The 56,498-nt window shown below is 65.6% G+C and carries 52 protein-coding genes, 1 tRNA gene and 1 pseudogene (1 of these 54 running past the window's edge); 18 read left to right on the forward strand and 36 right to left on the reverse strand.

All coding sequences use genetic code 11. The features are described 5' to 3' along the window. Positions 1–569 (forward strand): SDR family oxidoreductase (locus FFS60_RS03260; RefSeq protein ID WP_137821122.1); only part of this gene is annotated, 569 nt, incomplete at its 5' end. Between the two features lie 48 nt (positions 570–617). On the opposite strand, the gene FFS60_RS03265 is transcribed toward FFS60_RS03260, so the two are convergent. Continuing rightward, the gene (locus FFS60_RS03265; protein ID WP_137821242.1) at positions 618–1,616 is read right to left on the reverse strand and encodes an AraC family transcriptional regulator; all 999 of its coding nucleotides are present in this window, start codon (positions 1,614–1,616) and stop codon (positions 618–620) included. Positions 1,617–1,785: 169 nt separating this feature from the next. On the opposite strand from FFS60_RS03265, the gene FFS60_RS03270 reads away from it, so the two are divergent. The 7 genes from FFS60_RS03270 (at position 1,786) to FFS60_RS03300 (ending at position 6,178) form a co-directional block, all read left to right on the forward strand. Further along, positions 1,786–2,640, forward strand: coding sequence for a MaoC/PaaZ C-terminal domain-containing protein (locus FFS60_RS03270; protein ID WP_137821123.1), 855 nt, complete (start codon positions 1,786–1,788; stop codon positions 2,638–2,640). Positions 2,641–2,694: 54 nt separating this feature from the next. Continuing rightward, entirely contained in the window at positions 2,695–2,997 is a 303-nt protein-coding gene (locus tag FFS60_RS03275) for a MazG-like family protein (protein ID WP_137821124.1), read from the forward strand. Then, positions 2,994–3,743, forward strand: a complete 750-nt coding sequence (locus FFS60_RS03280) for a methyltransferase domain-containing protein (protein ID WP_028630767.1) — start codon at positions 2,994–2,996, stop codon at positions 3,741–3,743. The genes FFS60_RS03275 and FFS60_RS03280 overlap by 4 nt, the downstream gene beginning before the upstream one ends. Positions 3,744–3,754: 11 nt before the next feature. Beyond that, positions 3,755–4,354, forward strand: coding sequence for a DUF4136 domain-containing protein (locus tag FFS60_RS03285; RefSeq protein WP_137821125.1), 600 nt, complete (start codon positions 3,755–3,757; stop codon positions 4,352–4,354). A gap of 86 nt (positions 4,355–4,440) precedes the next feature. Then, a complete protein-coding gene (locus tag FFS60_RS03290) occupies positions 4,441–4,998 on the forward strand; it encodes a DUF4136 domain-containing protein (RefSeq protein WP_028630765.1) in 558 nt (185 codons plus the stop codon). A 7-nt stretch (positions 4,999–5,005) separates the two neighbouring features. Beyond that, positions 5,006–5,503 (forward strand): GNAT family N-acetyltransferase, encoded by a 498-nt coding sequence (locus tag FFS60_RS03295; protein WP_137821126.1) that lies wholly within the window; start codon positions 5,006–5,008, stop codon positions 5,501–5,503. A gap of 207 nt (positions 5,504–5,710) precedes the next feature. Then, positions 5,711–6,178, forward strand: a complete 468-nt coding sequence (locus FFS60_RS03300; RefSeq protein ID WP_028630763.1) for an aminoacyl-tRNA deacylase — start codon at positions 5,711–5,713, stop codon at positions 6,176–6,178. Positions 6,179–6,318: 140 nt separating this feature from the next. Here the strand turns inward: FFS60_RS03300 and FFS60_RS03305 are convergent, their stop codons facing one another. The 8 genes from FFS60_RS03305 to FFS60_RS03340 form a co-directional block, all read right to left on the reverse strand. Next, the gene (locus FFS60_RS03305) at positions 6,319–6,771 is read right to left on the reverse strand and encodes a hypothetical protein (RefSeq protein WP_137821127.1); all 453 of its coding nucleotides are present in this window, start codon (positions 6,769–6,771) and stop codon (positions 6,319–6,321) included. 177 nt (positions 6,772–6,948) lie between these two features. Next, a complete protein-coding gene (locus tag FFS60_RS03310; protein ID WP_028630761.1) occupies positions 6,949–7,230 on the reverse strand; it encodes a hypothetical protein in 282 nt (93 codons plus the stop codon). A gap of 858 nt (positions 7,231–8,088) precedes the next feature. Continuing rightward, positions 8,089–8,184: transfer RNA gene (locus FFS60_RS03315), tRNA-Sec, on the reverse strand. 8 nt (positions 8,185–8,192) lie between these two features. Then, complete coding sequence (locus tag FFS60_RS03320; RefSeq protein WP_137821128.1) at positions 8,193–8,390, reverse strand: hypothetical protein; 198 nt, start codon at positions 8,388–8,390, stop codon at positions 8,193–8,195. Then, on the reverse strand, positions 8,390–8,767 hold the full coding sequence (locus FFS60_RS03325; RefSeq protein WP_171016482.1) for a helix-turn-helix domain-containing protein: 378 nt from the start codon (positions 8,765–8,767) through the stop codon (positions 8,390–8,392). Before FFS60_RS03325 ends, FFS60_RS03320 begins: the two co-directional genes overlap by 1 nt. Before the next feature lie 385 nt (positions 8,768–9,152). Continuing rightward, complete coding sequence (locus FFS60_RS03335) at positions 9,153–9,770, reverse strand: DNA cytosine methyltransferase (RefSeq protein WP_137821131.1); 618 nt, start codon at positions 9,768–9,770, stop codon at positions 9,153–9,155. A 3-nt stretch (positions 9,771–9,773) separates the two neighbouring features. Further along, complete coding sequence (locus FFS60_RS29350; RefSeq protein ID WP_371926357.1) at positions 9,774–9,962, reverse strand: DUF5447 family protein; 189 nt, start codon at positions 9,960–9,962, stop codon at positions 9,774–9,776. 108 nt (positions 9,963–10,070) lie between these two features. Next, entirely contained in the window at positions 10,071–10,295 is a 225-nt protein-coding gene (locus FFS60_RS03340) for a hypothetical protein (protein ID WP_028630757.1), read from the reverse strand. Positions 10,296–10,415: 120 nt separating this feature from the next. On the opposite strand from FFS60_RS03340, the gene FFS60_RS03345 reads away from it, so the two are divergent. Both FFS60_RS03345 and FFS60_RS03350 read left to right on the forward strand, forming a co-directional pair. After that, positions 10,416–10,700 (forward strand): hypothetical protein, encoded by a 285-nt coding sequence (locus FFS60_RS03345; RefSeq protein ID WP_028630756.1) that lies wholly within the window; start codon positions 10,416–10,418, stop codon positions 10,698–10,700. Between the two features lie 46 nt (positions 10,701–10,746). Further along, a complete protein-coding gene (locus FFS60_RS03350; protein ID WP_137821132.1) occupies positions 10,747–11,454 on the forward strand; it encodes a hypothetical protein in 708 nt (235 codons plus the stop codon). Between the two features lie 386 nt (positions 11,455–11,840). On the opposite strand, the gene FFS60_RS03355 is transcribed toward FFS60_RS03350, so the two are convergent. The 10 genes from FFS60_RS03355 to FFS60_RS03400 all read right to left on the reverse strand — a co-directional run bounded on the left by FFS60_RS03355 (position 11,841) and on the right by FFS60_RS03400 (position 25,181). Beyond that, positions 11,841–12,170, reverse strand: a complete 330-nt coding sequence (locus tag FFS60_RS03355; RefSeq protein ID WP_137821133.1) for a type II toxin-antitoxin system RelE/ParE family toxin — start codon at positions 12,168–12,170, stop codon at positions 11,841–11,843. Next, positions 12,167–12,403 carry a type II toxin-antitoxin system ParD family antitoxin gene (locus FFS60_RS03360; protein WP_137821134.1) on the reverse strand — a complete coding sequence of 79 codons (237 nt, stop codon included), beginning with the start codon at positions 12,401–12,403 and terminating at the stop codon, positions 12,167–12,169. Before FFS60_RS03360 ends, FFS60_RS03355 begins: the two co-directional genes overlap by 4 nt. A gap of 224 nt (positions 12,404–12,627) precedes the next feature. Next, positions 12,628–14,541 (reverse strand): selenocysteine-specific translation elongation factor, encoded by a 1,914-nt coding sequence (gene selB / locus FFS60_RS03365; RefSeq protein ID WP_137821135.1) that lies wholly within the window; start codon positions 14,539–14,541, stop codon positions 12,628–12,630. Beyond that, positions 14,538–15,944 carry an L-seryl-tRNA(Sec) selenium transferase gene (gene selA, locus FFS60_RS03370; RefSeq protein ID WP_028630752.1) on the reverse strand — a complete coding sequence of 469 codons (1,407 nt, stop codon included), beginning with the start codon at positions 15,942–15,944 and terminating at the stop codon, positions 14,538–14,540. The genes selB and selA overlap by 4 nt, the downstream gene beginning before the upstream one ends. Before the next feature lie 49 nt (positions 15,945–15,993). Then, complete coding sequence (gene fdhE / locus FFS60_RS03375; protein WP_028630751.1) at positions 15,994–16,923, reverse strand: formate dehydrogenase accessory protein FdhE; 930 nt, start codon at positions 16,921–16,923, stop codon at positions 15,994–15,996. Positions 16,924–17,058: 135 nt separating this feature from the next. Next, positions 17,059–17,688 carry a formate dehydrogenase subunit gamma gene (locus tag FFS60_RS03380; protein ID WP_137821136.1) on the reverse strand — a complete coding sequence of 210 codons (630 nt, stop codon included), beginning with the start codon at positions 17,686–17,688 and terminating at the stop codon, positions 17,059–17,061. A gap of 69 nt (positions 17,689–17,757) precedes the next feature. After that, complete coding sequence (gene fdxH, locus FFS60_RS03385) at positions 17,758–18,663, reverse strand: formate dehydrogenase subunit beta (RefSeq protein ID WP_137821137.1); 906 nt, start codon at positions 18,661–18,663, stop codon at positions 17,758–17,760. Between the two features lie 11 nt (positions 18,664–18,674). Then, positions 18,675–21,749: a formate dehydrogenase-N subunit alpha gene (gene fdnG / locus FFS60_RS03390; protein WP_137821138.1), complete on the reverse strand. Its 3,075-nt coding sequence runs from the start codon at positions 21,747–21,749 to the stop codon at positions 18,675–18,677. Between the two features lie 198 nt (positions 21,750–21,947). Continuing rightward, the gene (locus tag FFS60_RS03395; protein ID WP_256658031.1) at positions 21,948–24,731 is read right to left on the reverse strand and encodes a PAS domain-containing sensor histidine kinase; all 2,784 of its coding nucleotides are present in this window, start codon (positions 24,729–24,731) and stop codon (positions 21,948–21,950) included. Further along, positions 24,732–25,181, reverse strand: coding sequence for a TadE/TadG family type IV pilus assembly protein (locus FFS60_RS03400; protein ID WP_137821139.1), 450 nt, complete (start codon positions 25,179–25,181; stop codon positions 24,732–24,734). Positions 25,182–25,294: 113 nt separating this feature from the next. Here FFS60_RS03400 and FFS60_RS03405 point away from each other — a divergent pair, with 113 nt between their 5' ends. Both FFS60_RS03405 and FFS60_RS03410 read left to right on the forward strand, forming a co-directional pair. Beyond that, the gene (locus FFS60_RS03405) at positions 25,295–25,759 is read left to right on the forward strand and encodes a prepilin peptidase (RefSeq protein WP_137821140.1); all 465 of its coding nucleotides are present in this window, start codon (positions 25,295–25,297) and stop codon (positions 25,757–25,759) included. Positions 25,760–25,889: 130 nt separating this feature from the next. Continuing rightward, positions 25,890–26,654, forward strand: a complete 765-nt coding sequence (locus FFS60_RS03410) for a response regulator transcription factor (RefSeq protein ID WP_137821141.1) — start codon at positions 25,890–25,892, stop codon at positions 26,652–26,654. A gap of 56 nt (positions 26,655–26,710) precedes the next feature. Here FFS60_RS03410 and FFS60_RS03415 read toward each other — a convergent pair whose 3' ends face one another. Genes FFS60_RS03415 through cpaB form a run of 9 tightly spaced genes read right to left on the reverse strand, consistent with a single transcriptional unit; the run spans position 26,711 to position 35,887 of the window. Beyond that, complete coding sequence (locus FFS60_RS03415) at positions 26,711–28,456, reverse strand: TadG family pilus assembly protein (protein ID WP_171016479.1); 1,746 nt, start codon at positions 28,454–28,456, stop codon at positions 26,711–26,713. 7 nt (positions 28,457–28,463) lie between these two features. Beyond that, the gene (locus FFS60_RS03420; RefSeq protein WP_137821143.1) at positions 28,464–28,739 is read right to left on the reverse strand and encodes a DUF3613 domain-containing protein; all 276 of its coding nucleotides are present in this window, start codon (positions 28,737–28,739) and stop codon (positions 28,464–28,466) included. Next, complete coding sequence (locus FFS60_RS03425; RefSeq protein WP_371926358.1) at positions 28,736–29,485, reverse strand: tetratricopeptide repeat protein; 750 nt, start codon at positions 29,483–29,485, stop codon at positions 28,736–28,738. Before FFS60_RS03425 ends, FFS60_RS03420 begins: the two co-directional genes overlap by 4 nt. Continuing rightward, positions 29,482–30,384: a type II secretion system F family protein gene (locus FFS60_RS03430; RefSeq protein WP_137821145.1), complete on the reverse strand. Its 903-nt coding sequence runs from the start codon at positions 30,382–30,384 to the stop codon at positions 29,482–29,484. The genes FFS60_RS03425 and FFS60_RS03430 overlap by 4 nt, the downstream gene beginning before the upstream one ends. Position 30,385: 1 nt before the next feature. Further along, positions 30,386–31,270, reverse strand: coding sequence for a type II secretion system F family protein (locus FFS60_RS03435; RefSeq protein ID WP_137821146.1), 885 nt, complete (start codon positions 31,268–31,270; stop codon positions 30,386–30,388). Further along, entirely contained in the window at positions 31,267–32,538 is a 1,272-nt protein-coding gene (locus FFS60_RS03440; protein WP_137821147.1) for a CpaF family protein, read from the reverse strand. Before FFS60_RS03440 ends, FFS60_RS03435 begins: the two co-directional genes overlap by 4 nt. Further along, positions 32,535–33,704 carry a pilus assembly protein gene (locus tag FFS60_RS03445; protein ID WP_137821148.1) on the reverse strand — a complete coding sequence of 390 codons (1,170 nt, stop codon included), beginning with the start codon at positions 33,702–33,704 and terminating at the stop codon, positions 32,535–32,537. Before FFS60_RS03445 ends, FFS60_RS03440 begins: the two co-directional genes overlap by 4 nt. Before the next feature lie 7 nt (positions 33,705–33,711). Beyond that, on the reverse strand, positions 33,712–34,935 hold the full coding sequence (locus FFS60_RS03450; RefSeq protein ID WP_137821149.1) for a type II and III secretion system protein family protein: 1,224 nt from the start codon (positions 34,933–34,935) through the stop codon (positions 33,712–33,714). 19 nt (positions 34,936–34,954) lie between these two features. After that, a complete protein-coding gene (gene cpaB, locus FFS60_RS03455) occupies positions 34,955–35,887 on the reverse strand; it encodes a Flp pilus assembly protein CpaB (RefSeq protein ID WP_137821150.1) in 933 nt (310 codons plus the stop codon). 389 nt (positions 35,888–36,276) lie between these two features. Here cpaB and FFS60_RS03460 point away from each other — a divergent pair, with 389 nt between their 5' ends. Further along, a complete protein-coding gene (locus tag FFS60_RS03460; protein WP_137821151.1) occupies positions 36,277–36,453 on the forward strand; it encodes a Flp family type IVb pilin in 177 nt (58 codons plus the stop codon). Positions 36,454–36,546: 93 nt separating this feature from the next. Further along, positions 36,547–36,960 (forward strand): response regulator, encoded by a 414-nt coding sequence (locus FFS60_RS03465; protein ID WP_137821152.1) that lies wholly within the window; start codon positions 36,547–36,549, stop codon positions 36,958–36,960. A gap of 118 nt (positions 36,961–37,078) precedes the next feature. On the opposite strand, the gene FFS60_RS03470 is transcribed toward FFS60_RS03465, so the two are convergent. Both FFS60_RS03470 and FFS60_RS03475 read right to left on the reverse strand, forming a co-directional pair. Then, on the reverse strand, positions 37,079–38,749 hold the full coding sequence (locus tag FFS60_RS03470) for a ShlB/FhaC/HecB family hemolysin secretion/activation protein (protein ID WP_137821153.1): 1,671 nt from the start codon (positions 38,747–38,749) through the stop codon (positions 37,079–37,081). Between the two features lie 77 nt (positions 38,750–38,826). Further along, positions 38,827–40,968, reverse strand: a complete 2,142-nt coding sequence (locus FFS60_RS03475; protein WP_137821154.1) for a collagen-like triple helix repeat-containing protein — start codon at positions 40,966–40,968, stop codon at positions 38,827–38,829. 245 nt (positions 40,969–41,213) lie between these two features. Here FFS60_RS03475 and FFS60_RS03480 point away from each other — a divergent pair, with 245 nt between their 5' ends. Next, positions 41,214–41,660: a DMT family transporter gene (locus FFS60_RS03480; RefSeq protein WP_137821155.1), complete on the forward strand. Its 447-nt coding sequence runs from the start codon at positions 41,214–41,216 to the stop codon at positions 41,658–41,660. Between the two features lie 85 nt (positions 41,661–41,745). After that, complete coding sequence (locus tag FFS60_RS03485) at positions 41,746–42,912, forward strand: GGDEF domain-containing protein (protein WP_137821156.1); 1,167 nt, start codon at positions 41,746–41,748, stop codon at positions 42,910–42,912. 220 nt (positions 42,913–43,132) lie between these two features. Here FFS60_RS03485 and FFS60_RS29355 read toward each other — a convergent pair whose 3' ends face one another. The 4 genes and pseudogenes from FFS60_RS29355 to FFS60_RS03500 all read right to left on the reverse strand — a co-directional run bounded on the left by FFS60_RS29355 (position 43,133) and on the right by FFS60_RS03500 (position 52,529). Continuing rightward, positions 43,133–43,870: a methyl-accepting chemotaxis protein gene (locus tag FFS60_RS29355; protein WP_371926360.1), complete on the reverse strand. Its 738-nt coding sequence runs from the start codon at positions 43,868–43,870 to the stop codon at positions 43,133–43,135. Positions 43,871–43,996: 126 nt separating this feature from the next. Next, positions 43,997–45,064: pseudogene (locus FFS60_RS29360) on the reverse strand (cache domain-containing protein); the annotation flags it as partial. A gap of 132 nt (positions 45,065–45,196) precedes the next feature. Continuing rightward, a complete protein-coding gene (gene pbpC, locus FFS60_RS03495; protein ID WP_256658032.1) occupies positions 45,197–47,539 on the reverse strand; it encodes a peptidoglycan glycosyltransferase PbpC in 2,343 nt (780 codons plus the stop codon). 85 nt (positions 47,540–47,624) lie between these two features. Beyond that, positions 47,625–52,529, reverse strand: a complete 4,905-nt coding sequence (locus tag FFS60_RS03500; RefSeq protein ID WP_137821158.1) for an alpha-2-macroglobulin — start codon at positions 52,527–52,529, stop codon at positions 47,625–47,627. A 141-nt stretch (positions 52,530–52,670) separates the two neighbouring features. Between FFS60_RS03500 and FFS60_RS03505 the strand changes: the two genes are divergently transcribed. After that, positions 52,671–54,026, forward strand: a complete 1,356-nt coding sequence (locus FFS60_RS03505; RefSeq protein WP_137821159.1) for an MATE family efflux transporter — start codon at positions 52,671–52,673, stop codon at positions 54,024–54,026. A 39-nt stretch (positions 54,027–54,065) separates the two neighbouring features. Then, a complete protein-coding gene (locus FFS60_RS03510; protein ID WP_137821160.1) occupies positions 54,066–54,524 on the forward strand; it encodes a DUF2214 family protein in 459 nt (152 codons plus the stop codon). A 54-nt stretch (positions 54,525–54,578) separates the two neighbouring features. Here the strand turns inward: FFS60_RS03510 and FFS60_RS03515 are convergent, their stop codons facing one another. Both FFS60_RS03515 and speA read right to left on the reverse strand, forming a co-directional pair. Beyond that, the gene (locus FFS60_RS03515; RefSeq protein ID WP_137821161.1) at positions 54,579–55,202 is read right to left on the reverse strand and encodes an FMN-dependent NADH-azoreductase; all 624 of its coding nucleotides are present in this window, start codon (positions 55,200–55,202) and stop codon (positions 54,579–54,581) included. Positions 55,203–55,480: 278 nt separating this feature from the next. Continuing rightward, a protein-coding gene (gene speA, locus FFS60_RS03525; RefSeq protein ID WP_028630739.1) for an arginine decarboxylase crosses the window boundary here: on the reverse strand, positions 55,481–56,498 show its 3' portion. It continues 896 nt past the right edge of the window; 1,018 of the gene's 1,914 nt are visible here — the last part of the coding sequence; its start codon lies off the right edge, out of view; it ends in the stop codon at positions 55,481–55,483.

Below are 56,498 nucleotides of genomic sequence, written 5' to 3' on the forward strand. Positions count from 1 at the left end.
GGGGTGTCGCCATGGACATCACCGCCGACGACGCTGCCAGCCAATTGGTAGAAGCCCTGACCGATGGCGTCTACATCCTGGTGCACAACGCTGGCATCACCCGCGACAAGACCCTGGCCAAGATGAGCGACGACTTCTGGCACTCGGTGATCAACGTCAACCTGCGCGCCCCGCACGCACTCACCCAGGCCCTGCTGGACGCCGGCAAGCTGCACGACAACGGCCGCGTGGTGCTGATCGCCTCCATCAGCGGCATCGCCGGCAACCTCGGCCAGACCAACTATGCGGTGAGCAAGGCCGGGGTGATCGGCCTGGCGCAGAACTGGGCGCCGGCCCTGGCCAAGCGCGGCATCAGCATCAACGCCGTGGCGCCGGGTTTCATCGAGACCCAGATGACCGCAGCCATCCCCCTCACCATCCGCGAAGCCGGCCGGCGCATGAACTCCATGAACCAGGGCGGCCTGCCCCAGGACGTGGCCGAAGCCGTGGCCTGGTTCGCCCAGCCGGGCTCCGGAGCTCTGACCGGGCAGGTGATGCGGGTGTGCGGACAAAGCCTGCTGGGGGCGTGATTCGCCCCTACAAGGGCATTCGCCCCCACAAGAGCGTTCGCGCGGGCCTCAGCCCTCGCCCTTCCCCTTTCGCCGGAACTCCACTGGCGTCTCCCCTACCCAGCGTTTGAACGCCCGGTAGAAGGTGCTCGGCTCGGAGAAGCCGGTGCGCTCGACAATCACCTCGATGCGCTCGTCGGTCTTCAGCAGCAGCTCCTTGGCCAACCGGCAGCGGTAGTCGGTGACCAGGTCGTTGAAGCGCACGCCGGCCATGGCCAGGCGTTCGCGCAGGCGTCGGGCCGGCATGTTCAGGCGGACGGCCACCTGTTCGAGGGTGGCACCGCTGTCCACCAGCAACTCACCGATCAGCTCGCGCACCTGGCGCACCAGGTCCAGGCGTTCCACCTCGGCCAATTGGCGACGGGCCAGGGATTCGTGCATGCGCAGCAAGTCTGGCGCGGCGTGGCGCGAGGGTTTGTCCAGCACTTCGGCATCGAAGATCAGCGCATAGCGCTCGGCGCCCAGGGTTGCCGGGCAGCCGTACACCGCCTGGTAGCGCTCGGCGGGCGCGCCTTCGGCATGCATCAGTTGCACTTCATGGGGTTTGAACTGGCCCTCGGTGAGAGCATGGAACAGGCGGATCACCGCACCGGCGAGCATTTCCGGGAAGTGGCGGTTGCTGCCGGCGTGTCGGCCGAGGGACAGCACGGCACGGTCGTCTTCCACTTCCAGATGGGCGTTCAGGGTGTCGGAGAGCAGGCGCACATAGCGCAGGGCGTGGCGCAACCCCTCACCGAAGGTCCCACTGGAGAGGAACAGGTATTCCAACAGCAGCCCATGGAAGGCAGGCAGGTGACCGGCCAGGTAGAGGCCGACATGCTCCTCGCCGCATTCATCGGCGGCAGCCTTCCAGAACTGGGTTTGCGCAGCATGGGGAAAGCGACCTGCGGGCAGCCCGCCAGGCGGCAGGCCCACGCGCACCAGTACCTTGTCCGGATCGGTGCCGCTGGCACGCAGGGCGTCGATCACCGGGCGCATCAGCGCCACATCGTCGGTCAGATCACGCATCATTTTCGGATAATTCTTATTGTCTGCGAGGCGCGGCCATCTTATGCAGCTTTGTCCCCGCCGCTCAAGGCCGCGATTGACTGCCCTGCCACGGCCCCGGGAAGGTCGGCCAATGTGCGCCCGACGCCGCTGGCTATGCTGAGCCCCATTCGCCTCCAGGAGATCATCCATGGCCACCGACTGGCTCGACCTGTCCGCTCCCCCCGCCCTCCCCGGCCTGTTCGCCCGCGCCGCCGTGCGCCGTGGCACACGCGGCAAGGCCCTCCCCGAACTGGGCGTGCGCTGCCAGGTGAGCGTCGACCCCGGCCACCTGGCGCGTTACCGCGCCGTCTGCGGCTTCAGCGACAAGGGCCTGCTGCCGGCGACTTACCCACACATCCTCGCCTTCCCGCTGCAGATGCGTCTGCTTACCGACCCGCGCTTCCCCTTCCCGCTCCTGGGGCTGGTGCACCTGGAAAACCGTATCCGCGTGTTTCGTGCGCTGGGCGGCCTTGGCCCCTTCACCGTCAGCGTGCAGCTGGGTGATCTGCAGCCCCATGAAAAAGGCGTCACCTTCAGCCTGATCACCCGCCTGGAGGACCAGTTGGGCCTGGTCTGGGAAGGCGACAGCCGCATCCTCTTCCGTGGCCTGCGCCTGCCCGACCAGCCCGAACCGCGCGCCGCCGTGGACACCTTGCCGCTGAACCATCTGGATCAATGGTATGCCTCCGGCGACATCGGCCGGCGCTACGCCCGCGTGGCCGGCGACTACAACCCCATCCACCTCTCGGCCATCAGCGCCCGGTTGTTCGGCTTCCCTCGCGCCATCGCCCACGGTCTGTGGAACAAGGCACGCAGCCTCGCGGCACTGGAAATTCACCTGCCCGCAGCCGGGTACGAGCTGGAGGTGCGCTTCCAGAAACCCGTGTTGCTGCCGGGCGAAGTCACCCTGCTGGCCAGCGCAGCGGCGCCGGCAGGCCAACTCGTCCTGCGTGGCAAGGGCGACACCCCGCACATGGCCGGGAGCTGGCGCCCCCTCGTCTGACCCTTGCGCCGGCGGGCGGCCGGCGGGACCATTAGCGGCTCCAAGGAGAGCCCAATGAACCTCGACGAACTCACCGCCCGCCTGCACGCCATTCGCGACCGCAACGACTGGCGGCAATTCCACAGCCCGAAGAACCTGGCCATGGCTGCCAGCGTGGAAATGGCCGAGCTGGTGGAAATCTTCCAATGGCTGACCGAAGACCAGTCGCGCCAACTGCCCCCCGAGAAACTCGCCCACGCCGGCCAGGAAGTGGGCGACATCATCCTCTACCTCCTGCTGCTCTGCGCCGAGCTGGGCCTGGACATGGACGCCGTGGTGCGCGCCAAGCTCGCCGACAGCGAAAGGCGCTTCACATGAGCGACCGACACTTCGATGAACTGGCGACACGCTTCGCCGAGAAGATCTACGGCGGCGCCAAGGGCGCCATCCGCCTCGCGGTGCTCCAGGCCGACCTGGCCGAAGTGCTGCCCGAGCGCCCATTGCGCGTGCTCGACGTCGGCGCCGGTCTCGGCCATATGTCCCTGTGGCTGGCCCAGCGTGGTCACCAGGTGACCCTGGCCGAACCCGCCGAACCCATGCTCGAAGGCGCTCGCCAGCGCTTCGACGAAGCCGGCCAGAACGCCACCTTCCTCCAGGCGCCCTGGCAGGAGCTGCTCGGCCAGCTCACCGAACCCTACGACCTGGTGCTGTGCCACGCCGTGCTGGAATGGCTCGCCGAACCCGAGGCCATCCTCCCGGTGCTGCACCAGCTCACCGCCAAGGATGGGTTGCTGTCGCTGGCCTTCTACAACAAGGACGCGCTGATCTACCGCAACCTGCTCAAGGGCCACTTCCGCAAACTGCGCAAACACAAGTTCGCCGGCGAAGGCCAGAGCCTGACCCCGCAGCAACCCCTGGACCCGCGCGACCTGGCCGCGCAACTCGAAGGCCACTGGCAGGTCGAAAAACAGAGCGGCGTGCGGGTGTTCCACGACTACATGCCCCAGGAGTTCCAGGCCAAGGCCGAACTGGTGGACCTGCTGGAAATGGAGCTGGCCTACCGGCGCCACCCCAGCTACCAAGGGCTCGGCCGTTACCTACACTGGATTTGCCGCCCGCTCTGAACGGAGGCCCGATGAAACTGCCCGCTCTGCTCACCCTGGCGCTGCTGCTTGGCGCCTGCCAGAGCCCCAACCCCTACACGGCCGATTCCCGCCCGCTGCCGCCCGCGCCGCCGGGCGCCGCGACCACCTTCGACAGCAGCGCCTACCCCGCGCCGCCACGCGACTTCGGCCGCTACCGCAGCTGGACCTGGTTCGACGGCCAGCTCCCCGCGGGCAACAACTGGGCAACCCCCGAGCAGATGGCCGACATGGTCAACGCAGGCCTCGACCAGCACGGCCTGCGCCAGGCCCGCGATCCCGGCCAGGCCGATCTCAAGGTCAGCGCCCGCCTGCGCTACGAAAAGCGCCTGCGGCAGTACGACGACTACGCCGGCGCCTACTACGGCAGCGGCCCCTGGCACGACCAGTACGGCGCCTGGGCCACCGTCCCCATCGTCCGCACCTACGAGGAGCAGGTGGCCGTGGTCTACCTGGAGTTCTATGACGCCCACGACAATCAGCCGGTGTGGAGCGGCAGTGGTGAGGCCTACGCCAATGGCAACCGTTCCGACAGCGTCAACGCTTTGCGCCAGGCGGTGAAGCAAGCACTGGACGACTATCCACCGAATTGAGACGCCGTCGCCCAACACCCCAAAATCCCCTTGCCGGCGACCTGGCCTTGCGCTTCGATAGAGGTCCAGGCAGAGGAGATCCGATCATGATCCGCCGCACGCTAGTCCTGTCCGCAGCACTGCTCCTGGCCGCCTGCCAGAACTACAACCTCAACCGGGATTACGACAGCACGCGCGACTTCGGGGCCTATCACAGCTGGAGCTGGAAAGAGCCTGCCCTGCAGTACAGCCCTGACGACCCACGTATCAAGAGCGACCTCACCGAGCAACGCATCCGTGAAGCCGTCGGCCAGCAACTCGACCAGCGCGGCCTGCGCCCTGCCGCCGACGGCAAGGCCGACCTCACCGTCCAGTCCTGGTTGATCGTCGATGAGCGCCAGCAGCAGACCAGCTACAACTACGGTGGCGCCTGGGGCGGCTATTGGGGAGGTTACTGGGGCGGCCCGGCCTATACCGAAACCCGCATCTACAACTACAAGGTCGCCACCATCCAGGTGGACCTGTACGACGGCAAGGACGGCAAGCTGGTCTGGCGCGGCAGTGCCGAGCAGGTCATGACGAGCGCGCCGCCAAGCCCCGCCGAACGTGAAGCCGCCATTCGCGAGACGGTCGCCAAGGTGATCGCCCAATACCCACCGCACTGAGTCCCCCATGCCCGCTGCCTATCCCCAACTGCAACACCGCCCCGCCAGCGCCGAAGACCTCCACGAAATCGTCCGCTTCCCCCAGGATGCGGACGAACTCTTCTTCGCCTACCCCAAGGCCAGCTGGCCGCTCACCGTCGGCCAGCTCGCCGCCGCCATGGCCGAGCGCCGTGGCAGCACCGTCGCCCTGCTGGACGGCAAGGTCGCCGGCTTCGCCAACTTCTACCAATGGCAGAACGGCGAGTTCTGCGCCCTCGGCAACATGATGGTGGCCTTCTGGGCGCGCGGTCAGGGCGTGGCCCAATACCTGATCGAAACCATGGAGCGCCAGGCCCGCGAGCAGTACAAGGCCAGGCTGATGAAAGTCTCCTGCTTCAATGCCAATGCCGGTGGCCTGCTGCTCTACACCCGCCTCGGCTACCAGCCCCGCACCATCGTCGAACGCCACGGCCCGGACGGCCGCCGCGTTGCCCTGGTGCAGATGGACAAGCCCCTCATGGACTGAGCCTCATGACCCACTGCGAAACCATGGGCCACAACCCCGGCTGAACCGGTCGGCACCTGCCGCCCCCACTCGCCTGCCTCTCACTAAACTTATCCACAAGGCACCGGCCAACGTCGATGCCGGGTGGGGAGCGGGAGGCTCCTCCTTGCGTGCCGGCCCCACCGGCTTATCGGGAGCGACAAGCCGGCGCCTGGCAGGAGGTGTCTCATGACCATGATCACCCAGCTGCAAAGCAGTCTGATGCAGCACAAGACCCGCTTCGACGTGCTCAACCACGCCGCCTCCATGACCACCCGCGAAGCCGCCCGCCGCGCGGGCATACCACCGCAGCAGATGGCCAAGCCCGTCATCCTCGACGACTTCCAGGGCCACTGGCTGATGGCCGTGATCCCCGCCTCGCGCCATGTCGACCTGGAAAAGGTCCACAAGCTCACCCACCGCCACTGGCGCCTGGTGCGCGAGCGTGACTTCGGCAAACGCTTCGGTGACTGCGATGTCGGCGCCATCCCCGCCGTGGGCAACCTCTTCGGCCTGGAAACCCTGGTCGACCAGTCCCTCACCGAACAGCCGGACATCTACTTCGAATCCGGCCGCCACGACGAACTGGTGCACATGAGCGGCAAGCACTACATGGCACTGATTCCGGAAGCGAAAAGCGGGCGGTTCTGCGAGTAGCTGCGCCCTCACACAACGGCACTTCTGTAGGGGCGATTTCAATCGCCAGGCAGGCCAAAGGCCTGCGCCTTCAAGCCGTCCTCACGCACAAACCAAAAGGCTCCTTACCAGGAGCCTTTTCCAATGGCATGGCGCGTGCCTTACCGAATATCCCCACAGAAAATGTCGAAACTGCCGTCCGCGGGCGTCGTGCGCAACACGAGGGAGTAATCACCCGCGCGAAGCGTCGAGAGGGGAACCGGTGCCGACTTCGACATTCGCCAGACATCACCCCGGAAGTGGCGGTCCGTCGTGAGCGTTCTGTTCAGCTCATAGGCCGGCGTGCCCCCAGGATGCGCGCAGCTTCCCGGGTAGATGAAGGTGTAAAGGCGAACAGGCCTGGTCGTGTAGGAGGGCACGCCGCTGATCACCAGCGAAATGCTCGTCTCATCGCCCCGCGGTACCAACGTCGCCTGCGCGATGCGCCCGGCGTTCTTCGGCGTGGCGTTCAACCTGACTTCGAGCATCTCGTTGCTGGCGTCGCCTGCCGGGCTCGCGCATCCGCACAATCCGCAAGCGGCCATGATCAGTGCCAGGTATCTCGCTGCGTTCATCGCTGGCCTCCTGCAGTAAGAAGCGCCGTTGCGAGGGTCACCTATCCACTATAAGCGCGAGATTGGCAGCAGCCGTGCGTCTCTACCCAGTGGTCGAGAGCTCAAAAAATGCGAGCGGAAAGCCCCATAAACAGGGGCTTCAGAGGCGGGGCCGGCGGGGTGAAGGCCGAAACGGACTCAGGGCTTGTACTTACTCTGCGCCACGCACCACTTGCTGGCCGGGTCTTTCGAGCGGGTGCAGGAGTTACGGAACACCACCTGCGCATGCTTCTGGCAGTCGCGGAACTGCGAGGAGCCCTTCTCGTTCTTGCTGCAGACGGAGTCCAGGGCGATTGCGCCGTTACGCTCCTGCCAGTTCAGGTAGTAGTTGTCGCTTTCTTTCTTGGCGGCAGGGGCGGCGGCAAACGAAACGCTTGCCATGAGTACCAGCACGCTACCCAGTGCGAATCGAATGGTCATATCAACTCCTGATAGTCGCTTGTGCGTAAGTGCACCTTCTAAGAGGCGCTTTTCCTGATGCGGTGTTGCCAGTGAAGCGGCGTTACTTGAACAACCAGGTGGAAAGCCAATCGCGCAGCCCCCTGCTCATTAAAGCAACTGCCGAATGAACTGCAGCGCATAGTGCTGAGCGCCCTTGGAAGCCGCAAGGGCTCAGGGCCAATCTGGGCTGACCGTCTGTCGAAACGTCCAGCTTATGAAGACAGTCCCCCTGCATGGCGCAGATCGTAGCCCGGATGAAATCCGGGAGCGGCGATTGGACTTTCCCCCGGATTTCATCCGGGCTACTAACGTGTAGGAGCGAGCTTGCTCGCGAAAGATCGTGCTCGGGCTGTTCGCGAGCAAGCTCGCTCCTACAGACACTCCGACTTCATCCTGTATATCAGGCATTTCGATCGTCACAGGCAGATCCAATGACTCATGAACACGCCCTAAGGACGTGGTTTCCCAGGTTCAAATGAAGAAGCCGAACAGGCACCACTGGGCTCTATCGACGCCCTGGAGCGCACCTTCAAGCGCATCAGCTGGCATCCTGAATCGGGCTCATAGAGATACGCCCACGAGCTCGATCTGCCGGGACTGCGCTCCTGAGCGTTGAAGTGCTATTCCCAACCTGGTCGTCTATATCGAGCGAGATGTGTGGCATGTGCTGCATGAGATGAGGGAGACCCCAGCGCGGATGCTGGGCAACGACAGAAAATAGACTCGTCCCCATTTCCCTCAGATTCGGGATTTCGACACGTCTTCGACACCTCGGCCAAGCCGGGGTCGGTGGATGCGCTGAAAGCCCCGTAACCCAGGACCTCCAGAGGGGCGAATTGGCGGAAGGCAGTGGGAGTCGAACCCACCCAGGAACGGCTGCCGTCCCCCACCGGGTTTGAAGCCCGGCCACGCCACCGGGCGTGCTTGCCTTCCATGTCGATCTACAAGGCTTTGTCCTTGCCGTCTTGCTCTGCAAGCGCGGAGGTGTCGAAGAACTGTCGAAAATCACTCGGGTTGCATTCCAGAAAGTCCTGGAAGTGCCCCGGCGCCAGGTGAGCGTAGCGCATGGACAGGCCATTGCTCTCAGCCAACACACCGACCTGGTCGACGTTGATCCAGACGTACAGTTGCCGAATCATCAGCGAGCCTTGTCGCCAGGCTGGGTGGCCGAGGACTTTTCAATGGCGAGCAGCAGGCGGTTCAGATCATCTGAGCCGGGATTGCTCTTGCCGGGGTGGGGCACCGTCGCGGACTTGTTGAATGCGCGAAGTACCTGAGCCCTTGCCTCCCCGGCAATCTCATCGGGCACCTCCACCGACACTTTCAGCCCCAGCTCTTGCATGACCTGGAACAGCAGGCCCCATTGCACGGTTTCGCCGCCGCGCTCGACCTTGCCGAGGAAGTTCTCGCTCACGCCAATAACGCCAGCGGCCACGTCTTGGCGCATATCCATGGCCTTTCGGCAGGCCCGAATGAGGTGGCCCAGGGCTTTAGGAGAATCGATTGGCACATTCACTGAAAAAATCCTCACGCTCATAAGGAAAACCGAGCGATGCTGAGCTGCACGAAATAATCCACATGATCGTGAGGATTGCTTCAATCAGAGTGCATAGCTACTCGGAATCCTCACGTACGCAAGGGTTATAGTCACAGAACAGACCAAGCCGGAAAAACCTCACGAACGAGAGGACTCTTGGCACAGGGCTTTGCCCTTGCCTTCCTGCTCAGCAAGCGGTGAGGTGTTGAAGAGCTGGCGAAAATCCCTAGTGGAGCCGTATTCCAGAACATCCTGGAGGTGGCCTGGCACCCGGTGTGCAATCCCATGGTCATCGGCAATACGGGGTGCCTCACTCTCAGTGAGCTGCGCGAAATTTCCGCGTGATCGTGAGGACATAAGCAAGTCACTCGTTGGCGCAATGCCGCCCGGCAAGCTGGTCGATCACGTAGCGGCCCCATTGGTCAGCCATCGCGTCGGCGATGCCCTGGTGAGTGCGGCAGAGGCTCTTCCAGCGTTCGGGGCCGGAGTTGGGCGCCATGTACAGCGCGGCCGGATCGCGCTCGCAAACGATGTGGGTGGGTTGCAGCTTCGGCAGGTTCTCCAGCCAGAAGTGGATATATCTGCGCTCGCCGTGGCCGAACATCCAGGGCTGGACAGTCTGGTCGGGCTTGCGGATCTGCGTGGAAATCACCGACGTGGGGCCCTTCAGGGCTTTGAAACGAATCGGGGCGGCCAGCAGGGTGCGGACGAAATCGACCGCCCTGCCCTGCCTGCCGTCCGCGATCTTGGCGGCGAAGTAGCGGGCACCGGAGACGGCGAGGTCAATGTACGGCGGGTGGGCGATCAGCAGGTCCCAGCCCAGGTCCAGCAGTTCGCAGACATCCCCCAGGACGTGTTCGCCTTCGGTTTCCGAGGGCAGCAGGTCGCAGCTCACCGCATGGAAGCCAACACGGGTCAGGGCGTCGCGTATGCGGCCGGAGAATTCGCAGGCCACCAGGGCCCTGGGTTGGCGCTCAGACACGGCTCAGGGCTCCCTGCCGAACAGTTCGCAAAGGGGCACGGAGGGCGTGGGCGCGCCGCTGCCATACACAACGCGCCAATACTTCAGCGCGCGGCGCACGCGCCTGTGTTTCCCGCAGCACGAGGCCAGCGGGCAGACCGGGCGCCCAGTGGCCCTGGATATCCGTGCGGGGCGGCCGTGCTCGCAGGACATGGACCGGGAAAGAACGCACTTCGCCCGTTCGCATGGGCACCAGCAGACAGAGCAGACGCAATGCTCGGCGCGGGCGAGGCGGCGCCAGCATTCGAATGGGTCGATGGTTCATGCCCTTCGCTCCTTCTCCAGCAGCTGCTGCGTCAGGAGCGCCACGTTGACCATCACGTACTTCCCCACCTTGTGCGACGGGATATAGCCGTTGCGAATCCAGCCCCACACCACGTCGTGTTCATTGCTCATCCGTATCCAGTCGGCGAACTCGCGCCAGGGCATCACCGGCGGCGGGCTGAGCAGGTCCTTAAGCGAGAGGGTCGTTCCTTCCACATCCATGGCCTTTGTTGCACTATGTTGGTCTTTACTTACATGTAACTAGAGTCAATCTGACTCAATCTATTTCGAGCATATTCAACTCAAGTCATTTTGACTAGAGTTTATTTAGATGAATCAGGAATGATCAAAGAGCGCGTTATAACCATCCTCTCCTGGTCGGATATCAGGCTGCCCAAGCTGGAGGAGATGACCGGCATCAGTCGCTACACCTGGAGCAACCTGAAGAATCCCTCCAAGTCTCGGGAGATCAAGGAAGAGGAGATCCTGGCCATTGCCAAGGTATTCCCGCAGTTCCGTTGGTGGCTTTTAACGGGTGAAGTGATGCCGGAGGCAGGCCAGATCAGTCCCGGCTATGAAGACGCTCAGCGCGAGACCTCATCTCAGAAAGGCGCGGAAAAGCGCTAGCCAAGAAGGCCGTAGGTTGCTGACTTCAAAGGAGTGAAGTGAAGAAATGAAAGCGGACTGGGATGACGCACCGAACTACCTGAAAGCATCGCGAGGGGCCGGCAATATTCGTAAATGGCTAATCGCCAGCCTGATCGGTACCAGCATCACCGCCGGCCTGCTCTACCTGGCAGGTGCCCGAATCCCCTTTCTGCAAAACTCCGCGCCGGTCGCAACGATCGAGCAGCCGCAGGACAACTACTCTCCCCTCCCTATCTTCGAAGAACCGGACCCGAATCAGCCAACTGCTGAGGAAATGTTCTGGTCCAGCGTCAAGCAGCAAGAATCCGAGCGCAAAACCCAGATCAAGCAAACCGACTACAACGACCAGAACTACACACCACGCCAGCCTGACAACGTGGTGAGCATGGAAGGGGTAAGGCAGTCATCCGCTTATCAACAGCCCGTCCAGCAGACAACCACACGCAGCAGAATCATCGAGAAGCATGCCGAGTGGATTGATAAGTGGAGCGGCGGCGCCCGCTACTACGCCACTTGGACAATCGTGAACAACTACATCGACGGCGGCAGTGTATGTGGCAACCACAAGCGTGGTTCGATTGACTATCGGGAATGCAGGAAGGGTGCTAAGCAGTTCTTCAAAGATGAATGCCGGGTATGGGGAGAACGGTGGCAGAGCGACAGAGAGCCCCGAAGCGACCGAATGAAGCAGAGGTATTGCTCGGCGGCAAGTAGCTTTAGCCCTATGGGCTAACACGCTCCACTATCAAGCCAACTTAACAACCATAAAGCTAACATTACTACTCGATACACTAAAAGTCGCGAGACAAAACGAGACAATAGAATCTCTAAACAATCTGATAAATCCGTACAAAAGCATGCAAGATGAATACGCAAAGAATTTCAATATCGCCCGAAGCATCTCCCCCACGGGCATATTCGCCACAAAGGAAAGCAACACCCAAGTGGCAAAAAAAATCAGCAAACCTAAAACTCAAAAAATAGAGAAGAAGATAAAGATTGACGCCGCCCAAAAACAAAATAGGGGCATATTTATTTTATTCGATCCCGAAGTACACCTTATGCTTCGACCACTCTCCGGGAGTCTCTGTTAATTGAATCAGGGAAAAGGGGACAGATTTATTTTTTGTCGTTGTCCTGCATCCAAGCTGGAATATCCCTCATCCCATGCAGCACGCGCCATACATCAATGTGATCGTCTCGTTCGATATAGAAGACCAGGTAGGGATAGCGCTTCAGCCCCCAGGAGCGCAGCCCCGGAAGATCGAGCTCATGGGCGTATCTCGATGAGCCGGACTCGGGATGTCGGCTGATGTGCTTGTAAGCTCGCTCCAGAGCATCGATAAAACCGAGTGCGACCGGCTCGGCTACTTCGCTCAGGTAGTAGCTGATGGCGTCATCGACGTCCTGATTGGCCAGTGCCCTGGGGATGATGGGCTTGGCCTTCATGCCTTGGCGTTCCGTACCCGGTTGCGCAGTGCTTCGAAATAGTTGTCATCGGCCGGGGCGGCGGGGGAAGAGGCGGCACCTTCCAGGAGCAGATTGCGCAGACGCTGTCGGTCCTGGTCCTTGCGGATCAGTTCGCGGACATACTCGCTACTGGTGCCGTAGCCGCGCTGGCTGACTTGGTCGTCGACAAAGCTCTTGAGGGCGTCGGGCAGGGAGATGTTCATGGTGCTCATGGGAGTCCACCTTTTGGCAAAATTTGCCAAAGTATCTTAGCACTTGGTTCCGCTGGCAGGTGTCAAAGAAGTGTCGAAGCCACTGGCACGAACTGGCCAGAATCGACATTAGCGATTGGCAGAGAAGCCCATAACGACAGGCTTTTCGACGCAACGAGCCGGCAATTTTCAGGGCTTGAAGCCCAACCCCGCCACCGGGCGTGCTTGCCTTCCAGAATCTGTGATCAGGGCATAGGCGCTTGGGCCAAGGCTGAGTCTTCCCTGATTTTGCGTTGGTCGCCGATGCGGCGGGTGAAGCCGATGCGGTCGAAGCATTCCAGTAGCTGGATGCTGCGTTTGCGGCCGATGGCGAGGCGGTCGCGCCAGTGGGCGGCCTTGATGCTGCCGTGTTCATCCTGCAGTTGCCGGGCCAGTGTAGCCAGTTGGCGGATGGTCGCATCCGGGTAGAACAGGTCCTTTACCACCTGATGCAGTTGGCCGAGGCGCGCGAGTTTGCGTTCCAGCAGGCGCATGGCGCCTTCTTCCACGGTCAGTTCACGGGCGAGTTCGCGGACCCAGGGTGGGTCGAAGCCGCCGGCTTCCAGCAGTGGCCAGATGCGTTGGCGCAGGGCTTCGTCCTCGGGGCTGAGTTGTACGTGGTGGTCGGGCAGGTGCAGCCAGGGGCCGCTGGCTTGCACGGCGCCGCTGGCGAGGTGCTGTTCCAGCAGGGCGATGAAGATGGGGCGTTCCAGTTCGGAAAGTGCGTAGCGACGCAGGCGGTCACGGTCGGGGCCGAGTTCGTCGGGCAGCTCGGCGTGGAAGTGTGCGAGGCCTTCGACCAATTGTTGCGCCAGGGCCTGCCAGCGTTGTTGTGCGAAGAGGCGCGGGCCGAGGCGGGTGGGGATTTCCACAGCGCCTTCGGGCAGCGCCCAGCCTGTGCGGGGGCGGTTGAACTGGCGTTCCAGCCGTTGCGGGTCGAGGCCGTTGTGGGCCGTACTCAGCAAGGCTGGCAGGGCGGCTTCCAGCCCCTCTCCGCGCAGGGCTTCAAGTTGGGCCAGGCGTTCGGGCGTGCGACGGTTGCGGGCAGGCGCGAAGGGGTCGAGTACGCGGCCACCGCCAAGGGTGCGTTGGGCGGACTGGTCGCGCAGCACCAGGCGGTCGCCGTGGACCGCATGTGCAGGCGCGTTGAGCAGCAGTTGGGCGAAGGTACGCCGGCCGGGGGCAAGGCTGTTGTGTTCCAGCAGGGCTACACGGCCGGTGACATCCTGGGCGCCGAGGTGGATATGCACGGGCGTCCAGTGGGCGAGGTCGTGGGGCTCGCCGGGGAGCAGGCGCAGGTCGATATCCAGTCGGGTGCTGGGTGCCAGCAAGGGCGGCGCCAGTAGCCAGTCGCCGCGATGGAGGTGTTCCAGTGCCAGGCGTTCTCCGGCGATGTTCAGGGCCACGCGCTGGCCGGCGCAGGCTTGGTCTACCTGTTGGTTGCGGGCGTGCAGGCCGCGTACGCGCACTGTCCTGCCGGATGGGCTGAGCACCAGTTCGTCGCCCACGTTTACCTGCCCGGCAAAGGCGGTGCCGGTGACCACCACGCCCGCACCGGACACGCTGAAGGCCCGGTCGATGGGCAGGCGGAAATGGCCGTCAGCCCTGCGCCCAGCGGTAAGGGTCGCCTCGGCCAACAAGGCGCTGCGCAAGGCGTCGACGCCCTTCCCGCTCACACTATCCACAGGGAAGAGTTCAGCCCCAGCCAGCGCACCAGGCGCCAGCAGCGCGACGACTTCGGCGCGCGCCTGTTCGACGCGCTCGGGTGCTACCCGGTCGATCTTGGTCAGCGCCACCAGGGCGCGGCGAATGCCGAGCAGTTCGGCGATGGCGAGGTGTTCGCGGGTCTGCGGCATCACGCCGTCGTCGGCGGCGACCACCAGCAGCAGCAGGTCGATGCCGCAGGCGCCGGCCAGCATGTTGTGGACGAAGCGCTCGTGGCCGGGCACGTCGATGAAGGCGGTGGGCTGGCCGTCACCCAGGTCGGCGTGCAGGTAGCCGAGGTCGATGGTGATGCCGCGCTCACGCTCGGCCGGGCGGCGGTCGCCGTCCAGTCCGGTGAGGGCTTTGAGGAGGGCGGTCTTGCCGTGGTCGATATGGCCCGCCGTGCCGACTATCACTCAACGCCCCCCTGCAGGTGCGGCAGTTGGGCGATGAAGGCCGGTTCGTCGTCGAGCTGGCGCAGGTCGAGCCAGAGGGCGTCGTCGTCGAGTCGGCCGATCACGGGAATGGGCAGGGTGCGCAGGCTCTCTTCGAGTTGGTGCAGCGCGCGGCCGCGCAGGCGTTTGGGCTGCTGCGGACGCAGGCACAGGGCTGCGCTGGGCAGGCGCGCCACGGGCTGGGCACCGCTGCCGATCATGCCGAGGGCAGGCTCCACGCTCACCCGCCAGGTGCTGCCGAGCTGGGTGGTCACCAGCGGGGCGATGCGTTCGGCCTGGGCGCGGATGTCGGCCTGCGGGCGGCTGAGCAGGCGCAAGGTGGTAAGGCGTTCGGCAAGGCGCTCCGGGTCGCGATAGAGCCCAAGCACCGCTTCGAGGGCGGCGAGGGTCAGCTTGTCCACGCGCAGTGCGCGTTTGAGCGGGTTTTTCTTGATCCGCCCGATCAGTTCCTTGCTGCCGAGGATCAGGCCAGCCTGGGGGCCGCCGAGCAATTTGTCGCCGCTGAAGGTGACGATATCGGCGCCGTCGCGCAGGGCTTCCTGCACGGTGGGTTCCTTGGGCAGGCCCCAGCGGGTGAGGTCGACCAGGGTGCCGCTGCCAAGGTCTTCCAGAAGCGGCAGGCCGTGGGCGTGGGCGATGGCAGCCAGCTCTGCCGTGGGTACGCTGGCGGTGAAACCCTGCACGCTGTAGTTGCTGGTGTGCACGCGCATGAGCAGGCCGGTGCGCGGGCCGATGGCGGCCTCGTAGTCCTTGGCGTGGGTGCGGTTGGTGGTGCCCACTTCCACCAGTTTCACACTGGCGCGGGCCATGATGTCGGGGATGCGGAACGCGCCGCCGATCTCGATCAGTTCGCCCCGGGAGATCACGCCTTCCTTGCGTGCGCCCAGGCTGTTCAGCGCGAGCAGCACGGCCGCGGCGTTGTTGTTGACCACGGTGACCGCCTCGGCGCCGGTGAGCTCACGGATCAGCCCGGTGATGAGGTCGTCGCGGTCGCCGCGTTTGCCAGTGGCCAGGTCGAATTCCAGGTTGAGCGGGTAGCGTGCGGCGAGGGTGATGGCTTCGATGGCTTCATCCGGCAACAGGGCGCGGCCGAGGTTGGTGTGCAGGACGGTGCCGGTGAGGTTGAACACGCGCCGCACCCGGCTGGAATGCCAGGCGGCGAGCCGTTCACCAGCACGGCCGGCGAGCACGGCGTCGGTCAGTTCGATGGCAGCGAGTTGACCTTGGCGGGCGGGTTCGCGCAGTTCATCCAGCAGGTCGCGCAGGGTCTTGAGCAACGCCTCGCGGCCGTATCGCTGTTGCAGGGGGGCGCAGGCCGGGCTGCGCAGAAGACGGTCGACGGAGGGCAAGCGAGCGGCCGACATGGGCATTCCTTAGCGTGGGGCAATCAGGTCCGTTGTTGAGTCTAGGTGCTTAATCCGATCCGGGGGCCAGCAGGAGGTTGGGCGCGCGGCGCAGGTAGCCCTCTTCGCTCAGGCGCAGGTCGAGATCGAGGCTGGCCAGGTCGTCGGCCTGGGCTTCGGCACCGGAGTCGAACTCCAGGTAGCACTGTTTGAGGTAGCCCTGGCAGTTGGGGCAGGCCTCGGCGCGGATCGGCGCCCGTTCGCCCTTCACGCCGTCGCGGTCGAGCGAGAGATGGGCCAGGTGTTTGCTTTCCTGGCAGTGGCTGCATTTCAGCCGCACGTAGTGCCACTCGCAGGAGCACAGCGAGCAGGCGAGGTAGCGCAGGCCGTTGTACTTGCCGCGATGACGAACCATGCCGGCCACCGGGGGTGAGCCACAGGCCGGGCAGAGGACCTTGGCCTCGCTCTCCACGATCACGTCATTGGGCAGGGCCAGCAGCCAGTGGCTGAAGGCGACTTGCAGGGCGGCGCCAACGAAGGGGGCAATGGCGGGTGGCAGCAGGTCGAACTGGCCACTGAGCAGCGCCACGCCCCAGGTCTTGCGCTGGGCGGTGTCGGCGTTCTTGAGTTGCTGAACGGCTTCGGCAACGGCGGGATTGGTGATGGCCTCTACGCGAACCAGCAGCGCGTCCAGGGCGGCCAGCCAGCCATCGGCGCGCACCAGGGCTTCGAAGGCAATGGGCGGCATGCCGTGTTCGCGGCTACGGGCAACGGCCTCGGGTGCTGGCCCGGGGAGCGCGGGTGGGTTGTCGAGGACCTGTTGCTGGGCTTTGCACAGATCAGCCACCAGCAGCAGGTAGCCGGCCAGCGGATGGCCATCGGCAAGGTGACGCAGGCGCTCGGCGCGAACCATGAACAGGTCACGACCGGGTACATGGAGGAAGGGTGGGATGTTGGCTGCGGCCTCGATCTGGCCGGGTTCGAGTATCTGGCCTGCCACGCAGGACTCCTTCAGTGGATTGGCTGTGTGTAGGGTGGGTGGAGCAACGCGATACCCGCCGTTTGCGCCTATTTGATGGGTTTCGCTTCGCTCTAGCGGAACGCCGCCCGCGCCATCCTACGGCCGTTCTCTTGTTCAGCGCTTGCCCTCCTCCTTGCTGACTTGCTTGTACCAGGCGCCGTGGTGTTTGCGGGCCCAGCCCTTGCTGACCCAGCCGTGGAGCATGGCGCTGATGGAGCCCTTGATCCAGATGCCGGCGTAGATGTGGACGATGATGCTGAGGATCAGCACCCAGGCGGCGAAGGCGTGCAGCAGCGCGGCGAAGCGGATGATGTCGATGCCGAACAGGTGGCTGAAGTACTGCCGCCAGATCACCACGCCTGTGGCCAGCAGCACCAGCATGCTGAGCAGCAGCACCCAGAACAGCAGCTTCTGGCCGGCGTTGTAGCGTCCGACTTCGGGCAGCTTGTCCTCGCGGTTATTCACCACGTCCTTCCACTGTTTGAGCCATTGGCTATCGGACTTTTCCCAGCGGTTGTGGTGGGCGAAGCGCAGGGCCAGCCAGATGAAGAAGAGGAACATGGCCACGCCGAGGAACGGGTGCAGGATGCGCGTCCAGGGCCCGCCGCCGAAGAAGCTGGTCAGCCAGAACAGGGACGGGTGGAACAGCGCCAGACCGGAGAGCCCGGCAAGGAAGAACAGGATGGCCACCGCCCAGTGGTTGCTGCGCTCGGAGGGGGTGTAGCGTTCGATGTCTTTGTTCATGTCCAGCTCCTGGTCAGGGTGAAGTTCCCTCACCCCGGCCCTCTCCCAGAGGGAGAGGGGGCGTTTATCTCAGCTCGGCGATTTCGGGTCGACCTTGTGCACCGCCGTGTCGCCACGTGGCGCTTCGTCTTCGTCCACTTTGTTCGGGCCGACCCGTACGTAGTGGAAGAAGCCGAACAGCGCCACCACGCCCATGGCCAGCAGGCCCAGGGGTTTGGTGACGCCTTTCCACAGGCTGACCATGGGGCTGATGGCGGGCTCGTCCGGCAGGCCGGCGTAGAGCGAGGGCTTGTCGGCGTGGTGCAGCACGTACATGACGTGGGTGCCGCCGACGCCCGCCGGGTCGTAGAGTCCGGCGTTCTCGAAGCCGCGTGATTTCAGGTCGACGATGCGCTCGGCGGCGTGTTCCTTCATGTCTTCCTTGGTGCCGAAGACGATGGCACCAGTCGGGCAGGTTTTCACACAGGCCGGCTCCAGCCCCACGGACACGCGGTCGGAACACAGGGTGCACTTGTAGGCTTTGTGGTCCTTCTGCGAGATGCGCGGGATATCGAACGGGCAGCCGGTGATGCAGTAGCCGCAGCCGATGCATTTGTCCTGGTTGAAGTCGACGATGCCGTTGGCGTATTTCACGATGGCGCCGGGGCTCGGGCAGGCCGCTAGGCAGCCCGGTTCGTCGCAGTGCATGCAGCCGTCCTTGCGGATCAGCCATTCCAGGTTGCCGGCCTCGGTCTCATGCTCGGTGAAGCGCATCAGGGTCCAGGTGTTGGCCGTGAGGTCTGCCGGGTTGTCGTAGGTGCCGTGGTTCTGGCCGACCTCGTCACGCAGGTCGTTCCATTCCGAGCACGCCACCTGGCAGGCCTTGCAGCCGATGCACTTGGAGACGTCGATGAGCTTGGCCACCTCGTCCATCTGGCGCACGGATGGCATGGGCGTGGTGGTGGCGGAGCGGGCGATGATGTCTTGTGATGCCATGGCTCAGCTCCTCATGCCTTTTCCACTTTCACCAGGAACGACTTGAACTCCGGTGTCTGCGTATTGCCGTCGCCGACGAAGGGAGTAAGCGTATTGGTGATGTAGCCGGGGCGCGCCACACCGGAGAAGCCCCAGTGCAGCGGAATGCCGACCTGGTGCACGGTCTTGCCGTCCACGGTCAGCGGTTTCAGGCGTTTGGTCACCACTGCCACAGCCTTGATGAAGCCGCGGTTGGAGGAGACCTTGACCCGATCACCCGCCGCGATGCCCAGTTCCTTGGCCAGCACTTCGCTGATCTCGACGAACTGCTCGGGCTGGGTGATCGCGTTCAGCCGGCAGTGCTTCGTCCAGAAGTGGAAGTGCTCGGTGAGGCGGTAGGTGGTGGCGGCGATGGGGAAGTCGGCCGCCTTGCCGAACGCTTCCCAGTCGCCCTTGAACACCCGCGCGGCCGGGTTGCTGGTGACCTTGGCGTGTTCCGGGTGCAAGGGGTTGCGCCCGATGGGGGTCTCGAAGGGTTCGTAGTGCTCGGGGAACGGGCCTTCGTTCATCTTGTCGAGGGCGAAGAAACGCGCCACGCCTTCGGGGTTCATGATGAACGGGCTCATGCCCGCTTCCGGCGCGACGTCAGCCTTGTAGTCCGGCACATCGGTGCCGGTCCAGGCCTTGCCGTTCCACCACACCAGGCGTTTCTTCTCCGGGTTCCACGGCTTGCCGGAGGGGTCGGCCGAGGCACGGTTGTAGAGGATGCGCCGGTTCGCCGGCCAGGCCCAGGCCCAGCCGAGGGTCTGGCCCATGGCGTAGGGGTCGGCATTGTCGCGGCGAGCCATCTGGTTGCCGGCGGCGGTCCAGCAGCCGGCGAAGATCCAGCAGCCACTGGCGGTACTGCCATCGTCGCGCAGTACGGCGAAGCCCGGCACTTGTTCGCCAGCCTTCAGCAGCACCGCGCCGGTGGCCGGGTCGGTGAGGTCGGCCAGGGCCTTGCCGTTGAACTCGCGGGCGATCTCATCGGGCCCTGGTTCATCCGGACGCAGGTAGTTCCAGTCCAGCCCCAGGATCGGGTCGGGGAAGGCGCCGCCGTCTTTCGTGTAGGCCGCGCGCAGGCGATGCAACAGGCCGCCCATGATGGCGATGTCGGTACGTGCCTGCCCCGGTGGTTCGGCGCCCTTCCAGTGCCACTGCAGCCAGCGCCCGCTGTTGACCAGGGAGCCGTCTTCCTCCGCGAAGCAGGTGGTGGGCAGGCGGAATACCGTGGTCTGGATGCTGGCGGTGTCGACGTCGTTGAACTCGCCGGCGTTGCGCCAGAACTCGGAGGTTTCGGTGGCCAGCGGGTCCATGACCACCAGGTACTTCAGCTTGCTGAGGCTTTCAGTGACCTTGGCCTTGTTGGGGAAGGAGCCAATGGGGTTGAAGCCCTGGCAGAAATAGCCGTTCACCTTGCCCTGGTGCATCAGGTCGAAGTAACGCAACACGTCATAGGCCGGTACATCGAGCTTGGGCAACCAGTCGTAGCACCAGTTGTTCTCGGCAGTGGCCGACTTGCCGAACCAGGACTTCATCAGGCTGACGTGGAACTTGCCGTAGTTCTGCCAGTAGGACATCTGCCCCGGCCGCACCGGCTTGGCCGCGCGTTTGTCGATGTACGCGGCGTAGTCCTGCTCGGCATCGGCCGGCAGGGTCAGGTAGCCCGGCAGGGAGTTGGAGAGCAGGCCGAGGTCGGTCAGGCCCTGGATGTTGGAGTGGCCGCGCAGGGCGTTCATGCCACCGCCGGGCATGCCGATATTGCCCAGCAGGAGCTGCACCATGGCGCCGGTGCGAATCATCTGCGAGCCCACCGAGTGCTGGGTCCAGCCCAGGGCATACATGATGGTCATGGTCTTGCGCGGGTCGGAGGTCTCCGCAATCTGGCTCCAGACCTTTTCCAGTTGTTCCTTCGGCGTGCCGCAGATGCTGCTCACCAGGTCCGGCGTGTAGCGGCTGTAGTGCTGCTTCATCAACTGGAACACGCAGCGCGGGTCCTGCAGGGTCATGTCGGACAGCACGTAGCCGTCTTCGCCCTTGGCATAGCTCCAGCTGGACTTGTCGGGATAGGCGCGCTTGGCCTCGTCGTAACCGCTGAACAGGCCGTCCTGGAAGGTGAAGCCGTCGTTCACGATGAAGGGCGCGTCGGTGTAGTTGCGCACGTACTCGTGCTGGATCTTGTCCTGCGTGATCAGGTGGTTGATCAGACCGCCGAGGAAGGCGATATCGGTGCCAGTGCGGATCGGCGCGTAGTAATCGGCGACGGAGGCCGAACGGGTGAAGCGCGGATCGACCACGATCAACCGGGCGTTGTTGTGCGCCTTGGCTTCGGTGACCCACTTGAATCCACAAGGGTGGGCTTCGGCGGCGTTGCCACCCATGATCAGCACCAGATCGGCATTCTTGATGTCGGTCCAGTGGTTCGTCATGGCTCCACGGCCAAACGTCGGGGCAAGACCTGCCACCGTCGGGCCATGTCAGACACGCGCTTGGTTATCGAACCCCAGCATGCCAAGGGAACGCACCACCTTGTGGGTGATGTAGCCGGCCTCGTTGGAAGACGCCGACGCCGCGAGGAAGCCCGTGGTCAGCCAGCGATTCACCGTCTGGCCCTGGTCGTTGTTCTCGACGAAGTTGGCATCGCGGTCGGCCTTCATCAGCGTGGCGATGCGATCGAGGGCGTCATCCCACTCGATGCGCTTCCACTCGCTGGAGCCGGGCTCGCGAATCTCCGGGTACTTGAGGCGGTTGGGGCTGTGGACGAAATCCAGCAGACCGGCGCCCTTCGGGCAGAGGGTTCCACGGTTCACCGGGTGATCCGCGTCGCCTTCGATATGGATGATGTTCTGCGCGACGTTTTTCGCCGCGTCGCCCTGGCTGTACATGATCAGGCCGCAGCCGACCGAGCAGTAAGGGCAGGTGTTGCGCGTCTCGACAGTACGCGCCAGTTTGAAATGGCGCACCTGGTCGGCGAAGGCTTCCGGGGGCGCTACCCCCAGAGCCGCCAGGCTCGATCCTCCAAGGCCCACGGCACAGACCTTGAAGAACTGACGACGATTCATGTCCATCGTGTTCTCCCTCATCAGGCAGGCCCTGCCCAGTACATAGCTGGGCAGGCATATCCAATAAAAGGGTAGTCAGGTTCGCGGTTAATGCCAGAAAGGGGGCCTGGAGGGGCGCGGGTGGCGACCTTGCACAATCGCCACCCGCAGCTGAGCGCCAAGGTGTTCACGGGGGAATGCCATGGTCCTGAAGGGCCGGTGCCGCTAGCCGGTAAGCTCGGGCGAGACCGCCGCGTCTGGCCCGTCTGCGAGTTCATCGTCTTGCGCGGATGCGCCTGTGAACAGCGGCAAGGCGATGCGGAAACAGGCGCCCTCACTGCCGTTCTCGGCGCTGAGGCGCCCGCCCATCTGCTGGACGATGCCGTAGCTCACCGACAACCCCAGGCCGGTGCCCTTGCCGACCGGTTTGGTGGTGAAGAAGGGTTCGAAAATCTTCTCCAACAGGCGCGGGTCGATACCGCCGCCGTTGTCTTCCACCCGCAGCTCCACCCAGGCGCCGCGAGGCTCCAGGCCAACGAGGATAGCCGGGGCGAAGTCCGGTTCCGCCTCCTTCTTGCCCAGCATCGCGTCGCGGGCGTTGACCATCAGGTTGATCAGCACCTGCTCCAGCTGGTCAGCAAAACCGCGCACGGCAAAAGCCTGCTCGCCCAGCGCCAGGCGCACGTCCACGCCTTTACCGCGTAGCCCCTCGGACAGCAGCGACAGCGCTCCTTCCACCGCCTGACGCGGATCGAAGAGTTGCTGCTCCACATCCGAGCGCCGGCCAAACACCCGCATGTGATCGACGATGCGTGCCGCGCGCTGTACCTGGGCTTCGATGCGCAGCAGCTTGTCGCGCAGGTAGTCGACCTGCACCTCGTCACTGGCCAGGCGCTTGAGCACGTTGGCCACGGCCATGCGCATCACGTTCAGCGGCTGATTCATCTCGTGGGCGAGGCCGGTGGCCATTTCGCCGAGGGTCGCCATCTTCGCGCCCTGGTAGAGCTGCTGCTGGGCCTTGCGCACTTCGGTGTTGTCGCGCCCCACCGCCTGCACTTCCAGCAGCCGGCCATGCTCGTCGAATACGCCACGGTCGGCCCAGATCCACCAGGCATGTTCGCGCCCCGGCAGGTGCAGGCAGATCTCCGCCGTGCTGACTGGCTGTTCCGGCGTCAGGCCGATCAGCCGTTCCTGGAAGGTCTGGCGCTGCTCGTCGGAGAGCCAGGCACCAAGGCTGGCGCCGGCCAGTTCCTCCGGCCGGCATTCCAGGTAGTCCGCCAGCGGCCGGTTGGCGAAGCGCAGCACCAGGTCGGGGGTGTAGCGGCAGATCATGGCCGGCGAGTCTTCCACCAGGATGCGGTAACGCTCCTCGCTCTCGCGCACTCGCTCGGCGGCCTGGGTGGCTTCGGTCACGTCCAGCCAGATGCCCACCGCCTCCTGTGGCTGGCCCAGTTCGTTGCGCAGCAGGCGCACCTCGTCCAGCAGCCAGTGGTAGTTGCCCTGGCGGTCGCGCAGCCGGTAGCGGCAACTGACCTGCCCTTCACGCAAGAGGCTGCGGGTGCGGGCGAAGAACTCCTCGTGATCATCCGGGTGCACGCGCTCGGCCAGGCCACCCTGCTGCAGCTCGGCCAGGGACCAGCCGAGCATGGGGCCCAGGCTCTCACTGCAGAATTCCGGCACCAGTGCGCCGTCCTCGTAGCGCAGCACATAGATCACCGCTGGCGCGCTGCCGATCAGGTTGCGCAGCCGCGCGTGGGCCGCTGCGGCGCTGGCTTCCTGGGCCTTGATATCGCTGATGTCCAGCAGGAAGCCGAGTATCCGTGGCTGGGTCGCGGTGCCCTGTACCTGAGCCTGAACCCGATGCCAGATAGCCGACTCCTGCGTGCCCGGCAGGTACAGCCGCAAGCATTGGGTGAAGCCCTGGCCATTCAGTTCGGCGGCCCGCAGGCGGGCGCGAAACTCATCGCGGTCGGCCGCATGCACTTGCTGCAGCCAGCCCTCCAGCGCAAGCCGGCCCTGGTCATCGGCCTGCCAGGCACGGGCCAGGGCCGGCGCCAGCAGCACCTCCCTGGAAGCCGGCAGGTATTCCCACCAACCGGCGCCCAGCAACCCCTGCAGCGCCTCCAGGCGCCCCCCTTCGTGGCGCTGGGTCAGTTCGCGCAAGCGCGCCAGCAGGGGGCCGGCGAGTTGGGCGCAAATATGCTGCCACTCGGAATCACCCAGGGCGGCATGGGGATCAGGCTCGAAGGGCGCACAGAACAACCAGCCGCTGATGCCGGAGAGCTCCACGAAAGGCACCAGGTAGGCCGGTCCATCCCCCAGCAAGGCGAACAGCCGCGGATGTTGCGACAGCTGCGACCAGCTCCAGCGTTGTGGTGCGCGGCCGTGCAGGTCCGCCAGCTCCTGCCCCAGGCGTTGACCTTCCTGCCACAGGCCCGGTGCGCCATGGCCCCGGTACTGGGCGTAGACCTGCCAGCCCTGCCCCCCCGGCATGTGCAGCGCCAAGGCCATGCAGGGCACCCGCCAACGCAGGGCAAGGGCTTCCAGCAGTTCACCGGTGACCTGGGGCAACATGGCCGCGCTGGCCAGGCGCAGGTGCTCCGCTGCCTGACCGGCATGGAGCAGCGCCTGACGGCGCAGGTCGCCGGATTCCTGGTGGCGGATCAGGTCGCCGATATCCAGCGCCTGCAGCAACCAACCGTCACGCGTGGCCGTCAACCAGCCACGGGTGTGCAACGGGCGGCCGTCATGGCAGATGAAGTCGAGATCCAGGCAACCCTGGCCCCATTGCTCCGGCGCCCCCTGCAACAGCGCGGCGCAATTGGCGCTGACGAAATCAGCCAGTGGCAAGGCCTGGCCATTGGCCGAGCGGCCGAGGCGCAGGCCGAGTGAGCCGGCGATACCCAGCACCCGGCCCTGGGCGTCCAGCGCCAGCAACACACTGGCGGGGGTGGCGCGGGCCGCCTGGAGCAGCGCCTGGCTCGACGAACGTTCCGCGACACTTTCCATTCATTGCACCTGCAGGCTGGCCTGGGCAGTGAGCACATCCGGCACCCGAGGCACCTGGCCGATGCCGGGCAGCACCAGGAAGGGCACCACGGGATTGGCCTGGTAGGGATAGGAAATGCTGACCGTGAGCACACCACCAGCGAGGGTGACGCTGGGGGCCGGCAGGTTGCTGCGTACGCTGGCGGGAAGCCAGGCAAGCTGCTGATCGATCGCGGTGTTGGCTGCGGCGGTCGCCAGGGCGAGGAAATTGGGCGCGTCGGGGTTCACCGCCACGGCGCGCCGCACCGCTTCGGCGGACGCCTGGTTGAAGGACTGCAACATCAGCAGCGGCAGCGTGTAACCGACCACGCCGTAGAAGATGGCGAAGAAGATGACGAAAACCAGGGAGAACTCGATGGCGGCAGCACCCTGCTGCCGTCGGGCGAAGCGCGGAGAATGCCCTTTTCGCATGTAAACCTTCCTGACTGGTGACCGCACTGCGACTGAAATGCTCGGCTGTCTTCCGAAGATTCGGCTACACAGATAGCAGCATAGAAGGACTTCTCGGACGCATCGGACATTTCATGTCGGCCCTCCCCCTGCTGTTCTGGACCGCCCTCTGCGCCCTGCAGGACCTCAGGCAGCGGCGCATTTCCAACTGGCTCAGCCTGGGTGGCATCGCCGCCGCCCTGTTCTACCTGCTGCTGCGCGGGGAAACCCTGCTGGGCGCTACACTTACCGACGGCCTCGCCGCCGCCGGCCTTGCCCTGCTGCTGACCCTGCCCGGCTGGTGGCTGGGCCGGCTGGGGGCGGGCGATGTGAAGCTGCTGCTGGGCATCGCGCTGTGCAGCAACGGCCTGTTCACCTTGTACTGCCTGGTCGGTGCAGGGCTGGCCTATCTGGCCTGGGCGGGCCTGTCGCGTCCACTCTGGCCCAGGTTGCCGGCGAGCCTGCGCAGCGCCCTGGCCGAAGTGGCGCCGGAGCGGGCACGACGCTATCCCTTCGCCCCCTTTCTCTTCCTCGGAAGCCTGGCGGCTTTTTTTGTCTGACAAACTGCACCGCAGTGATATGAAAGTGCTATATCTTTCGTCAGCACTGCACCGCCGTACCAACTCCCGCGTGCCGGGGTGGGGATAGCATGCACCCTTAGCCAGGACCGCGCGCATTGGAAGGCTGGACATGGATTCTCAACCTTGCACCCTGCTTGTCGTGGATGACGAAGACGCCATAGTCGTCGAACTCCAGGAATTCCTCGAAAGTTGCGGCTACCGCTGTATCGGCTGCACCTCCAGCCTCGAAGCCCTCAAGCGATACCGTGAGGATGCCGCCATCGGCATCGTGCTTTGCGACCTGCACATGCCGGAGCTGGATGGCATTGCCCTGGTCCAGGAGCTGGAGCGGCACAGCGGCCCCGGCCGCCCCTTCGAGGCCATCATCTTCACCGGCCAGGCCGAGCCTCGGGACGTGATCGAGGCGATGCGCGCCGGGGTCGCCGACTACTACCAGAAGCCCATCGACCCGGATCAGGTGCTGCGCGCCGTACGCCGCCTCGAAGAGCGCCTGCGGCAACGCCGCGAGGACAACCTGGAACTGGCCCTGCTGAACACCAAGCTGCGCACCCTCGCCGAGTCCATCGACGAGCTGTACCAGGACATCAACAAGCGCCGGCGTGGCCCCATCGATCACACCCCGCCGTTGGCGGACAACCATGACATGGGCGTGCAAGCGCCGTTCGACAAGCTCTCGCCGCGCCAGCTGGAGGTGGCCAGGCTGGTGGGCAAGGGCATGACCAACTACCAGACCGCCTGCGAACTGGGGCTGACGGAAAACACCGTGAAACTCTACGTGTCGCAGATTTTGCGCCTGACCCACCTGCACAACCGCACCCAGCTGGCCCTGGCCATGGCGCCGCCAGGGCGCCGGCCGCACCAAGTCGCACATTGAAGATTGCCCGCGTGGGGTGCGCCGCGCGCACTCCACGGGGCCTGACGTCGGTCAGCTCAGAGCATCAGTCTGGGCGCCGCGGTATCCAGCTCGACCAGGCGCACATCGGCGTAACCCAGTTCAATACCCAGCAGCTTGAGCACCGGATCGAGAACCGCCTGGCCGATCAGGGGAATCAGGCTGCCGACGGTGGATTCGATGGTGGGCCCCAAGGTGGACTCGATCACGCCCTTGGTCAGGCCACCGATCAAGCAGCCGAGCCCCAGCAGTCCGCAGTCCTCGGTGACTTCAACGTCCACGTCCAGGCTGTTGGCCAACTCCGAGAGCCCGTCGGCCAGTGCCTCACCGGCTTGCGTGGCAACCCGCTTCTGCTGGGGCAAGAGCTCGCTCGGCGAGACAGTGAAGTTCGTCTCGGTAGGCTGGCCATTGCTGATGCTGGCTGACCCGGATACTTCCACTGCAATGCCGGTAATCCCGGGCAGGGCGGTTACCCGGACAGGGTCGGCCTGGGTATTCGACGCAATATTGCTGTAGCGCCCCAGCCCGAGACTGGCGATACCCGGCTGGGTAAGAACGGACACCTGCCTGGTACCAGGCAGGATGGGACCGCAGGAGATGCTCTGAAGTGCAGCCCAACCCTGCGCCACGTCCAGGTGCAGGCCAAGGTCCACGGTCACCAGGCTCAGGACGTCAACCTGGCCGCCCACCTCCAGCCGCACCTGAGCGGTGCTGACCTGGGTCCGCCAATTGCCGTTCTCGTCGCGGCCGGGCAGGCCGATGGCAATCTTCGGTGGTTCGATCACGTACACCTTGAGGCCCAGATTGGCCAAACCCAGGTTCACCCCCAATCCGACGTCGACCGCATTGGCCTTGTTGGCGAGAAAGGCCAACGCGGTGACCATGTCCAGCACGCTGAGGTCGGTTTGCAGCGCTTGCTTTCCACCGTTGGCGGGCGTCACCACATTCAGGATGTCCGCCAGCTTGACCTGGGTGGCGCCAAGTCCGACATCGGTCAGGTTGCTGAGGCCGTTTCGCACCCCGACCGCCAAGGTTTCGCGGGCATTGGCGGCGGCCACCGTGGCATCCAGCACCTGGTCCAGGCTCAGCTGCGTATCCAGCAGCTCCTGCACATTGCCGGCGGACAGGTCCAGCGCCGCGCCCTGCAGGTTCTGGTTGAGCTCCAGCAGGTTCAGCCTGGCGTCGGCCAACCCCTGGTAGGAAACCGCGTCCAGGCCCAGGTTGGTGCCCAGCATGTCGCCCAGCAGGGCGTTGAGCACGGCCGACTGCTGGCTATCGAGAGAGGCCAACCCACTTCCCAGGGAGAAGCCCGCCAGTGCCGGCCGCTGAGCCACGGCGTCGGCCTGCAGGGTCACGGTATTGCCCCAGAGCCCGCCCAGCAGCAAGCTGGCGGGCACGTTCTGGGTGGCGTGTACCTGCACCGCCTCGATACGGCTGCTGGAGTCGACGAACTGACGATGCTCCCCCGCGCCATCCAGTTGCACATAGCCCACCCGGACGCGGTTGGACCCACTGCCCAGATTGCCGGCGTATCCATGGCGTATCGCGCTGGCCTGAGCCAGCGACAGGGCTGTTTCCGGGGCTTCGGTGGAATCCTGTGGGCCGCAGAAGCCGGAGCCGGAAGCACTTTCCATGGCGGCCATGTCGGCGACTCGCTGCAGCTTGCGCTTCTCGTAGTACAGCCGCCCGGTATCCACCGAGAGCGCCAGCATCATCAGGAACGCCAAGAGTGACGCGACCGCCATCAAGCCGATGGCGCCGCGCTGATGGCGAAGGCTGCCCATGGCCACCTCACTGCCCCGACGAGGAGCCGCCCGGCTCCGGGTCATTAGCGTAGTACCGCTCGGGTATGGCGTACTTGTAGCTCTCCAGCCAGCGCTGGTTGGCCAGCTCGCGCTCGGCAGGCGTCGCCGACTGGGCATGGCGCGATGCCTGGCTACCCTCCCGCTGGATGCTCAGCCACTGCTCGCTTTGCCGCTGGCGTTCATGCCGGGCATGGCGGGGGTCTTCTGCGGCCTGCAGGCCACAGCAGGCCCCCAGCAGCAGGATGGTGATCCAGACTTTCATTGCCCCACCTCCTCGCCCGGAACGGGCTCAGGCGTGTTCACCTCCGCCAGCAACGGGGCCTGTGCCGCGTCACGACGCTGCGCGAGCGGCACCGAAAGGCCCTCGCGCTTCATCTCCCGGGCACGTTCCTCGGCGCGACGCACGGCGTCGGCCGGCAACTTCAGACGGGAGACCAGCTCGGCGGCCTGCTGGTAGTCGTCCTGGTAGAAGAGCAGCGACAGCAGGTTCTGCGCCGGCAAGGGATCGCCCTGGCTGAGTTCCAGGGACGTCAGGAACTCGAAGCGCGCATCCTCCACCCGCCCTTCCCGCAGCAGCACCAGCCCCAGGTCATTGCGCACCTTGGCATCGGTTGGCGCCAGGCTCAGGGCCTCGCGCAGTTGCGCCAGGGCTTCAGACTGGGCGCCCCGGGCGGCGGCGAGCTGGCCCAGGCCGTGATGGCCGTCGGCGGCCAGGCAAGTCCCCAGCAGGCTCCGGTACAGCGGCCCGGCCTCGGCCCGGTCCAGGCTGCGGTAGATGCGTGCCTGGCGCAGGCGCACTTCCGGCAGGCTGGACGGCAGCGCCTGAAGATGCGCGAGGGCGGCATGGCCGCGGCCTTCGGCGGCCATGTCCCGGGCCAGGTTCAGCGCCAGTTCCTGGTCCTGGGTCGGCTGGCCACAGCCTCCCTGTGTCAGCCAACCGACCTGGGCTGGAGGATTGGCGCAACCTCCAAGCAGGCCCATTGCGAACAGCATCAGCATCCTTCTCATCCCATTCCCCCCATTGCCCTGCTGATGGCCAGCATCCCCGGAGCGCCCAACACGATGAGCAGGGCCGGGAACAGCAGCGTCATCATCACCACCGCCATCTTCCCGGAGAGCTTGGAGATGTACTCCTGCATCCGTGTCAGACGGCGATCATCCAGAAGCTTCTTCAACGTCAGCAGCGACGCCATGGCGCCGCCGCCCTGGCGCACCAGTTGTTCGAGGATGGTGAAGCTGTCGGTCAGCTCATCCACCGCCAGCAGGCGTGCGAGCTTGCCCAGTTCCTCCCCCAGTTCCAGGCCGGAGTCCAGGTGTTGCAGCAGGCCGTGCAGTTCTTCGGTGAGTACCGGCATCAACGTGCGGCCATCCTGGCTGATCACGCGCAGGGCCTGTTCCACGGTCAAACCGGCCTCGAAGAGAATGCGCACCATAGGGATGAACACCAACAGCTCCTGCTGCAAGGCGTTCTGCCGGCGCAGGGCCACCAGGGCCAGCACCCGCTTGGGCAAGAGCAAGCCGCACCCCAGGGCAATAAAGGGCGCCAGCCAGGGCTGCGCCGGCGGTTTGGCCAACAACGCCTGCCCCAATAGGGCCAGCCCCAGCAAGGCCAGGGGCGCCATCACCTGGCAGGCCAGGAACAGGGTACGGCGGCTGGAACGGCGCCAGCCGATGCGGTTGAGCAACACCTGCGTTTCGCCGTCCAGGTCCAGGTAACGGCGTGCCAGGCGGCTGCTGCCAAGGCTGCGAACCAGCATCTGCCCGCGGGATTCCGGCAAGCGCGTCAGCGCGTTCTGGCCCAGCAGCCGCTGGCTCACCCGCAAGGTGCGCTGGCGTTCGCCCAGCAGGCTGCTCACCAGCAGCACGGCAGCCAGGCTGAGCAGGACGGCAACGATGAGCAGGGCCATCTCACACGCTCCTCAACATGCGCCAGAGGATGAAGCAGCCCAGCACCTGCATGGCGAACGCGACGACCAACATCTGCTGGCCGCTGCTGTCCTGCCACATGCTTGCGAGGTAGCCCGGGTTGACCGAAAGGATGTAGCCGCCCACCGAGATCGGCAGCAGCGCCAACACCACCGCAGTGAAGCGAGTTTCACCGGTCATCGCCCGCAGTTGCCTGGCAATCTGCTCGCGCTCGTGGATCACCTTGATCAGGTTGTTCAGCAAGTCGGTAGCGCTGCCGCCATAGCGCTGGTTGACCCGTACCCCAAGGGCGAGGATGCGCAACTCCTCCTGCTCGAACAGATCCGCCACTTCCTGCAGGGCGTCGGGCAAGGGCACGCCCAGCTGTACGTCACGCGAAACCCGGGTCAGCGCCGCGCGCAGCGGATCCTGCGAGGCCTCGATGGCACGCACCACGGCATCCCCGAGGGTGCGTCCGGCATGCAGGCTGCGCACCACCTGGTCGAGCATCTGCGGCAGTTGCTCCACCAGGCGTCGCACCCGCCGCTGGTAGCGCCACCCGAGCCACAGGCGCAGGCCGACCGGCAGCAGCAGGGCCGTCGCCAGGGCCGCCATCCAGCCGCCGGGCAAGGCGCTCAGGGCGATGGCCGCCAACCAGGCAGAAACCAGCAGGCCAATGCGCTCCCTGGGTAGCTCCAGCCCGGCGCGGAGGAAAGCGCGTTCCAGCCAGCCGGCATGGGAAGTCAACGGCGCAGGCGTGGCCAGTTCCTGGCCGAGCCGTTGCAGCACCCGTTCCTCACCCGACTGGCGCCAGCCTCTCTGCATCAGCACCAGCCCCAACAGCAGCAGGACCGTGCACAGCAGTCCGAGCAGCAGGGCCGCTTTCATCGGACACCCCCGGCCTGCTGGCGCAGCTTGTCCCCGGCCGGATTCACCGCTTCGCTGAGGAAGCGGCCGCTGGCGCGGTCCAGCCGGAACAAGCAGTTGGTGACGTAGACGTCGTCGCGCACGCCGACCACCTCCACCACTTCGCTGACACAGCGCCGGCCATTGGGCAAGCGGGTGAGCTGGACCACCAGATCAAGCGCCGCGCAGATCATCTGCCGCAGGGTGCGCTCGGCAATCTGCCGGCCGGTCAGGCCCACCAGGGTTTCCAGGCGCAGCAGGGCATCGACTGCGGAGTTGGCGTGCACCGTGCTCATGGAGCCGTCGTGGCCGGTGTTCATCGCCTGCAGCACGTCGAGCACTTCGACGCCCCGGATCTCGCCGAGGATGATGCGGTCCGGCCGCATGCGCAGGGCGTTGCGGATCAGGTCGCTGGCCGCCACCTCGCCGCGCCCCTCGGCATTCGGCGGGCGGGTTTCCAGGCGCACCACGTGAGGATGATTGAGCTGCAGCTCGGCGGTGTCTTCGATCGTGACCAGGCGCTCGTGGCTGTCGATCAGCAGGCTCATGACGTTGAGCATGGTGGTCTTGCCCGTGCCGGTGCCGCCACTGACCAGGATATTGCAGCGCTCGCCCACGGCGCGGCGGATGAACTGCAGCATGGCCTCGTCCAGGGACTGGTAGGCGATCAGGTCGGTGCTCTGCAGCAGGTCCTTGCGGAATTTGCGCACCGAGATGCACGGACCGTCCAGGGCGATTGGCGGAATGATGGCGTTGACCCGGCTGCCGTCCGGCAGGCGTGCGTCGACCATGGGGCTGGATTCGTCCAGGCGCCGGCCAAGCGGTGCGAGGATGCGCTGGATCACCCGCAGCACATGGTGGTCGTCGATGAAGCGCAGGTCGCTCTGGTGCAGCACACCCTCGCGCTCGATGAAGATGCGGCACGGACCGTTGACCAGGATCTCGGTGACGCCGGGGTCGCGCAGCAGCACTTCCAGCGGGCCGAAACCGGTGAGTTCGTCCACCAGTTCTTCAGCCAGGCGCTCCATTTCGTAACGCGAAACCGCCAGGTGATGGCGGCCGACGAACTCCACCACCTTGTCGATGACGTACTGGGACACCGCACCGCGCGCGCCTTCGAGGATGTTCACGCCGTCGTCGTCGATGGCGTCGATGATGTAGCGGTGCAGCACCAGTTTCAGGCCCTGGGGATCGTTGTGACCCACCTGGGTGTAGCGCGCCGTGCCGCCGAACAGGCCCTCGCCGCTCATGACCGCGCGCCCCAGAGACGTTGCCAGGGGCTGCTTCGCGGTTGCTCGATGCAGGCCAGTCGCTCGCCCAACTGGCGCAGGCGCTGGCTGAGGCGCTCACGGGGCGCCAGCTCGAACAGGCTGCGCCCCTGGTTCTTGGCGTTTAGCCGCAGCTCGGGACTGTAGGGCAGGGTTTCCGCAACCGGCAGGTTGAAGGAACGGGCCAGCACTTCGGTCTCCGGCGCCACGCCCCGCAGGTGGCGATCCACCAGCAGTTGGGCATGCTCCAGCTTGATACCGGCGTCGCGCCAGCGACCCAGCAGCTCAAGGTTACGGCGACAGTCCGGCACGCTCTGGTCGGTGCACCAGAGCAATTGGTCGGCGTTGCCGACGAGGATGCGCAGGGCCTCGCTGTCGGGCTGCCCCACCAGGTTCACCACGATGTGCTGGAAGTGCTGGCGCAGGACACCGAGCAACAGATAGAGCTCGGCGGCATTGATCCGCTCCAGGGTGTCGCCGCCAGATTCCTGCACCAGCAGGCGCAAGCCGCCGGCATGGCTGCCAAAGGCGCTGTCGATCAGCGCGGTATCCAGCCGCCGCAGGTTGCGCAGGGCATCGGCGAAATGGAAGGACGCCTCCAGCCCGAGCAACGCCAGGCTGTCGCCCTGAGGCTGGGCCAGATCCAGCAGCAGTGTTCGCTGCCCGCACTGCTGGATGGACAGGGCCAGATGGGCCGAAAGCAGCGCCGAGTCCGAGTCCTGCTGGCGGCTGAACAGTGCGGTGAGGCGCCCGGCATTGTGATTGGGCAACACGCTGGGCAGCCTTTGCACCAGCCGCCGCACCAGCCCGGCCACTTCGCTGGTGCGCGCACCGTAGGCGATGAAGTCGCGGGCGCCGGCGCGCATGGCGTTGAGTACCAGTTGATTGTCCAGGCCGTCACCCATGGCCACCACCGCCAGCATCGGTCGTGCCGCCAGGGCACCTTCGATCAGCGAGGTCTGGGCCACCAGGTTGTCGCGGTCCAGGCCGACGAAGAGCAGGCTGGCGCCAGTGACTTCGATCAGCCCGAGCAATTCGTCGAGGGCGCCACGACCGGCACTGAGCACCTGACCAAGCGGCGTCAGGGCGCCTTGCAGCCACTCCAGGTCAGCACTGTTGCGGGTAAAGGCGAGGAAGGTCTGGCTCATGACGGTCTCACTCGGACAGCCCGGCGCGGCGGTCGAAATCACCGCTCTCGTTCAGGTAGAAGTCAAAGAAACCCGGGTCGTAGCGACGCAGACCTTCACCCGGCAATTCGGGCAACTGCGCGCCCGCCGCCAACGGCTGGACCAGGTGCGGGGTGACGATCATCAGCAGCTCCCGGTCTTCGCGGTCGATCTGCGAGGAGCGGAACAGCGCGCCGATCACCGGCAGGTCGCCAAGGCCGGGGAACTTGTCGATGCTGGCGACGTTCTGGCTGCTGATCAGTCCGCTGATGACGAAGCTTTCGCCATCGGCCAGGGAGACGCTGGTGTCGGTGCGACGCACCTTGAGCGACGGGACCAGGGTGCCGGCGATGTTGATGCCGGTGCTGAAGTCCAGTTCGCTCACTTCCGGCGCCACTTTCAGGGAGATGCGCTGGCTCCCCACCACGGTGGGGGTCAGGGTCAGGCGCACGCCGAATTCCTTGTATTCGACGGTGACGTTGTCGCCATCGCCGCTGGGCACCGGGATGGGGAACTCGCCGCCGGCGAGGAAGCTGGCGCTCTGTCCGCTCAGGGCGACCAGGCTGGGCTTGGCCAGGGTGTAGGCGAAGCCACTGTTCTCCAGCGCATTGATGAAGCCCAGCACCTTGCTGCTGCCACCGCCCCAGATGATGTTGAAGCCGCTGTCCAGCCCGGTGAACTTGCCGCCGGAGGTGCCATCCATGCTGACGGAAATGTCCCTGAGCTGCCCCGGTGCCCCCAGGATGAAGAGGTTGGAGCCCTCGCGTACCAGGGACGCGCTGATCTGCTTGAGCTTGCCGCGACTGACCTCGACGAAGCGGATATCGGTTTGCACCTGGCTGGGCACCGGGTCGACCGCCCGGGGCTCGGCCAGGGCTTCGTCGAGGGCCGCACTGGCCACGCCCTGCACATAGAGCAGGCTACGGCGCGGCTCACGGCTGCAACCGGTCCAGACCATCAGGCTGGTGGCGCCGGCGCGCTTGCCGGTAATAAGGAAGGACTGCTTGTCGGCGAGCTGGACGTCTGCCACTTCCGGGTCGCCCACCGCCAGGCGGGTAATGGCCATCGGGTAACTCATCACCTCCTGGTGGCCCTGCCCCACTTCCACCACGCCCGGCACGGGACCCAGCGACTCGCAGCCCGGGGCGGCCGTCGCGGCCAGGGGCGCGCAGCCGAGCAAGGAGAAGACCGTAGGTGCGATCCAGCGCTTCATGGCGTGCGTTCCTTGCGGGTCAGGGGTTCTGGCGGGTCAGTTCGGCGCCACGGTAGACAGCCACTCCTGGTCCTTTGCTGGCGGACGAAACGGCTGAAGCCTTGGTTTCGGAACGGCGAGGCGCCTCGCCAGCGCTCAACTGCTCCAGGGGAATCAGGCTACGGCGGGTGGCATCCAGGGGTGCCACGGCCAGGTCGCCGGTCTGGTAGCGCTCCAGCAGGCGCTCGTCGGCGCTGCGCACTGCCAGGCGCAGGGAGCCGGCCTGGCTGGCCAGCATCAGGCGAGTCACCCATTGTTCCGGCACGGCCAGCACGGCGGTGCTGGCCGGGCGACGATCGACCTGCTCGCCCTCCTTCGCCGGTTGGCTGGCACGGCCTTCGGCATCCGGCCCGAGGTTCTGGCCGAAGCTCAGCAAGCGCAGGGCCGGTACCGCGACCTGGGCGCTTTCCTGACGCTCACCGGAGTCGCTACGGAGGAACAGCAGCACGTCGACATAGTCACCCGGGCGCAGGTGCCCACCTCCGCCCACCACGTCATCCACTGCAACGGCCATGGCGCGCTCGTCTGCACGGATCATCCGCGCCAGCGGGCCGCCCGCCTCGAAACTGGCCGGGCCCAGCCAGCTACCGGCCGGCACCGGGGTCCAGGGCTGGCGGCCGATGACCTCTTCGATCTTGCTGAAACTGCCCGGTGGAGCGATGCGCAACGCTTCGATGCGCACGTCTTCCGCAGTCACCGCCACGAACGGGCTGAGCGGCCGGGCCGCGACCACCACAGGGGTGCGCAACTGGTCGGCAGGATCGGTAGCCTGGGTGGAGGTAGTGTCGGGGGCGACCGGCGAAACCGATTCGACGGTTTGCGGCGCGCGGCTGAGCACGATTCCCCAATATCCGGCCAGCAAGGCGCCCAACAACAGCACCGCAGCCAAAGCCATGGTCATCCGGCTATTCATCTGGCACTTCCTCTGCCGTGAGAACTACAGGCCCCTGCGTGTGGGGGCATCTTCACCAGGCGGTCAGCCAGCAACCGCCGTTCACATTCCATCAACTTGCCCTGAACTCTGTTTAGCAGAAGTTTTTCGGCGCAAGGGAAAATAATTTATTTACCTGATAATTACTTTCATGCGCATAGGAATTCATTTTTACACAATTTGAAACAACCTCTATATAGGCATAAAAACCCAACTTTTGGTGTGGATTCCCCACTTTTGGGTGAAGGGCCACAGCAGCGGAAACCTATACCTTTGGTATTAATGCCTTCTTACAGTTGCGCCCTCCGAAACTCTCGACAACGCTCTGCTTGCCCTAGGCAAAAAACCCATCTAGAAAGGAGCTTTCAACCATGTCCATGAAGTCTCTGGCAAAGAAGTTTAGGAAGTTCGTAAAAGAAGAAGAGGGTGCGTCTGGTATTGAGTACGCGATCATTGCCGCAATGGTTGCGGCGGTAATTGTCACTTTTAGCGGAGGCATAGGGGATAGGGTCAGCGAGATATTCACCACCATTAGCGAAAATCTCTGATCATCTGGACAACTTTCTACGCAGGCAACTTAGAAAGTTGCACGAAGTCATCAGAAACAGTTCAGGAATATACGCTGGCAGGAGGCCCCACTCATGAGCCAATCCCCCATGCTGCGACAGCAGTTGCTCCTGGTTGACGACGAAGAAGACATCCTGTTGGAACTGGCAGAGATGCTCGAAGGCGAAGGCTTCTATTGCCACACCGCCACGTCGGTCAGGAGCGCGATCGACCTTTTGCTCCTCCATCCCAATATCGCCCTGGTCGTCACCGATCTGCGCATGCCCGAGGAAAGCGGAATGCGCCTGATCCAGCGGCTGCGCGCCCACACCAACAAGCAACACCTGCCGGTGATTGTCACCTCCGGCCACGCCGACATGGACGATGTAATCGACGTGCTGCGCCTGAATGTCATCGACTTCTTCCGCAAACCCATCTACCTGGAACGCCTTGTGGATGTGATCAAGGCCCAGTTTCCCCAGACCCAGTTGAAGCTGGTCAGCAACTGACACCACCGAATCGATAGAGAAAGGCTGCCCGGGACGGCGGCCTTTTTTGTTTTCCGGGTGCAGTCAGATGACGCGTGGACCGCGCGTCCCTGCCCACCCGGAAAAGTGGCGCCAACACCTAAAGCTGATAACTGAAGCTCAAGGTCACCCGCGGACTGCGGTTGCGGCTGTCGAGCGCTTCGTCCGACATCGGCTTGGCGACCTCCAGCGCAACGTTGTAGTAACGCGCATCCCCCAGGCGCAGGCCGGTGGCCAGGGAGGACAGGTGCGAACGAACCAAGGGCTGTTCGTTGAACCAGGCGCGAGCAGTGTCGACCACTACGTAGGGCTGCAGCAGACGCAGCCACTGCCCCTCGCGGCGATGGCTGTAGTTCAGTTCAGCGGCCGCCCCCCAGCCCTTGTCGCCGGAGGCCTGGTCGCTCGGGTAGCCACGGCCGAAGTTCTGCCCGCCGAACACTACCTGCTCGGCATCCGGCAGGCTGTCTTCGCTCCAGTACAGCGCGGCCGACAGCACGCCCTGCCAGTGTTCGCCAAAGCGCTCGCTTTGCACGCCGGACAGACGCAGGCGGGTGAACTCCAGGTCGAACAGTCCGTTGTCGGTACGTGCACCCAGGGCATCCACGCCGCGGTAAAGCCCGGCGCTGAGGATGCGCAGACGGCGGTCGTCATTACGGCTCCAGTCGCCCTCGAAGGCCAGCGCGCGCAAGTCGGTGTCGACATCGACGCCAATGGGGTAGCCGACCACCTCGTAGCGCGCCCTGTCATTGACGCCGTAGAGCCGGGCGCCGAGGCTCAGCCATTCCTTTTGCGCAGCGATGACGGGATGGCTGATCCCGATGGACAGGCGATCGTTGCGCAGCTGGCGTTCCAGCTCCAATCCGTTGGCCAGGCGCAGGTTATCGTTTGGCTCGCTGCGGTAGTGGGAGCCATAGAGATTCAGGCGCGTACCCTCGCTGCCCAGGTACTGGCTGTAGTCGAGCCGGTAATAGCGCTCTTCGTCCTCCCCGGGTGGCACCAGCACGCTCACGCTGACCTGTTCGGCCAAGGCAGTCTGAGCATTGCTGGAGAATCCCAGGACTGCCTGGGCACTGCCACGGTTGTCCTCGCTGAAGTTGATGCTGCTGGTCCAGGGCTTGCGCGAGGCACGGATGTGCAGACGACTGGCTCCATCGGTGGTAGCCGGTGGAGGCACTCTCGCATTCAGGGTAACGCCGGGAATACGGCCCATCAGGCTGGTGTAGCGCTCGAAGGCCTTGCGCGTCAGGGGCCGTTCGCCCTGCAGCCGCGCCACCAGCTTGTCGACGTGGGTTCGCACGGCGCCAATATCGCCGTCGACCTGGTAATCCTTGACGTAGCCCTCCACCAGAACCACCCGCACCCGCCCCTGCTCGAAACCCTGCACAGGCAGGAAGGCGTAGGACAGCAAGTAACCGTCTTCCTGGTAACGGCGAGTCACGCCACGGGTCGCTTCGATCAACTCGGCCAGGCTGGTGTCGCGGCCGACAAAGGGTTGGTAGACCGCCTTCAACTGGTCGGTGGAATAGACGCTTCCACCTTCGATCTTCACGTCGCGGACCCGGATTCGGGTGCTCATCATCAGCGGTTGCGGCTTGCCGGCCTCGGGCACTTTCAGCTCGGGTGCCCTGGGCCGATAGGCATCCGCTGGCAGGTTGGGACTGGGTAGCTGGCGTTCGATTTCGTTGCTGTTGAGGTAGACCGGGTTCTGTTGTGCCTGGGCCTGGTTATGCACCACGCAGCCAAGCGCGAGCAGTACTGCTGAAGCGCGCATGGGTCACTCCCTGATCGCGTAGCGGGAATTGAGCGGAGAGAACGCCGGGCTCCGCGGGGGAGCCCGGCGAAGGAGGGTCAGTCCTGCTGACCACCCAGAAGGCCGGTGCCGAGACTGCCGCCCAGGCTGCCGGAGACATTGCCTTGCAAGGTGGTGTCGAGGCCGCCAAGAACGCCCCCCGTAGCCGGTGCGCTGCTGCCACCCTCGAGCAACGTGCCGACCTTGTCGACAACCTGCCCGACACCATCGACGGTCTGCCCAACCTGGCTCACGACCGGGTTGCTGCTGGTGGCATCCACTTGCTGGCCCAGGTCAGCCACCGCACCACCGACCTGCTGCACCAGGTTGCCGGCCGGGTCGTCCAGGCCCGTGGCACCGCCGACGCTCTGAGTGACAGAGCCGACGGTCTGCACCACCGGGGTCAGGGCTGCACCCACATCGTCGGTCACTGCCGCTACCGGAGCGCCAACCGGGTTGTTGGTCACGCCATCGCCGCCGACCAGGGTGCCGAGGGAAGCCACGGTCTGCCCGGTTTCAACCACCGCGGCCCCCGCCGCACTGACCAGGCTGTTGCTGCTGCCAGCATCCAGGCCGCTGCCGGCGCCGGCCACTACGCCACCTGCGGTTTCCAGCAGGTTGTCCACCGGTGTGGCGAGGCCGGTCTGCTCGCCGATCTGGCCAGTGGTGTCGGTGATATCGCTGACCACGGCGCCCAGGCTCTCTTGCGGGCTGTCGCCACCCGGTTGCTGCTCAAGCAGACCGCCACCGGTGGACAGGGCATCTCCGGTCTTGTCCAGGGTGTCGCCCACGGCCTGCCCCAACGGATTGTCGACGCCATCGGCTACCTTGTCGCCGACTGCTCCCAGGGTATCGCCAACCTTGTCCAGCAGACCGCCCACCGGCTCGTTAAGCCCGGTAGCGCTGCCTACCTTGGCGGTGACGCTTTCAGCCAGGCTGACCACCGGCACCAGCTTGTCGCTGACAGTGCCCGTCACCTCTCCCAGCGGACCACTGGTGGCTGCGGTATCCAGGGTGTTGCCGAGCATGGAAACCTTCTCGCCAACGCCGTCAACCAGGGTGCCGGCCTTGTCGACCACGCCACCGACGGCGCCGCCAAGAACCGGCAGGTGCTGCACGGTGGACGAGTCGGACAAGGCTTTCACACCTTCGCCCAGCGACGAGACGCCGCCGCCCAGGTCATTCACCGCTTCACCCACACTGGCGACCGTGGTACCCACGGCATTGCCGCCCTGGCCCAATTGACCGACGCCGTTCTGGATGCCATCGCCCAGGCTGTCAGTCGCTGTGCCCACGGACTCAACCAAACCTCCCGCGCCGCTGGTGAGGCCCCCGGTTCCTGCGAGGGAAACCGAGCCTACTGCCTCGCCGACCTGCTGAACGGCGTCGCCCACGCCGGAGACAATCGCGCCGGTGTCCTGCAACAGTTCGGGGGTGATCAGGCCAGAGGTGGTTCCGCCCCCAGTGCCACCACCCGTACCGCCGCCCGTACCACCTCCGGTTCCGCCACCAGTACCACCGCCGGTACCGCCCGTGCCACCTCCGGTTCCGCCTGTGCCGCCTCCGATGCCGCCCGTGCCACCTCCGATGCCACCCGTGCCACCTCCGATGCCGCCCGTGCCACCTCCGGTTCCGCCCGTGCCGCCTCCGGTTCCGCCCGTGCTACCGCCGGTTCCGCCCGTGCCACCTCCGATGCCGCCCGTGCCGCCTCCGGTTCCGCCCGTGCCACCGCCGGTTCCGCCCGTGCCACCTCCGATGCCGCCCGTGCCACCGCCGGTTCCGCCCGTGCCACCGCCGGTGCCGCCTGTACCGCCATCGGTTCCGCCTGTGCCGCCTCCGGTGCCGCCTGTGCCGCCTCCGGTGCCGCCCGTGCCGCCTCCGGTGCCGCCCGTGCCGCCTCCGGTGCCGCCCGTGCCGCCCCCGGTTCCGCCTGTGCCGCCGCCGATTCCGCCGGTTCCGCCCGTACCACCGCCCGTACCACCGCCCGTTCCTCCGCCCGTTCCTCCGGTTCCGTCAGTCCCGGTTCCCGTGCCACCGTCAGCGCCACCGTCTGTTCCGGTGGTGGCGTCCGTGGGGGTATCACTGCTTGCGCTATCGACGAAACTCTTCGAGCCACCGCCGCCACTGCTGCACCCGCTCAGGGAAAACACCATCGCCAGCGTGAGAGCGGAGCCCAGGTTGATCCACGTCTTGTTGTCCATTTGCGTCCCTACCTCGTCATGACTACTCGCCGGGGCCCCTCAGCCCCGTACTCCTGACGCCATGACAGTTCAGGGAACAGCCCTCGACAATCTTCGACTTGGTATTAACAGTTTGTATAAGGCGCGCTGCAGGCCGCGTCAGCCGTGGGCTTCAGCGTATCGACGGCATTCTGTCGGGCGATGAATAGCCTCGCATTGGGTCGCCTCGGGCATACTACGCGCCCCTATTTTTCCCGGAGATCGCCATGCCCAAGGCCTGGTGGCTACTCGCCCTGCCCTTCGTCGCCGGCTCATTCCTGCCCTTGCAGGCCGGCATCAACGGCCAACTCGCCAAGCAGGTTTCCAGTGTCATGAGTGCGGCGCTGGCGTCCTTCGTGGTGGGCACCCTTGCGCTGCTCACCGTGGTGCTGATGCAACGCGACCTGCCAACGTTCGAGGCGCTCAAGGGCGTGACCTGGTGGCAGTGGAGCGGCGGCCTGCTGGGCGCCGTGTTCATCGCGACCGCCGCCTTCGCCGGGCCGCGCATCGGTGCGCTGCTGTTCATGGCGCTGGTGCTGGCCGGCCAACTGAGCATGGCGCTGATGCTGGATCACTTCGGCTGGGCCGGTTACCGCGAAGCGCCTATCAGCATGGGCAAGCTGGCCGGTCTGGCGCTGATCATCGGCGGCGTCTGGCTCATTCGTCGGGGATAAACGGAAGCAATGTCAATCTGATGTCATTGGCGCAATGGAACGGCTAAGCTCAGCCGACCTCTGCTGTATCTGTGATCACAAATAGATGACCGACGCCGATCTACCTCATTCCCCAGAGCGATTCCGCCTCTGGCGCGAAGTGCAGGACACCCGCACACGCACAAGGCTTGGCGGCGTCTACTACTTGCTGGCCTGGCTGCTCTGCTGGTTGTTCAGTGCAGCCCCCATGCAGCACCTGGCCGTGGGACTGGCCGGCTGCGCCTTCTTTACCCTGATGCTGGCTGCGCGCGTGCTGCACCATCCGCCCGCAGCGGGCAGCGAGCCCGAGCTGCAGCGCTGGCTGGACCGTCACTGGGGCGTGATCCTGGTGTCGTCCATCGGCTGGGGCCTGGCCCATGCCTGGGTGCTGTTGTCGCCCGAATTCCTGTCGTCCAGGTTGATCGGCACCCTGGCCACCATCGCATTCAGCACCGCCATGGCCTTCAACTTCGCCATGCGCCGACGCCGCGCGATACTGGCCATCCTCCTGCTGTACCTGCCGGGGCTGGTGGCGTTGAGTGTGTCGCCAGACAGCACGCGCGCCGAGCTGATCACCCTCATCTTCTACCTCAGCTACCTGCTGCTGGCGCTGAACCGCAGCCACCGCGAGTACGGCACCATGATTGCCCTGGAGCTGCAGTTGCTGGAACAACGCCAGCGCCTGGATACCCTGAGCCGCACCGACGGCCTGACCCAACTGGGCAACCGCTACCAGTTCAACAACCTGTTCCCGGCGATGTGCGCCAGTGCCCAGCGCCATGGCGGCGAGTTGTCGCTGCTGCTGATGGATATCGACTTCTTCAAGCGGGTCAACGACGAACACGGCCACAGCATGGGCGATGCCTGCCTGCGGGCGTTCGGCGAGCGCATGCGCGCGATCTTCCGCCGCGACAGCGATGCCTTACTGCGCCTGGGCGGCGAGGAGTTCGGCGTGCTGATGCCAGACACCAGCATGGAGCAGGCCCGCCAATTGGCCGAGCTGTTCCGTGAAGACCTGGCCAATCGCGGCTTCGAACTCGACGGCCAGCACTTGCCGGTTACCGCGAGCCTGGGCCTGGGCTGTTTCGACGAGCGCGACGGTGGCAGTGCCGAGGCCTTCTTCAAGCGCGTGGACGATGCGCTGTACCGCGCCAAGGCACTGGGGCGGGACCGATTGGAATTGGCGAAGGCGGAGCCTGGCCCTGCGTCCCTCTCCCCCGACCCCTCTCCCTGAAAAGGAGAGGTGACTCGCGCCGAAGCCTCCCTGCTTCCGCCGCACCGCTCTCTGTAGGGGCGTCTGCACGTCGTAGGAGCTGGCTTGCCAGCGAATGGCCCCGTTTCGCTGGCAAGCCAGCTCCTACAAGGCTCTTGCCCGGTGGTAAGTCTCGCAACCGCTAACGCAGACATAACGAATTCATTCGCCAAGCGGGACAACGTCCCGCCGCCCGCTCCCCTTACAACCTGAACTTGCCCACCTGTTGCGCCAGGTCGCCAGCCAGGCGGCTGAGGGTCTGGCATTCTTCGCGGCAGCCACGCACTTCGCTGGCGGTGGCATGGGCCAGGTCGGCGATGCCCTGGACGTTGCGGTTGATTTCCTCGGTTACCGAGGACTGCTCTTCGGTCGCCGCCGCCACCTGGTGGTTCATGTCGCTGATGCGTTCCACCTGGTCGGTGATGGCGCCCAGGGAGGTGCCGGTGCGCTGGCTGGCTTCGACACCGGTGCCGGTGGCGGCCTGGCCGGCGTGCATGGAGTGCACCGCGGTTTCGGCGCCATGCTTGAGGCGCTGGATCATCTGCTGGATTTCATCGGTGGAGGACTGGGTGCGGCTGGCCAGGGTGCGTACTTCATCGGCAACCACGGCGAAGCCACGGCCCATCTCGCCGGCGCGGGCGGCTTCAATGGCGGCGTTAAGCGCCAGCAGGTTGGTCTGTTCGGAGATGCCGCGGATCACCGCCAACACCTGGTCGATGGACGCCACCTGGCTGGCCAGTTCGCTCACCGCCGAGGCCGCGACGCCGATCTCGTTGGACATCTTCTCGATATGCCCCACCGACTCGCCCACGACCTGGCGCGCCTGCAGGGACTCATCGCGTGCATGCTGCGACGCCTGGGCGGCTGCACCGGCGTTACGGGCGATCTCCTGCACGGTGAGACCCATTTCGTGCACAGCCGTGGCCACCATGTCGGTCATTTCCTGCTGCTGGCCGGCGCGACCGGCGGTGTTGTCCACCACCTGGGCCACTTGGCCGACCACCTTGTGCAGGCGCTCGCTGGTGTCCAGCACTTCACCGATCAGGCTGCGCTGGCTTTCCAGGAAGCGGTTGAAGCCGCGGGCGAGGTCGCCCAGTTCGTCTGCGCGGGACTCATCCAGCCGACGGGTCAGGTCACCACCACCGCCGCCGATTTCCACCAGCGCCGCGGTGACCTGGCGGATCGGCCGCACCAGCCCGCGAGCCAGCAGCACCACCAGCAGCAAGCAGACGGCGAGCACGGCGAAACCGGCAAAGCTGCTGGTCCACATGGCCTTGCGCGCTTCGGCATAGATTTCCGCCTCGGGCACTTCACTCACCAGCAACCAGCCGACGCTTTCCAGCGGGCGGGCCAGGGCGAGGTAATCCTCACCGTCACGGCTGAAGCGAATGGCTTTGCCAGCGGAGGCCAGCAGTTCGGTCGCTGGGCTGGCGCCAAACACATCCGCCAGGCGCGCGCTGCCGTTGAGCGCGGCGTCCGGGTGGACCTTGATACCGCCTTCGCGGTCCATCAGGAACACGCGACCGCGTTCGCCAAAGCGGAAGTCGCGGATCATCTCGGACATGGACTGCAGGCTGTAGCCCAGGCCGGACACACCGAGCGTCTTGCCGTTGCGGCTGATGCGCTGGTTGATGAACAGGGTCGGCAGGCGGGTGCCCTTGTCGATGTCGATTTCCAGCACCCGGTTACGGTCGCTGTCCACCAGCTTGTAGAACCACTGGTTCTCCGGCTGGCTGCGGTCGATGGTGCGTGCCAGGCCCTGGCCGGTGTAGTAGTGGCCGCTGTCCATCACGGCGATGGAGGTGGTGGTGGCGTTCTGCTGGGCACGCACGCCTTCCAGGTATCGGGCGAAGGCTTCGGCTCGGGCCGGATCTTCACCTTCGCTCAGCCAGTCCTGCACCAGGGCGTTCTCGGCGATGCCGGCGTTGGCGGTAATGGGCGCCGCGAGGGTGCGCTCCAGGGAATTGCCAATGGCCTCTACGCGGGCAGGCAAGGCTTCATCCAGCAGGAAACGTTCGGTCAGGCGGTTCATCAATACCGAGTAGATGCCGATGACGATGAGAATGCCGGCGAGCAGGGCTGTACCCATGCTGAAGATCAGCTGCCACTGAATGCTGCGTTGCCAGAGGCGCATGGAGTTGTCTCCTTGGAATGCTTGTTGGAGTCGAGACGAGGGCGGAAGATTGTATACAAACAATTCGACAATTTTCCCACTCTTTGCCAACAAGGCATATCGGCGACCAACGTCAAAAACTTGAACGAACGGTCAGTCCGTGACGGTGAACTCCAGACGAGTGGTCTGTCCGGCCTCATCCAGCACGCTCAACTGGTGCCGGCCACTGCGTCGGAACGCCTGGCTGAAACTCTCCTCCGGCGCCGTGGTGACAAGCGGCGCGCCATCGAGGAACCACCAACGCCGGCCGCTTCCACCCAGAGTCGAGAGTTTGAGCCGCAGCGGCCCGGCGATGCCCGACGGGCGGCGCAGCTGGTCGCCCTCACGCACCCCGACGATGGACAACGGTGCAGCCGGTGGCGGCAACTGCGGCGGACAGGTCGGGTCCACCACGGGTAGGCGCGCCGCACGTCGCTCGCGGCGCGGCAGCCAGGGCTCCAGGGGCGCCGGCCAGAGCACCAGCTCACGCGCCTGGGCGCCACTGCACCCCGCCGCGACCTGGCGACCTTTGGCGTTCACCCAGAGCAGCTGGCGAAGCCCCAGGCCGAGGGGCTGGTCGGCCGCAAGCAGCGTTGGCGGCGTGGTGCCCTCCAGGGTCCAGGCGAAACGCTGACGGCGACAGTTCGGGTCGCCCTTGGCCATGGGCTGGCCGAGGGGCCAGCAGATGGCCGCCACACTCACCTCCGGCGGCTGCGGGTCCAGGGGTTGGGCGATGCCGCGCTGGGTGTCGCGGTTCATCAACAGGTCATGCACCTGCAGCAGCAACGGCGCGGCCGAGGCCAGGCCGAACTGACCAGGCACCGGGGTGCCGTCGGGGCGGCCTATCCACACACCGATCAGGTGACGCGGGCCAACGCCGATGGCCCAGGCATCGCGCAAGCCATAGCTGGTGCCGGTCTTCCAGGCCAGCACCGGGCGCTGGGTCAGCCTTGCACGCGGGTCGCGGTCCGGGCGGGCCTGTCCGGCGAGGATGCGGCGGATGATCCAGGCGGCGCCGGGCGACAGCAGCCGGCGCTCCTGCAGCACGTCCTGGGGCTGCAGGCGCAGGTGAGCGACGCGGCCCTGACGGGCGAAGGCACTGTAGCCGCTGACCAACTCCTCCAGCTTGCTGCCGGCACCGCCGAGGATGAGCGCCAGGTTGGGTTCACTGGCCGCCGGCAGCACCAGCGGTACGCCGACGTTGCGCAATTCCCCGGCGAAGCGCTTCGGCCCATAGGCCTCCAGCAATTGCACAGCGGGCAGGTTGAGGGACATGCCCAGCGCCTCGCTGGCCGACACCGGGCCGGTGAACCCCGCGGCGAAGTTGCCGGGACGGTAGTCGCCGTAGCGCCGCGGCACATCCTGCAGCAGGGATTCGGAATGGATCAGCCCGGCGTCCAGGGCCATGCCGTAGAGGAAGGGTTTGAGGGTCGAGCCGGGGGAGCGCAGCGACTCGATCATGTCCACGTGGCCGAAGCGACGTTCGTCGGTGATGTCGACCGAACCCAGGTAAGCACGCACGGCCATGGTCTGGTGCTCCACCACCAGGATCGCCGCCGAGGTGCGCTCCGGCAGGCGCGCACGCCAACCTAGCAGTAGATCCTCCAGACGACGCTGCAAGGCGGCATCGAGGGTCGTGCGGATCAGCGGCGGGCTGTCGGGTTTGTTCAGTCGCCGCGCCAGCAATGGCGCCAGGCTGGGCTCCTGTCGCGGCGCCAGGAGCACCGGCTCCTCCATGGCCTCTTGCACGACACCCTCCGGCCAGACCTGGAACTGCGCCAGGCGCCGCAGCACCTTGTCGCGCGCAGCCTGGGCGCGTTCGGGATGACGGTCCGGGCGCAGCCGACTGGGGGCCTGGGGCAGCACGGCAAGCAGCGCCGCCTCGGCGCGGGTGAGCTGGGACGGCGGCTTGCCGAGGTAGGCCCAGCTCGCCGCTGCCACGCCCTGCAGGGTGCCGCCGAAGGGTGCGCGGTTGAGGTAGAGGCCGAGGATTTCATCCTTCGACAGGTGCCACTCCAGTTGGGCCGTGCGCCAGAGTTGACGCAGCTTGCCGGTGTAGGTGCGCGGGTGCGGATCGAGCAGCCGCGCCACCTGCATCGACAGGGTGCTGCCGCCGGAAAGCACGCGCCCGCCGGTGAGGTTGAGCCAGGCGGCACGGGCCAGGGCCAGCGGATTCACGCCAGGATGCTGGTAGAACCAGCGGTCCTCATAGGTGAGCAGCGCTTCCAGGTAATAGGGGGACACCTGGTCCAGGCTGACCGGGTAGCGCCACACGCCCTCGGCATCGGCGAAGCGCCAGAGCGGCGTGCCGTCCTCGGCCAGCACCACCCGCGCCAGGTCGTCGCCCGGCAGGGGCAGCGGGAATAGGCGGTCGGCAGCCCAGAGCAGCGCCAACAGCGTCAGCGGGATGGCGAGCCAGGGGCGGCGGAAGCCAAGTTTGAACCAACCTTTACTCATGGAATTCGAATGCGCCTGATCGACACCGCGCCCCGGATTTCATCCGGGCTACTCGGTGTAGCCCGGACGCTCGTTGGTGACGCCTCTACTTCCCTCTCACCACCAACTGCTCCGGCGCATCGCCCAACGCCTGCCAGTTCGGTCGGTACATGGATTCCACCGTGGGCGGCGGCACACGGTAAGTGCCGGGGGTGACGGCACGGGCCAAGTAGAGCAAGTGGGTGGTGCCGTACTCGCCGACATCCAGGGCGGCCACGTAGCGGTCGTCGCGAAACTCCTGGTGTTTGATGGCGGCGTTCTGCATGGACTTCTGCCACGCCTTCACCGCGCTGCTGGCGTCGTCCAGGCTGGCGGCGCTCTGGGCGAGGTTCTGGTTCTCCAGTTCCAGGCCGGCCGGCAGCAGGTCCACCACCAGGGCGTCGGGGACCCGTTCCTTGGCTTCAATGGCCAGGTGCACCAGCACCAGATCGCCGCTGTCCAGGGCTTTGAGGTCGAGGCGCTGGCCATCCACGCCGAGGAACTCGCGGCGAATGGTGAGGTTATCGCCTCCGGCGGGCGGTGCCGCCAACGGATAGCCGGACAACGTCAGTTGCTGATAAAGCGGTTCACTGCCGCCAGAGGCGATGCGAAGCGGCTCGGCCAGCAGGGCGCCGTCCAGCTTGAGCCCCGGCTGCTGGTTATTCAGCTCGCGCTGCTGGTCACCCGCGGTGAGTTGCGCGCTCCAGTTCGGCTCGGGTTTGCCCAGCAGGCCACGACCGGCCAGGTACAGGGCGTTGCGTTCCTGGGTGGACAGCCAGCGCTCGCCGGCCACCAGGTCGGCCAGGTCGAACAGGCGCTGCTCGCGGACGCCGGCAGCCAGGTCGTGCTCCTCCAGCACGGCGAGAATCAGCGCCTGGTCGCGCAGCGGGCTGCCGTAGTCGGCCAGCCAATCGCGGCTTTCGCGTTGCACACGCAGGCCCAGCTCGAGGGCCTGGTCGGCGCGAGGCGCGTCGCCCATCAGCTTGAGGGCCACCGCCAGCTGCACCAGCGGCAGGCCGGAGCGGGCATCGGCGCGACGTTCCCACAGGCTGCGCAGGGCCCCCAGGGGCGCCTGCTGGCTGCGCGCCAGGACGTAACCGGCATAGGCCTGCACGGCAAAGCGCGTGTGGTCGGCATTCTGGCTGTAGCTGATCTCGATCAGGCTGCGCTCCTGCAGGTAGCGCAGCAGCCGCTCGCTGGCCTTCTTCAAGGCTTCCGGCGGCACGGCGAAACCCTGGTCACGGGCGCGCAAGAGGAAGTCGGTGACGTAGGCGGTCAGCCAGTATTCCTCTTCGCCGTCCGAACTCCACAGGCCGAAGCTGCCGTTGTAGCGCTGCATGCCCAGCAGGCGTTCGATGCCCAGTTCGATGGACTTGCGGCGTTTGTCGTCCGGTTCGCCTTCCAGGCCCAGCCGCTTGAGGGAGGCGGCATCGGCGTAAAGCGACGGGTAAAGACCGCTGGTGGTCTGCTCGACGCAGCCGTAGGGGTAGGCCTTGAGGGCGCGCACCTGCTCACCCAGATTCAGCGGCGGGCGGCTGGAGAGTTGCAGCAGGGCCTCGCGCCCATTCGGCTCGAAGGCGTCGAGAGTGCCTGCCGGCAGGCTCCAGGCATCGCCCTTGAGCACCGCGCGGAACTGCTTGAGCTGGGCCGGATAGGCCGGGCGCACGCCAAGGGTCCATTCGCGGCTGAACGGCGGCAGGTTCTCGCCCGGCAGTTCCAGGCCGTTGACCGTCACCTTGAAGCTACCCTGGCCGTAGCCGCCCACGGCGCGCACCGGAATGCGCAGGGTGGTGCGCTGGCCATCGGCGAGCTGGACGGGGGCAGTCTGGGCGCCACCGCTCTGGGCAAGGTCCAGTTGGCCGCTGCTTTCCAGGTTGATGTCCAGGCGCTGCGGCTTGCCGGAGAGGTTGGTCAGGTCCAGCGCCAGGGTGGTCTGGTCGCCACCGGCGAGGAAGCGCGGCGCAGCCAGTTCCGCTACCAAGGGTGCGGCCACGATGGTCTTGGCCTCCGCCATGCCGTAGCGCTCATCGGTCCAGGCCTGGGCCATCAGGCGCAGTTCGCCGTTGAAGTCGGGAATATCCAGGCTGACCTCGCCCTGGCCCTGGTCGTCCAGGGTTACCGGCATGCTTTGCAGGGCAACGATGGTGATGCTGGTCTGCGGGCGTTTGCCTCCGCCGGCCAGCGCCGCGTCGCCACCGAAGGCCAGGGTCGCCAGGCGCCCCTGCCCGGCTTCGATCAGTTGGCCGTAGACGTCCAATTGGTCAGCGCCATAAGCCTTGCGGCCGAAGAGCGTGGCGAAGGGATCCGGCGTGGCGTAGCCGGTGATGTTGAGGATGCCCACGTCCACTGCGGCCACCAGCACGTTCACCTGCTTGGGCATGCTGCCATCGGCGTTCTTCGCCTGCACCTGGACCTTCAGCGGCTGCTTGGGCCGCATCTTCTCAGGCGCGGTGAGGGTGAGGGCCAGCTTGCGCGGCGCCCGTTCCAGCGGCAGGTGCAAAAGGCCCACGGCGCGCTTGGGCGTGACGCTGGCCTTGCGCTCGCCGGGGCGGATCACCAGCGCGCTGACATAGAGGTCGTGACGCGCCCAGTCCTTGGCCACCGGGATATCGAAGCGCTTGCCTTCGGCCGGTACTTCGATGGGTTGCCACCACAGCGGCCCCTCGGCGGACTCCACCAGCAGGTAGCCGCTGCCGGCGCTGGGCGGGGTGACGGTGACTTTGGCGGTTTCGCCGGCGGCATAGGCCGGCTTGTCCAGCGCCAGCTTGACCTGGTCCGGGCGCACTGCGCCGCCTTCGGCGTTGTCCTGCCAGCGGTAGCCGGCCCAGAAGCGCAGGCTGCTGGTGATGCCGGTCTGCGGGTCTTCCACTTCCACGCGGTAGGGGCCCCACTCCACCGGGAAGCTGACCTTGGCCGTGCCGCCGGCTGCCACCTGCACCTGTTCTTCGGAGAGGTTCAGGTACTTCTCGTTGAAGTGGTAGGTCCAGCCATCGTTGTTGGAGTAGTTCCAGTAGTAGTCGCGGCGCTCGCGCACCAGGCGCACCTTGAGGTTGTCGGCGGCCAGCTTGTTGCCTTCGGGGTCGGCCACCAGCAGCTCGAACTCGGCCAGGCTGTCGGCGTCGGTTTCCTCGCCGTCGAACAATGCGCGCAGGCCCGGCAGGCGCTCGGCCGGCCACACCGGCTGCACCAGGCGGCGGGTGATCGGGCGGCCGCCGGACTCCTGCAGGCTGGCCTGGAGGATCAACTGCAGGGGCGACTTGGCCTCGGCCCAGCGGGTCTCGATGTTCAGCTCGGTCTTGCCGTCGGCGTCGAGTTGGGTTTCGTCGAGTTCGATGTCCTGTTTCAACTCGTCCTCGGTCACCGAACCGAACTGGTAGCCGGGCAGCCCTTTCACTGCTTCACGCAACGGTCGCACGTAGAGCTGGCCGGTCAGACGGTTGCCGGAGGCCGGCGCGCCATAGAGGTAACGGCCGGTGACCTGGAAGCGCGCGCTATCGCGGGGCGCGAACGGCTGGTCGCTGCCCTTGAGCTCCAGGGCCATGCGCTCGGGCAGGAAGTCTTCGACGAGGAATTCGTAGAGCTGCGGCTTGCCGTCACCCAGATCGAAGAGCAACTGCCAGCGTCCGGTGGGTGCTTCAGCGGCGAGCTGCAACGGGTACTGGTAGAAGCCGCCCTCCCCGGCTTCCCAGACGAAGCGGCGGCTGACCTGTTCGTCGGGTCGGCGTACTTCCACGGTCACCGGCTGGCCCGCCACCGCGCGGCCATCGGCATCGCGCAGCAGGGCGTTGAGTAGCACGGTCTCCCCCGGACGGTAGAGGTCGCGCGGGCCGAAGACGAAGAACTGCAGGGCGTGGCTGGCCGGGCCGGCGATGTCGAACTCGGCCAGGTCCAGCGCGGGCGCGGACAGGCGCAGCAGGCTGGTCTGCTCATCCTTGCGGGCGATCAGCACTTCGGCCTTGGGCGGCAGCGGCAGTTCGGCGTGGCCTTTGCCATCGGTCTTGCCTTCGGCCAGTACGCGGCCTTCGCCGTCCAGCAGTTCCAGGGCGATATCGGCCTGGGCGGCGCCCCCTTCCAGGGCCTGGGTGAAGACGTCCAGGCGGTCGCGGTAGCGGTGGGCGGAGAGGCCGATGTCGCTCAGGGTGAAGAGCGTCGCCGGGTTGGAATAGGTGTAGCTGCCGGCTTCCTTCATCACCGCCAGGTAGACACCGGGCTGCTTCATCGGATCAAGGTTGGCGATGGGCAACAGCAGGGTTTCGCGGGTGTTGCGTGCGGGCTTCAGGTCGAAGCGGCCGGTGTAGACCAGGTCGGCCATCTTCAGCAGTTCGCGGGCTTCCCAGACGTCCAGGGCACCGCGCTTGCCCCAGCGGGCGAGAAAGCCCGGCAGGGATTCGGTCTTCACGCGGAAGAAGTCCACATCGACCTTGTCGACGTTCAGCGCGATCACCGGCAGGCCTTCGGCCAGGCGGGTGGGCAGCAGCGAGCCACGGCTGGCGAAGCCGACGGTGGCTTGCAGGTCGCGGGTTTCCAGGCGGGTGATGTGCTCTTCGGCCAGGCGCGCGTCATTCACCGCACGCAGGCCGGGGTCGATGGTCAGCACCAGTTTGCGCTTGGGCTCCAGATGGCGCAGGCGCAGCTCCATCAGATTGTCGGAGAGCTCCCAGGCGCCGTCCACCTTGCCGTCCTTGCTGTCCACCAGGTGCAGGCGCTCGGCGAACGTCTGCTCCGGGTCCAGCGGCACCGAGAAGGTCACCGACAGCGCACTGGCGCCGTCGATCTGCACTTCGGATACGTCGATCACCTTCAGCTCGCGGCCGGCGTAGCGCGTGGCCAGGGCGGCGGTGTCGACGGCCGGGCGAGCCGCCTGCTCGATAGCGGCAGGCGGCGACTTGCTCGCCGGCTGCTCGGGGGTGGAGGAATCGCAGGCGCTGAGCAGGCTCAGCACCACGGCCAGAAGTAGTCCTTTCTTCGGCATGGCAGGCTCTCGATGGGGAGTGCGTATAGGCGGCGAACTATAGACCAGCGTGGCGCTCCGGTGGCATCCGGATGACGGCAGGGGCGATACGCCTCTCGAAACGTCGCGCCGCTATACTGCGCGGCTTGACTGGAGCCCTGCATGAGTCTGTTCCTCGACGCCTGGCGGCATTCCCCGACCCACAAGAAGGTCTGGGCGCTGGCCGCTCCCATGATTCTCTCGAACATCTCCGTGCCCCTGGTCGCCCTGGTGGACAGCACGGTGGTGGGCCACCTGCCCCACGCCCACCAACTGGGCGCGGTGGCAGTCGGCAGCACCCTGTACATGCTGTTGCTCGGCGTACTGGGCTTTCTGCGCATGGGCACCACCGGCTTCGCCGCCCAGGCAGCCGGCCGCGCGGACGGTGGCGCCCTGCGCCAGGTGTTGTTGCAGGGGCTGGGCCTGGCCTTGAGTCTGGCCCTGCTGCTGGGCCTGCTGGCAGTGCCTTTCAGCGACCTGGCCCTGGGGCTGATGAACCCGTCGGCCGAGCTGGACGCACTGACCCGCGAATTCTTCCACCTGCGCCTGCTCGGCCTCCCTGCCGCGCTGGCCAACTACGCCCTGGTCGGCTGGTTCCTTGGCACGCAGAACGCCCGCGCGCCCCTGGCCATCCTGCTGGGCACCAACCTCGCCAATATCGCCCTGGCGCTGTGGTTCGTGCTCGGACTGGACTGGGGCGTGGCCGGTGCAGCGCGGGCGGCGGTGATTGCCGAGTGGAGCGGCGCGCTGATCGGCCTGGCGCTCACCCGTGGCGCCCTGCTCCGCCACCCCGGCCGCATCGATTGGCCGGCGCTGCGGCTGTGGCGCAACTGGCGGCCGTTGCTGGCGGTCAACCGCGACATCTTCATCCGCTCCCTGGCACTTCAGCTGGTGTTCTTCCTGCTGACGGTTCAGGGCACGCGGATGGGCGACGCCACGGTGGCGGCCAACGCCTTGCTGCTCAATGGCCTGCTGGTGACCGCCTACGCCCTGGATGGCCTGGCCCATGCCGTGGAAGCCCTGTGCGGGCACGCCATCGGCGCCCGCGACCGCCTGAGCCTGCGGCGCTCCCTGCTGGTGGCCGGTGGCTGGTCGCTGCTGGCGAGCCTGGCCTTTGCGCTGTTCTTCGCCGTTGCTGGCGGCCTGTTCGTTGATATGCAGAGCGATATCACCGCCGTGCGCGAGGTGGCTCACACCTACCTGCCCTACCTGGCGCTGCTGCCGCTGATCGCGGTCTGGAGCTACCTGCTGGACGGCCTGTTCATCGGCGCCACCCGTGCCCGGGAAATGCGCGATGCCATGCTGGTGGCAGTCGCCCTTAGCCTGCCATTGGGATGGGGGCTACAGTTTCTCGGCAACCACGGACTCTGGCTGGCCTTCCTCGCCTTCATGGCAGTGCGCGGGCTCAGCCTCGGTACACTGGCATGGCGTCTGAACAAGCGCGACGCCTGGTTCGCCGGTGCCCGAGGAGAAGAATGACCCTAACCACAACGAACCTGATGACCTGAAGGAGCTCCCATGGGACAAGCTGTCGCCGCGTACCTGCATTTCCTGTCGATCTTCGCGCTCTTCGCCCTGCTCGTCCTGGAGCATCGACTGTTCAAACTGCCGCTGGACCTCGAACGCGCCCGCAGCCTGGTGCGCATCGACATCGCCTACGGCCTGGCCGCCGGTGCGGTGCTGGCCACCGGCCTGGCGCGGGTGGTCTGGTACGGCAAGGGACTGGACTACTACCTGGGTAACGCGATGTTCCACGCCAAGATGGGGCTGTTCGTGCTGATCGCCCTGCTCTCCAGCTTCCCGACCTTCGTCTTCCTCAACTGGCGCAATACGCTGAGCGCCGGGCAAGTGCCGGAGATCAGCCCCGGCAAGGCCAAGGCAGTGATCATGGTGATCCGCCTGGAGCTGCTGCTGGCATTGATCCTGCCGCTGTTAGCGGTGCTGATGGCGCGTGGCTACGGCGTGATCGGCAGCTAAGGCTGCAAGCGGGCCCAGGCAGGACTGCGTCCTGCCTGGCGAATGAATTCGCCCCTAGAGGACCACGTCGGGGAAAGGTTCGGGGGCGAAGACTGGATTGAACGACAGGCGCTCCCGCGCCTGTTGCAGCGCCGCCGCCACGGCTTCATCGCCATCGGCCAGGCCCTGCAGGTGGACGTACTCCACATGATGCAGGCCGATGATGCCGAGCACATGACGCAGGTAGGGGGAAAGGAAATCCATCTGCTTGGCCTTGGCCCCCAGGTAATGCCCACCCGAACTCAGCACCACGAAGGTGGGCCGGTCTTCCAGCAGGCCGTCGCGCCGGCCGTCGTGTATCTCGAAGGTACGATGGATGCGCACCACGTAGTCCAGCCAGAGCTTCAACGCCGCCGGCACCATGTAGTTGTGCATCGGTGTCGAGATGATCAGGTAGTGGCTCACCTCCAGCTCACCGATCAGTTGCTCCGAAAGCGTGAAGGCTGCCTCCGGGCAATCCGACTTTCCCACCACCGCCTCGGCATAACCTGCACAGAGCGGCGGCAGCGGCTCGCGCACGAGGTTGCGCACGATGACCTCGGCCTTCGGATGGATGCGCCGAGCCATTTCCCGGGCCAGTTGGCCGCCGGGGGATGCCAGGTCGTTGGGGCTACATTCGAGCAGGAGGACGCGCGGCATTTGAGGTGCTCCGGACAAACCAGAATTGGCTGGCGGAAATGAAAGCGCCGGATTGGGGAATTTGCCAGGGGGTTGGTCGGATCGCGGCCCAAGAAAAAGCCCGGCGCGGAGCCAGGCTTTTTCATTCACTCGCCCATCAGGGCCTGTTCACGATTGTGCGAGCTAGAGAAGAACAAGGCGAAACTGGCGGAGGAAGCGGAGTTTACGACTGTAAATGAGCATTCCGAAGCCAGTTTCAACGCAGTTATTCCGTCGCGCAGCCAATCGCGGACCGACACTCAGGACGACAGGTAGGACGAGCGGGTCAGCCCCAGCCGCAGGGCGTCGATGTACTGGGTGCGCTCGCGCGGGCTCAGTTTGGCGCTGGCCACCTTGTCGCGGTAGTGCGCCATCAGCTCTTCGGGAGACAGGTGCACATAGCGCAGCATGTCTTCGATGGTGTCGTGGGTTTCGATGCCGGCGTGATACGCGCTGCCGTCATCATTCTGGTAGACGTTCACCGAGTCGGTGTCACCGAAGAGGTTGTGCATGTCACCGAGGATCTCCTGGTAGGCACCTACCAGGAATACGCCGAGCAGGTAGTCCTCACCCTCGCGCACCTCGTGCACCGGCATGCTGGTCTCGATGCTCTGCTCGTCCACGTACTGGTTGATCTTGCCGTCGGAGTCGCAGGTCAGGTCCTGCAGCACGGCGCGGCGCAGGGGCTCCTCGTCCAGGCGGTGCAGCGGGATGATCGGCAGCACCTGGCCGATGGCCCAGGTGTCCGGCAGGCTCTGGAACACCGAGAAGTTGCAGATGTACTTCTCCGCCAGCTTGTCGTTCAGTTCGTCGAGCACCTGGCGATGGGAACGCTGGCGCGCCTTGAGCTGGTTATGCAGGCGACGGCAAATGGCGAAGTAGGTCTGCTCGGCCAGGGCCTTCTCGGCGAGGGTCAGTTTGCCTTCGGCGTATTGAGAGGCGGCATCCCCCATGTAGTGAGTGGCGCGCCAGTAGGTCTCGGTGACCATCTCGGCATCGGTCGGGCCGAGCAGGTCCATCAGCCAGCGGACGATCTCCGGCTGTTCGGCGACGTTGTCGATCTGAGGCACGGCGTCGTTGTGGCGTTCGACGTCAGTCACCTGCATCACCAGCACGGCGTGGTGCGCGGTCATGGCGCGGCCGCTCTCGGAGAAGATGTGCGGGTGCGGCAGGCCCTGGGCGTCGCAGAACTCCTTGAGCATGCCCACCACCACGCCGGCGTAGTCGTCCATGTCGTAGTTGATGGAGCTGGCGTTGCGCGAGTGGGTGCCGTCGTAG

Source organism: Pseudomonas sp. D(2018), assembly GCF_005502555.1.
In the GTDB taxonomy this organism is placed as follows: domain Bacteria; phylum Pseudomonadota; class Gammaproteobacteria; order Pseudomonadales; family Pseudomonadaceae; genus Metapseudomonas; species Metapseudomonas resinovorans.

Coding starts and splice junctions, on each gene's coding strand:
- FFS60_RS03350 (WP_137821132.1), top strand. CDS start 10,747: ATGAAAGCGGACTGGGATGACGCACCGAACTACCTGAAAGCATCGCGA.
- FFS60_RS03300 (WP_028630763.1), top strand. CDS start 5,711: ATGACCATGATCACCCAGCTGCAAAGCAGTCTGATGCAGCACAAGACC.
- FFS60_RS03270 (WP_137821123.1), top strand. CDS start 1,786: ATGGCCACCGACTGGCTCGACCTGTCCGCTCCCCCCGCCCTCCCCGGC.
- pbpC (WP_256658032.1), bottom strand. CDS start 47,539: ATGAGTAAAGGTTGGTTCAAACTTGGCTTCCGCCGCCCCTGGCTCGCC.
- FFS60_RS03290 (WP_028630765.1), top strand. CDS start 4,441: ATGATCCGCCGCACGCTAGTCCTGTCCGCAGCACTGCTCCTGGCCGCC.
- FFS60_RS03410 (WP_137821141.1), top strand. CDS start 25,890: ATGGATTCTCAACCTTGCACCCTGCTTGTCGTGGATGACGAAGACGCC.
- FFS60_RS03450 (WP_137821149.1), bottom strand. CDS start 34,935: ATGAAGCGCTGGATCGCACCTACGGTCTTCTCCTTGCTCGGCTGCGCG.
- FFS60_RS03460 (WP_137821151.1), top strand. CDS start 36,277: ATGTCCATGAAGTCTCTGGCAAAGAAGTTTAGGAAGTTCGTAAAAGAA.
- FFS60_RS03280 (WP_028630767.1), top strand. CDS start 2,994: ATGAGCGACCGACACTTCGATGAACTGGCGACACGCTTCGCCGAGAAG.
- FFS60_RS03470 (WP_137821153.1), bottom strand. CDS start 38,749: ATGCGCGCTTCAGCAGTACTGCTCGCGCTTGGCTGCGTGGTGCATAAC.
- FFS60_RS03485 (WP_137821156.1), top strand. CDS start 41,746: ATGACCGACGCCGATCTACCTCATTCCCCAGAGCGATTCCGCCTCTGG.
- cpaB (WP_137821150.1), bottom strand. CDS start 35,887: ATGAATAGCCGGATGACCATGGCTTTGGCTGCGGTGCTGTTGTTGGGC.
- FFS60_RS03265 (WP_137821242.1), bottom strand. CDS start 1,616: ATGCGTGATCTGACCGACGATGTGGCGCTGATGCGCCCGGTGATCGAC.
- FFS60_RS03420 (WP_137821143.1), bottom strand. CDS start 28,739: ATGAAAGTCTGGATCACCATCCTGCTGCTGGGGGCCTGCTGTGGCCTG.
- FFS60_RS29350 (WP_371926357.1), bottom strand. CDS start 9,962: ATGTCCTGCGAGCACGGCCGCCCCGCACGGATATCCAGGGCCACTGGG.
- FFS60_RS03435 (WP_137821146.1), bottom strand. CDS start 31,270: ATGAAAGCGGCCCTGCTGCTCGGACTGCTGTGCACGGTCCTGCTGCTG.
- fdxH (WP_137821137.1), bottom strand. CDS start 18,663: ATGGCATCACAAGACATCATCGCCCGCTCCGCCACCACCACGCCCATG.
- FFS60_RS03505 (WP_137821159.1), top strand. CDS start 52,671: ATGAGTCTGTTCCTCGACGCCTGGCGGCATTCCCCGACCCACAAGAAG.
- FFS60_RS03295 (WP_137821126.1), top strand. CDS start 5,006: ATGCCCGCTGCCTATCCCCAACTGCAACACCGCCCCGCCAGCGCCGAA.
- FFS60_RS03430 (WP_137821145.1), bottom strand. CDS start 30,384: ATGGCCCTGCTCATCGTTGCCGTCCTGCTCAGCCTGGCTGCCGTGCTG.
- FFS60_RS03515 (WP_137821161.1), bottom strand. CDS start 55,202: ATGCCGCGCGTCCTCCTGCTCGAATGTAGCCCCAACGACCTGGCATCC.
- FFS60_RS03275 (WP_137821124.1), top strand. CDS start 2,695: ATGAACCTCGACGAACTCACCGCCCGCCTGCACGCCATTCGCGACCGC.
- FFS60_RS03500 (WP_137821158.1), bottom strand. CDS start 52,529: ATGCCGAAGAAAGGACTACTTCTGGCCGTGGTGCTGAGCCTGCTCAGC.
- FFS60_RS03480 (WP_137821155.1), top strand. CDS start 41,214: ATGCCCAAGGCCTGGTGGCTACTCGCCCTGCCCTTCGTCGCCGGCTCA.
- FFS60_RS03475 (WP_137821154.1), bottom strand. CDS start 40,968: ATGGACAACAAGACGTGGATCAACCTGGGCTCCGCTCTCACGCTGGCG.
- FFS60_RS03360 (WP_137821134.1), bottom strand. CDS start 12,403: ATGAGCACCATGAACATCTCCCTGCCCGACGCCCTCAAGAGCTTTGTC.
- FFS60_RS03395 (WP_256658031.1), bottom strand. CDS start 24,731: ATGGAAAGTGTCGCGGAACGTTCGTCGAGCCAGGCGCTGCTCCAGGCG.
- FFS60_RS03415 (WP_171016479.1), bottom strand. CDS start 28,456: ATGGGCAGCCTTCGCCATCAGCGCGGCGCCATCGGCTTGATGGCGGTC.
- FFS60_RS03320 (WP_137821128.1), bottom strand. CDS start 8,390: ATGATTCGGCAACTGTACGTCTGGATCAACGTCGACCAGGTCGGTGTG.
- FFS60_RS03285 (WP_137821125.1), top strand. CDS start 3,755: ATGAAACTGCCCGCTCTGCTCACCCTGGCGCTGCTGCTTGGCGCCTGC.
- FFS60_RS03345 (WP_028630756.1), top strand. CDS start 10,416: ATGATCAAAGAGCGCGTTATAACCATCCTCTCCTGGTCGGATATCAGG.
- FFS60_RS03465 (WP_137821152.1), top strand. CDS start 36,547: ATGAGCCAATCCCCCATGCTGCGACAGCAGTTGCTCCTGGTTGACGAC.
- FFS60_RS29355 (WP_371926360.1), bottom strand. CDS start 43,870: ATGACCGACATGGTGGCCACGGCTGTGCACGAAATGGGTCTCACCGTG.
- FFS60_RS03405 (WP_137821140.1), top strand. CDS start 25,295: ATGTCGGCCCTCCCCCTGCTGTTCTGGACCGCCCTCTGCGCCCTGCAG.
- FFS60_RS03355 (WP_137821133.1), bottom strand. CDS start 12,170: ATGAAGGCCAAGCCCATCATCCCCAGGGCACTGGCCAATCAGGACGTC.
- FFS60_RS03380 (WP_137821136.1), bottom strand. CDS start 17,688: ATGAACAAAGACATCGAACGCTACACCCCCTCCGAGCGCAGCAACCAC.
- FFS60_RS03445 (WP_137821148.1), bottom strand. CDS start 33,704: ATGAGCCAGACCTTCCTCGCCTTTACCCGCAACAGTGCTGACCTGGAG.
- FFS60_RS03510 (WP_137821160.1), top strand. CDS start 54,066: ATGGGACAAGCTGTCGCCGCGTACCTGCATTTCCTGTCGATCTTCGCG.
- FFS60_RS03425 (WP_371926358.1), bottom strand. CDS start 29,485: ATGAGAAGGATGCTGATGCTGTTCGCAATGGGCCTGCTTGGAGGTTGC.
- FFS60_RS03340 (WP_028630757.1), bottom strand. CDS start 10,295: ATGGATGTGGAAGGAACGACCCTCTCGCTTAAGGACCTGCTCAGCCCG.
- FFS60_RS03440 (WP_137821147.1), bottom strand. CDS start 32,538: ATGAGCGGCGAGGGCCTGTTCGGCGGCACGGCGCGCTACACCCAGGTG.
- FFS60_RS03305 (WP_137821127.1), bottom strand. CDS start 6,771: ATGAACGCAGCGAGATACCTGGCACTGATCATGGCCGCTTGCGGATTG.
- selA (WP_028630752.1), bottom strand. CDS start 15,944: ATGTCGGCCGCTCGCTTGCCCTCCGTCGACCGTCTTCTGCGCAGCCCG.
- FFS60_RS03400 (WP_137821139.1), bottom strand. CDS start 25,181: ATGCGAAAAGGGCATTCTCCGCGCTTCGCCCGACGGCAGCAGGGTGCT.
- FFS60_RS03310 (WP_028630761.1), bottom strand. CDS start 7,230: ATGACCATTCGATTCGCACTGGGTAGCGTGCTGGTACTCATGGCAAGC.